The following is a 45584-nucleotide window of genomic DNA, read 5'->3' as shown; positions in this document are numbered from 1 at the left end:
CATCCGGGGGTGGGCGGGGTGGCCGTGACCGGCGTGGCCACCGGCGACCACACGACCCTCGCAGCCTATGTCGTGCCCCGCCCGCAATGGCCGGCCGGCGACCTTCCCGCCGACGTCCTGGAATTCCTGCGCGACCGCGTACCGGCCCATCTGGTGCCCGGCCGGATCACCGTCGTGCCGGAACTCGTCTACACGCCGAGTGGAAAGGCCGACCGCGCCGGTACGCACCGCCGATATGCCGCGGGAAACCAGAAGAACCCGACCCCCAAGGAGGCCGTTTCGTGAATGCCGACGCACTCGCCGACCTTTTCCGCCGCGTGCTGGAAAACCCCGACGTCAGCGCGGACAGCGACTTCTTCGTCAGCGGCGGTGATTCACTGCTGGCCACTCGCGTGCTGAGCGGCATCGCCCGCGACTGCGGCGTCGAGCTGGGTTTCGACGATTTCCTTTCCGCGCCCACCCCCGGCGCGCTGGCCGAGAAGATCGCGAGCCGGGCATGAGCGTCGTCGTCGTGGGAGCCGGTCTCGCCGGGCTCACCGCCGCCCGCGACCTACTGGCCCGGGACATCGAGGTGACCGTGCTGGAGGCCCGCGACCGGGTGGGCGGCCGGACGTACGGCCTCGAAGTCGCGCCGGGCGTGTGGGCCGACGCGGGCGCGGCGTACCTGGGCCATCGGCACACCGAACTGACCGCCCTGCTGGCCGAACTGGACCTCAAGACCACTCCCACCGCCATGGCCGGCGACAGCCGGTTCGAGCTGGGCGGCGACGTCGGGACCCGGGCGGGCCGGTTTCCTCCGCTGTCGGCGGTGGCGCTCGGCGAGCTGTTCGACGCGCTCACCGACCTGTGCGCGAAGGTCCGCGTGGACGCCCCCTGGCTGACCCCGGACGCCGCCGACCTGGACCGGCGGACCGCCGCCGGCTGGGCCGCCGAGCACCTGCGGCACCCGGACGCGCGCCGGTTCTTCCCGCTGTTCCTGGGCGAGATGATGGCCGCCGACCCGGCGGCGGTGTCCGTCCTGCACATGGCGTTCTACCTGCGGTCCGGCGGCGGGCTGCGGTACCTGAACGCGTTCGCGGGCGGCGCGCAGGAGGACCGGATCGACGGCGGCGCGCACCAGGTGTGCGAACGGCTGGCCGCCAGGCTCGATGTACGCCTCGGCGAGCCGGTGCGCGCGATCCACCAGGACGGCGACGGCGTGATCGTCGTGTCGGCGTCCGGGCAGGTCAGGGCCGGTACGGTGGTGGTCGCGGTGCCGCCCGCGCTGGCCGGCGCGATCGACTTCCGGCCCGGCCTGCCGACGCCCCGGGCGCGGACCGCGACCGCGCCGGGCTGCGCGGTCAAGGTCCACCTGATCTATCCACGGCCGCTGTGGCGGGAGTACGGGCTGTCCGGCTGGACGGTCAACGCGACCGGCCCGCTGCTGTCCACCGTGGACGACTCGCCGCCGGACGGCGGCGCGGGCGTGCTGACCGGCTTCGTGACCGGCTCGGAGGCGCACCGGTTCGCCGCGCTGCCCGCCGCCGAGCGGCGCGAACGGGTGCTGGCCCAGGCCGCCCGGCTGTTCCCCGAACTGCCCGCCCCGGCGCAGGTCCACGTCACGGACTGGATCGGCGAGGAGTACAGCCGCGGCTGCTACGCGGCGCTGTTCGGCCCCGGGGACTGGGGCCTGCTCGGCCCCGGCCTCATCGCCCCGCACGGCCGCGTCCACTGGGCCGGCACCGAGACCAGCACGGAGTTCTTCGGGCTCATGGAAGGCGCGATCCGCTCGGGACACCGGGCGGCCACGGCAATAGCCGAAACACAGGAGGAGCAATGACGGAGATCACGTCCATCGCCCCGCTCGGCGTACGGCAGGCGTTCATGACCGAACCCGGTCTGGGCGCGGGCAACTTCCTGGACCACGCCCTGGCGGCCAACCCCAACCGCGGCGTGCCGTTCATCTACAGCCACCACGAGGACCATCGCGGCGGCGTGGTGCTGCGCGGGCACAGCCTGACCGACCTGGCCGCGCTGCGCGACCGCTATGCCAAGTGGTACCGGGCCAACGGCGTACGCCCCGGCGAGCCGGTGGCCATCGTGGTCGCCGAAGGGCTGGAGCCGCTGATCCACTTCCTCGCGCTGACCGCGCTGGGCGCGATCCCCGCGCTGGTCAACGACGCGATGCGGACCGACGTCATGGTCCGCTACCTCGACCATGTGGGCGTGGTCGGCATCGTCGCCGACGACACCACCAAGCTGCTGCTGGCCTACCGGGACGACCCGTCCCGCCGTCCCCGGTTCATCGCCCTGTCCGCCGAGGTGCGGGCGCACGACGCGGCCTCCGGCGAGCTGCCGGAGACCTACCCGCACCGGCACGAGCCCGACGACCTCGTGGCGCTGATCCACTCCTCCGGCACGACCGGCACGCCGAAGTCCACGACGCTGGGCCACCGCAGCTTCTGGGACGGCAAGCAGCAGCGGATGGTGCGCTTCCCCGCCGAGCCGTACGACAAGCTGATGTCGCTGATGCCGCACACCCACGCGGGCGGGCTCAGCTACTTCCTGACCGCCGTGCTTCTCGGGCTGCCGACCGTGGTCATGTCCGACTGGCGGCGCGCGGTCGTGGAGCCGGTGATGGAAACGTTCCAGCCGACCATGGTCGCCTCGTTCCCGAGGACGTTCGTGGAACTGGCCACCGGCGAGCCGCCGGCCAGGGCCGCGGCGAAGGTCCACACCTGGTTCAACACCGGGGACAGCGCGCACTACGGGCACATCAGGAAGCTGGTGCGGCTCGGCGAGCGGCCCGCCGGGCTGATCAAGCCGTGGCTGCTGCCCGGCGGCGGCCCGGACGACGAGCCGCGGCCGGGGTCGCAGTTCATCGACGGGCTGGGCTCCTCGGAGATGGGGATGGCGCTGTTCGGCCAGGTCACCACGCCCGAGACCGAGCGCGCCGACCGCTGCGTGGGCAAGGCCCAGGAGGCGGTGATCAAGGCCGCGGTACTGGACGAGAACGGCACCGAGGTGCCCGACGGCACGGTCGGCCTGCTCGGCGTGATCACCCCGTCGCGCACCCCGGGCTACTGGCACGACAAGCGGATGACCAGGAGCTTCGAGCTGAACGGCTACTGGCTGACCGGGGACGTGGCCTGGCGGGACGGCGAGGGCCGGTTCTACCACCTGGACCGGACGGTGGACGTGATCGACACCGCCGCCGGGCGGGTCTACAGCCTGCCGGTGGAGGAGGTGCTGATCGCCGACTGCGCCGACCTCGTGCAGGACTGCGCGGTCGTCGGCGTCCCCTCCGGCGAGGGCCAGCGGCCGATCGCCGTGGTACGGCCCCAGGCCGAGGCGGCCGGTGTCACCGCCGAGGAGGTACGCGAGCACGCCAACAAGGCCCTCGCCGACGCGGGCCTGGCCCCGCTGGCCGCGGTGATCATCGCGGGCCGCGACGACGAGTACCCGCTCGGCCCCACCGGCAAGGTGCTCAAGCGGGAACTGCGCACCCGCCACGCCGGGCTGCTGACCGGATGAGCGCCGACCCGTACGTGTACGCGCGCCGGCCGCTCACCGAGCCGGACTGGCGGCGACTGCCCGGCTGGCGCGACGTCACCGTGGCGCAGTGGCGCGACGCCCAGTGGCAGCGGGCGCACTGCGTGAAGGACGCGCGGCAGCTCCGCGCGGTCGTGGGCGACCTGTTACACGAGTCGTTCTACGCCGACCTCGCGGCCGACGCCGAACGGTTCGCGACCATGCCGGTGCTGGTCACACCGCAGCTGCTCAACGTGATGGCAGGCGACGCCGACACCTTCACAGAGGATTTCCTGGCCGACCCGGTGCGCAGGTACCTGATGCCGGTGCGGTCCGACCGGCACCCGGAGTGGCCCAGCCACCCGTACGCCCAGCGCGACTCGCTGCACGAGGCCGAGATGTGGGCGGTGGAAGGGCTGACCCACCGGTATCCGACCAAGGTGCTGGCCGAGCTGCTGTCCACCTGCCCGCAGTACTGCGGGCACTGCACCCGGATGGACCTGGTGGGCACCTCGACCCCGCAGGTGACCAAGGCCAGACTCGCGCTGCGGCCGGTGGACCGGCAGGAGCTGATCCTGGACTACCTCAAGCGCACGCCCGGCGTACGGGACGTGGTGGTCTCCGGCGGTGACCTGGCCAATCTGCCGTGGCCCCGGCTGGAGACGTTCCTGACGCGGCTGCTGGAGCTGTCGTCGGTGCGGGACATCCGGCTGGCCACCAAGGCGCTGGTCGGGCTGCCGCAGCACTGGCTCCAGCCGGAGGTGCTGGAGGGCATGGCCCGGGTGGCGGGCCTCGCCCGGCAGCGCGGGGTGAACCTCGCGGTGCACACCCACGCCAACCACGCGCGTTCGGTGACGCCGCTGGTCGCCGAGGCGGCGCGGGCCCTGCTGGACGCGGGCGTACGGGACGTGCGCAACCAGGGCGTACTGCTACGCGGGTGCAACACCACCCCCGCCGACCTGCTGGACCTGTGCTTCGCGCTCCAGGACGAGGCGGGCATCCTGCCGTACTACTTCTACGTCTGCGACATGATCCCCAACGCCGAGCACTGGCGGACCCCGATCCACGAGGCGCAGCGGCTCCAGGAAGCGATCATGGGCTACCTGCCCGGCTACGCCACGCCCCGGATCGTGTGCGACGTGCCGTACGTCGGCAAGCGCTGGGTCCACCAGCTCGTGGAGTACGACCGGGAACGCGGCGTCTCCTACTGGACCAGGAAACACGGCCTGGGCCTGGGCGGCGACGCCGACCTCGACCGGAAGTACCCCTTCTACGACCCGATCGACACCCTGCCCGAGCCCGGCCGCCGCTGGTGGGCCGGCAAAGAGAGGCGACCATGAGCACGCTGCGCCGGATGTGCTGGATCTTCCCCGACCGGGAGTCCACCAGGGCCACCGCGATGTGGCACACGTTCTTCTGGGACATGTACGCCGAGGTCGCCGCCGAACTCGGCATCTCCTGGACCATGCACGCCCCCGACGCGGTGACCGTGGACGGCCTGCGCCCCGGCGAGCCGCGCGTCTACGTGGACGGCGAGCGGGTCACCCCGGACGACACGCTGTTCATCACCGCGCTGTACTCGCTGCCCTACCAGTCGATGGACGTGTTCAACCAGTACGCGCTGTACGCCGTGCTGGAGCAGGCCGGTTTCTACCTGCCGTTCCCGCCCTGGCTGTCGCCGATCGCCAACGACAAGCTCGCCACCGTACTGCACCTGGCCGACTCCCCCGTCCCGCCGATCCCGACCCTGCGCATCGGCACCGGGCGGGACGTCGGCAAGCACCTGTACGAGGTGGCGCTCGGCGGCCTCACGTACCCGGCGATCGTCAAGCCGGCCGGGTGGTGCGGCGGCGGCGGGGTGAACCTGGCCCGCGACGCCGAGGAGATCCGCGGCCTGGCCAGCCTGGCGCAGGGCGGGGACACGACGCTGGTCGTCCAGCCGTACCTGGGCGACGGGACGGTGGACTACCGGGTCTACGTCGTCAACGGCGAGCCGTACGCGGTCATGAAGCGCATCCCCGAGCCCGGCTCCCCGGTCGCCAACGCCAGCAGGGGCGGCGCGATGGAGTTCCCGCCGGTGCCGCCGGAGCTGGCCGCGGCCACCGCCTACTTCGCCGAGAAGCTGCCCATCCCCTTCTTCTGCGTGGACTTCCTTTTCGACGGGGAGCGGTACTGGTTTTCCGAGCTGGAGCCGGACGGGGTGATCGCCCCCGACTTCGGCGACCCCGCCCGCGCGCTCCAGCGCGACGTCACCCGCGCCCGCTGGACCGCCTACCGGGACGCCCACGCCCGCCACCACGACACCCGAGAGCTGGTGACCCTGTGAACGCGTTCTCCCTGACGCCCGCCGCCGCCGAGCCGCACCTGCACGTGGCCCGCCGGTCCCTGGACCGGCTGCGCGGCGTGCCCGCGCTCGCCGCCCGCTACGCCGGCCATGGCGAACCGCGCACGCTGGACGACGTGGCCGCGCTCCCCCCGCTGGTCAAGGACGACCTGAACGTGGCGCTTGCGCACCTGCGGCCGGCCGCCGAGCGCGGCGCGACCTGGCTGTTCCAGAGCGGCGGCAGCACCGGCGCGCCCAAGGTCGGCTACGCCCCCACCGGCTTCTACATGCGGGGCGTATACGAGCAGTGGCGTCCGCTGCACCGCGACGACGTGTTCGTCAACGGGTGGGGCGCGGGCCGGATGTGGGGCGCGCACTTCCTGGCGGGCGCGTTCGCCGACCTGTCCGGCTGCCAGGTGATCGCGCTGGGGTCGGTGGGCAGGGACGAGTACGGCGACTGGCTGTCGTTCTTCGGCGACCGCGAGGTGACCGCGTTCGGCGGCACGCCGAGCGTGCTGCGGCTGTGGTTCGCGCACGCCAGGGCCACCGGCGTGAAGCTGCCGGCGCTGCGCAAGGTGCTCTGGCTGGGCGAGGCGTGGCACCCGCAGCTCGACGAGGACATGGCGGCGGTGGCCCCGGACGCGCGCCGCTGGGGGATGTTCGGCAGCACCGAGACGTGGGTGGCGGGCACGAACACGCCGCAGTGCCCGGCGGACGTGTTCCACCTGCTGCCGTCGCAGCTCGTTGGGGTGGACGCGGACTCGGACGGACTGCTGGACTTCACCACGCTCGACCCCGACGTGCTCAACCCGGTGCTGCGGTACCGCACCGGCGACGCGGGACGGTTCGTGACGTGCTCGTGCGGGCGGGAGGATCGGGCGCTGCACATCCTCGGGCGGCGGGATTCGGTGGTGCAAGTACGCGGGCTGGGCCTGCACGTGGACGACATCGTGGCCCGGGCCGAGCGGGAGCCGGGGGTCACCCGGGCGCAGGTGCTGATCACCGAGCGGCAGGGGCGGGTGGCTTCCGTGGACGTCCTGCTGCTGGGGGTTTCGGACGGTGATCTGCCGGAACGGCTGCGCCGGGACCTGATGTCGGGCACGTTCACGATCAGTACGGCCTTCCAACATGACCCCGAGTCCTTCCGGGTGTCGGCGGTGGACGAACTGATCAGCAACGGGCGCACCGGCAAGACCTCCGGCTTCGTCGTGCGGGAGGAGCCGTGAGGCTGCCGCGCGGCCTGGGCCTGGGCCGGGAGTTCGGCCTGTTCTGGGCCGCGCAGTCGGTGAGCCTCGTGGGCGACCGGATCACGGTGTTCGTGGTCCCGACACTGATGATCGTCGCGCTGGACGCGTCGCCGTTCGAGGTGGGCGTGGTGGCCATGGCCCAGTACCTCGGGATTCCGCTGCTCGGGCCGGTCGCCGGGGTGCTGGTGGACCGGTGGGACAAGCGGGCGACCCTGCTGGTGTGCGACCTCGTGCGGATGGTGGCGGTGCTGGTCATCCCGGTGGCGTACTGGCTGGGGGTGCTGTCCACGCCGCTGCTGTTCGGGTGCGTGGCGCTGATCAGCGCCGCGACGATCTTCTTCAACATCGGCTACCTGGTCGCGGTGCCGACCACGGTGCCGGAGGACCGGTTGGTGCGGGCGTACTCGCGGCTGGAGGGCAGCCGGACCGTCGCCGAGGTCGGCGGCCCGTCGATCGCCGGCGCGCTGTACCACGCCTTCGGGGTGGCCACGCTGCTCGTGGACGCGGCCAGCTACCTGGTCTCGGCCGGGTGCGTGCGGGCCATGCGGCCATGGGGCGGTACGTCGGTGCCGGAGGGCGGGATGTGGGCGCGGCTGCTGCTCGGGTTCCGGCTGAACTGGGCCGATCCGGTACTGCGCCGGGTGATCGTCGCCGCCGTGACGCTGAACTCGGGCGGGCCGATCTTCGTGACCGTGCTGCCGGTGCTGGCGTACGAGGGGTTCGGGCTCTCGGCGGGCGCGCTCGGCGCGGCCATGTCGGTGGCCGCGTGCGGGGCGGTGGCAGGCGCTCTGGTCGCCCCTCGGATCGGCGCCCGGCTCGGACTCGGCCGCACGCTGGCCTGGGGGCTGCTGCTGCACTGCCTGGTCGGGCTCGGCATCCTCGCCGCGCCCGCGCTGCCCGCCGGGCCGGTGATCGCGGTGACGTTCGGCTGCTACGGCTTCTTCATGTCGTGCATCAACGTGTGCAGCGCGCCGATCCGGCAGTCCCGGATGAACGCCGACAACCAGGGCGTGATGCACGCGGCGTTCCGGACCGCGACCTGGGGGGTGATCCCGCTGGCCGCGCTGGTGGGCGGTACGGCGGTCACCCTGCTCACCGGCGGCATGGGCGTGCTCGGCGCGGCCCAGGCCGTCATGGTCGGCGGCACGCTGCTGGCCGCGTTCTCCTTCCTGCCCGCCCTGCGGGTCCAGCCGCTGTTGGACCGCGCCCGGCGGGACGCCGAACCCGCGGAGAGCCTGACATGACGACACTGCTGATCACCGGGACGTCCTCGGGCATCGGCCTGGCGACTGCTGTTATGGCCGCTCGCGCCGGTTACACGGTGGTGGCCACGATGCGCGACCCGGAGGCACGGGGTGCCGGGCTGCGGGCGGCGGCTGCGGAGGCCGGGGTCTCGCTGGACGTCCGCCGGCTCGACATCACCGACGCCGTGTCCATCGCGGACTGCCTGGAGGGGGTGCGCGGGACGTACGGCGGGCTGGACGCGCTGGTCAACAACGCCGGAATATCCAACTTCGACCCGACCATGGAGATGTCCACCATGGCGGCCCTGCGGGCCAACCTGGAGGTCAACTTCTTCGGGGTCATCGCGGTGAGCCGGGTGGCGATGCCGATGCTGCGGGCCGCCCGGGGGCGGCTGCTGACCATCGGCAGCGTCCATGGGGTGGTGGGCCAGCCGTTCAACGAGGCGTACGCGGCGGCCAAGGGCGCGGTGGAGGGCTTCATGGAGAGCCTGGCGCCGGTCGCGGCCGAGCACGGGGTACGGGTGAGCGTGGTCGTGCCCGGTTTCGTGCGTGACACCCGGTTCGGGTACTTCCCGGACGTCAGCCGCAAGACGATCCGGCGGGACTCGGGGCCGTACGCGCCCGCGTTCGACCGCTACTTCGAGTGGGCGGTGAACGCGGGGTGGGCCACGGCCGGGCAGTCCGCGCAGGAGGTCGCGGAGGTGGTGGTGAGCACGCTGGGCGCTGAGGAACCTGCCTTTCGCATTCCGACGAGCGCGTGGGTGGCGGAGTACCTGGCGGGCAAGCTCGCCGACGTGGACGGCTCCGCCGTACAGGCCATGGCCCGGAGCTGGCTCGGAGCCCCGGTGTGAGCGGGGTCGACGCGGCCTCCCGGACGCTCGGCATCACCGTCGAGTCTGTTGGTCCGGGCCGGGCGCGGCTGCGAATGCGGGTCACCGCGGACATGGTCAACGGGCACGGGCTCGCGCATGGCGGGTACGTGTTCCTGCTCGCCGACGCGGCCTTCGACCGGGCCTGCAATTGTGGCGGGCCTTTGACGCTGGCGCAGAGCGCCCAGGTGACCTTTGTCCGCCCGGTCATGCCCGGTGACGAGCTGGTCGCCGAGGCCACCGAACGGGTCAGGTACGGCAGGCACGGCGTTTACGACGTCACCGTGTCGCGGCCGTCCGGCCAGATCGTCGCGGAGTTCCGCGGCCAGAGCATCACCCTGCCCCGTACTTCATGTACTTCATGAAAGGAGGCGGCACATGCCCGCCCGACCGCTCCGCGAACTGATCGACTTCGCCCGCCGTAACTCCCCCTTCTACGGCGAGCTGTACCGCGACCTCCCCCAGGGCGTCGCCGAACTGACCGAACTGCCGATCATCGACCAGACCGCCTTCTGGGCCGCCAACACCTGGCCGGACAACCGGCTGCTGACCGGCCCGCTGACCGACGCCGCCATCTACACCTCGGGCGGTACGACCGGCGCGCCGAAGTTCTCCCCCTGGACCCGCACCGAACACGCCGACTCGGTGACCGCCTTCGGCGCGGGGATGGTCGCGGCCGGGCTGCGGCCGGGGCACCGGGTGGCGAACCTGTTCCTGGCCGGGGAGCTGTACGGCGGGTTCCTCTACATCGAGCACTCGCTGCACAACGCGCCGGTGGAGAACGTCCGGCTGCCGATCGCCGGGCACGCGGCCGACGACTTCATCGCCGGCCTGATCGGCACCCTCGGCATCAACGTACTGGCCGGGCTGCCCAACAAGCTGGCCCGGGTGGCCGAGGAGGTGACGTCACGGGGCGGGGCCGCCGACTCGGTGGAACTGCTGCTCTTCGCCGGCGACCTGCTCTTCGACGACCTGCGGCCGGTACTGGCCAAGGCGTTCCCCCGGGCGACCATCGCCTCCCTGGGCTACGCGTCGGTGGACGGCGGCCTGATCGGCGCCCCGGTCCCGGGCGGCGACGTACGGGTCCACGAGGCATTCCCCAACCGGACCGTGGTCGAACTCATCGACGAGGCCACCGCCGCCCCGATCACCGCCCCCGGCCGTCCGGGCAGAGTGGTGGTCACCAACCTCTTCCGTACCCTGATGCCCATCATCCGCTACCCGGTCGGCGACCTCGCCGAATGGACCGACGCGGAGTGCCGCGGGTTCCGCCTGGTCGGCCGTACCACCGAGGGCGCCAGGGTGGCGAACGTCCCGATGGGCGTCGCCGACATCCGCAAAGTCCTCACCGAGGCCGCCCCGGCCCTGTCCGGTTCCCAACTCCAACTGGTCCAACGCCGCTGGAACGGCCGGGACGGCCTCCTCCTCCGAATCTCCTGCGCCTCGGAGCCCCCCACCGACCTGACCGACCAGTTGATCAAAGCCATCTACGCCGCCAAGCCCATGTACCCGGAAAGCGTCGCCGCCGGCACAGTCCACCCACTGTCCATCGAATGGACCCACCCCTCCACCCTGGCCGTACACCCCCGCAGCGGCAAAGTCCTCCCCGTAGTGGACGAACGCCCCCACATCTAGAAACCCAGCGCGGCCCCCGCCGAAAGCAGGGGCCGCGCTCCCGCGCGCAATCGCCTTCGCTCCACTCAGTCCTGGTACGGCTGGCGCGCACCGCCGGAGAGGACAACCTGCTCGCCGGACTGGCCACGGAGACCGACCTGACCGACGAGGAACTCACCTACATCGCGATGGTGCCGCTCGCCGCCGGCCACGAAACGACCGCGAACATGCTCGGACTGGGCACGTTCGCACTTCTCACGCATCCCTCGCAACCGGCCGGGCTCCTCGCCGACCCGGACATGATCGAAATTGCGGTCGAGGAACTGCTGAGATATCTCCGGCCCTGACCCCGGTTGCTGAGACCGCGCCGCCACCTACCTGTTGACCATGGTCAACCGACTTCGCACAGCGTCAAGGTCGTACCCCGGCCCGAGAAGACCACTTCCTGTTCGCCGTCCTGGCCGCACCCTGCTCGGCTCAACGGAGGTGATCGCATCCTGTTCTCCGTTGTGGCCGTCGATCGTCGATCTCGCCGAACCGGCGCAGGCCCGGGATCGGGAGGACGGCGACGATCGAGATGACCAGCGCGATGCCGGCGAAACCGGCCAGTGTGGCGGTGCCGAGGTCGGCGAGCAGCCAGCCCGCGACCACATAGCCGACCGGGCTCAACCCGGCCGTGGCCAGCCCGTCCACCGAGAACACCCGGCCCAGGTAGCTCGCGGGCACTCCGGTCTGCAACGCGGTCGTCCACAGCACCGCGAACACCGCCAGCCCCGCACCCGTCAGCGCCGAGGCCGCCAGGATGATCGACGGGGGCGCCGCCAGCATCAGGGCCACCGTCTGGTGCGCCTGCGCCAGAAGGGCGAGCATGGCGATCCAGCCCCGGGAGCGGGACCGGATGGTGGCCGCCAGACTCGCCCCCAGGAACGCGCCGGCGGCCTCCGCGGCCACGATCCACCCGTACCACGCGCCCTCACGCCCGGTGAGCACCGGCAGGATCAGCGCGACCGGCGCGGCGACCAGCGCCATCTGGACGGTCCCCTGAATCATCACCGCGGCCATCCACGTACGCGAGGAGACGTAACGCAGGCCGTCGGCGATCTCGGCGGCCAGTCGCGGCCGGCCTTCCGGCGCCTCGCCTACCGCCTCCGATACCCCGACAAGCGTGAGGATGCTGACGGTGAAGGTCACGACGTTGACACCCAGCGCCCACTGCGGCGACGTCGCCACCGACAGGGCCCCTCCGGCGGCGGCCCCCAGAAGGGTCGTCAGCCGGTTGGTGATCGAGCGCAGCGCGTTGGCGCCGGGCAGCCGATCCGGCGGTACCAGGCTCGGCAATATCGCCATGTACGCCGGGCGGTACAGACCTGTCCCGACGCCCAGCAGCCCGGACAACGCGCCCAGCAGCCACAGCGGCGCGAACGGCCCCGCGAGGAGGACGCCGGCCACGGCAGCGGCGCGCAGCAGGTCGGAGACGATGATGATCCGGGCTCTGCGGTGCCGGTCGGCCAGCGCGCCTCCCACGAGAATGGAGACGATCCCGCCGAGTGCGGACATACCGAGCACCGTGCCCAGCGCACGGGGCGCGTCCTCGCGGGGTAGCAGCAACAGCGCCACCGATACCCCGTACGCGGCGTCTCCGGTCAGGTTCATCACCTGTCCTGCCCACACCCGCCGGAAAGCGGGGATGGACAGCGGGGCGAACATGGCCCTCATCGACCGTTCTCCTCCGCCTCGGCGAAAACGCCGAACTATCTCCTCGGGGCCACCTGAGGCCGGTCGTTTCGTTCGCGTACGCCCCGCCCAGTGGCGCTGTCCCAGCACACGAACATGGACTGCCGCGTGACCCTCACCCGAAGAAGCGCGCGTCAAACGCCCTTCAGAACACGATCAAGCGCCGCGCGACCTATAGGCCCCCAGTTCGGCTTCCCGCCCGGCAGGCCTCGATCTCCGTTCTGCCCCATGAGCATCAGAAAGAGGCTCTTCGTCGCGGCCAGCCCGCGGGCGCGCCGGATCGCCGCCTCGTCCGCATGCGCGTACATGTCGAAGAACCGTGAGACCGAGCCCGCGGGCAGCAGCAACCATGCGGCGGCGAGGTCCCACGCCGGATCGCCGGCGAACATGTCGCCGAAATCGACGATGCCCGACAGCGTTCCGTCCGAGACGACGACGTTCGCGGGATGGAGGTCGCCGTGCACCCACACCGGCGGGCCCTCCCACGCGCGGGCCGCGACGGCGTCGTCCCAGACGGTCCGGACCTCGGCGGCGGCGATGTCGTCGGGGGCAACGGCCTGGAAGAAGTACTCGAAGCCGTCCGTGCAGTCCCTGGGATGGGCACCGCGGTCCGTGGCGATCGGCGCCTCGGCGGGCGCCTCCACATGGAGCGCCCGGAGGAAACCCGCCAGCGTCTCGGCCGCATGGGCGCCGCGGCTGATCGAGCCGTGGTCCAGCGGCTCGCCGGGAACCCACGTCATCACGGTCCAGTGCTTGGGGAAACGCTCGGACGGCTCGCCGAACCGCACGGGAGTCGGCACCGGCAGCGGCAGGCGCGGAGCCAGTACGGGGAGCCACCGCCGCTCCTTGAGCTGGAGCTCCGGGGTGGGGTCCATGCGCTGCATGCGCACGGCCAACTCGTCCCCGAGGCGCCACATCTGGTTGCCCCAGCCGCCCACCACCTCACGGATGGCCAGCCCCGCAAGGTCCGGATGTTGCTCCCGCAGCAGGTCGCGGACCAGATCTGCGGTGATCTCGATCTCGGTGTCGGTCATGCGAAGTCACTGTACCGAGGCGGCAGGGTGAACGCCTGGCTGGGCGAAACCGAAGGCCTGCGGGCCAGCTTGGAAGCAGCAAAGGGAACACCTCTCAGCCTCGATCGGACTCGCGACCACCGGCGCAGCAACGGGCCAGTGAACCTAGGGATGCCCATCATCATCACGGACCCGTATTCCGGAAAGTGCAGCCGTATTCGTCGGAATCACAGGCCCAGCGCATACGCGCCACGGTCACCCCCCTCCTCCATGTGCTGCACCCGGGTGGCGTCATGATCCAGGTCTCAGGCGGAATCGAACCAGGGCTTGTGGGCGGCCCAGTGCTTGACCCACCCGGCGGATCCGGGTTCTCCCGTGGTGAAGCCGAACTCGGCGCCGCGGCCCTTCGTCGATCCTTTGGACCAAGGCTAGGATGTCAGCGTCCGTGGCGGCGAGTTCTTCGTGAAGTCCGCGCAGCAGTGCGTCCTTCAAGGATGCATCACCGCTCTCGACGCCACCGTCGGGCAGGACCCGATACGGGTCCCGCCCCGGCTTGATCCTCTTGATGGCGAGCAGGTGGCCGTCATCGGTGATCGCGACGGCGCGGACGCGGTGCTTCACGACGCCCAGTGTGCTGTGTACCCGCGCGGCTCACCGACCTAGGACGGCTGGGGGACGGGGGTGCCATCGTGCATGTCGGGTGCTCCTTCGGTCCCGGGCAGGAAGAGGGGGCCGGGCGTCCCCTGCACCACCCCGGAGGCCTGGTGGTGGGTGGTTGGTGACGGGCGGGTGACCACGGCACTGGGCCGATACCGCCCTTGGCTGTAGGGCTGTCGTACTGCCTTTGGGGTGGTGGTGATCAAGTCGGTGGCGCAAGCGTCGGGCGCAGCCCGACACAGGAAACACGACTGAGCGAAGCGAAGACGATTGCGCGCGATAGCGCGGTACTTCAGGGGCAGGGAGCGCGGTACCGCAGGAGGTGGGGCTGGCGCGCTCAGCGGGCTGGGGCTAGCCCGCTGAGCGCGACGCCCCCCGTCGCCTCGGCGTTCAGCCGAGATACGCCTCGCGGATGCGAGGGTCGGCGAGCAGGTGCTCGCCGGGGCCTTGGAGGGTGGTGCGGCCGAGGTCCACGACGTGGCCGTGGTCGGCGAGGGTGAGGGCGGCCAGGGCGTTCTGTTCGACCATGAGGATGGTGGTGCCCTGGTCGCGGAGCAGGGCGAGGGTGTCCATGATCCGCTGGATCATGATCGGGGACAGGCCCATGGTGGGCTCGTCGAACATGACCAGCTTCGGGCGGGCCATCATCGCCCGGCCGATGGCCACCATCTGCTGCTCGCCGCCGGAGAACAGCCCGGCCCGCTCCGTCCGCCGCTCGCCGAGTACCGGGAAGAGGTCGTAGACGCGGGACAGGTCCGGCTCGATCTGGCGGTCTCGGCGCAGGTGCGCGCCGAGCAGCAGGTTCTCCTCTACGGTGAGGCCGGTGAACAGCCTGCGGCCCTCGGGGCAGTGCGCGATGCCCGCGGCCAGTACGGCGTGCGCGGGCAGCCGGTGGATCGGCCGCCCCTGGAAGACGATCTCCCCACGAACCGGACGGAGCAGCCCGGAGATCGTGCGCAGGGTGGTGGTCTTGCCCGCGCCGTTCGCGCCGACCAGGCAGACGATCTGCCCTTCCGCGACGGTGAAACTGACGTCCTTGACCGCCTCGATGGCGCCGTGGGCGACCGACAGTCCGTGTACCTCTAGCATTCGGCCGTCCCCAGGTACGCCTCGATGACCCGTGGGTCGTCCCGCACGGACGTGGGCGGGCCCTCCACCAGCATCCGCCCGCGCACAAGGACATGGACGTGGTCACAGAGGGAGAAGATGAACTTGGTGTCGTGCTCGATCACCACCACGGCGATCCCCCGGTCGCGGATGCCGCGGATCAGGGTGCCGATGGCGGCGGTCTCGGCGCCGTTCATGCCCGCGGTGGGCTCGTCCAGCATGAGCACCGCCGGGTCGCCGGCCAGTGCCCTGGCGATCTCCACCCGGCGCTGGTCGCCGTAGGACAGGCTGCCGGCCGGGCGGCGGACGTCGGGGTCGAGTCCGACGAAGGCGAGTTCGGCGCGGGCCCGTTCGGCGGCCTCGGTCTCGCTGCGGCGGAAGCCGGGGCTGCGTACCAGCGCGCCGAGCAGCGACTGCCTGATCCGGCTGTGCCGGCCGACCAGGACGTTGTCCAGTACCGACATCTCACCGAAAAGGCGGATGTTCTGGAAGGTCCGCGCCACCCCGCCGCGCATGGCCTCGGCGGGGTCGGCGGGCAGCGGCCGCCCGCCGAGCGTGATCCGCCCGGAGGTGGGGGCGGACAGGCCGGTCAGGCAGTTGAACAGGGTGGTCTTGCCGGCGCCGTTCGGGCCGATCAGGCCGACGATGCCGGTGCCGGGTACGGCGAGCGAGACGTCTTCCAGCGCCACCAGCCCGCCGAACCGCATCGAGACGCGTTCCGCGATCAAGGTCATGACGACGACACCAACCCCCGTGGCCGGAACCGCATGATCAGGATGAGTGCGAGCCCGAACAGCATCAGCCGGTAGTCGCTGAACTCGCGCAGCTTCTCCGGCAGCACGAACAGCAGCGACGCGCCCACGACCGCGCCGGGCACGGTGCCCATCCCGCCCAGGATGACCGCGGCCAGCAGCGTGACGGACTCGCTGAAGTCGAAGCTCTCGTAGCCGACCGTGCCCAGCTTGTGCGCGAAGACCGCGCCCGCCAGGCCCGCCATCGTGGCGCCCACCAGGAAGGCGAGGATCTTGGCCCGCCCGGTGCGCACGCCCATGGCCCTGGCCACGTCCTCGTCCTCCCTGATCGCCTCCCAGGCCCGCCCGGTACGGCTGTGCTTGAGGTTGACCAGGACGACCATGGCCGCCGCCACCAGCAGCACCGCGAGCCCGTAGTAGAGGAACCCGCCGGGCAGCGCGCCGACCGGCTGGTTGAACGCCTGCCCGAACAGCGTGATCGGCGGGATGCCGGGGATCGCGTTGACGCCGCCGGTGAGCCCGCCGATGTCGTTCTGCGCCGCCCGGAAGAAGATCTCGCCGAAGGCGAGGGTCACGATGGCCAGGTAGTCGCCGCGTACGCGCAGCGTGGGCGCGCCGACCACGACGCCGAAGAAGCCCGCGACGGCCGCGCCGGCGAGCGCCGCGACCGGGAAGGGGACGCTGTGCGCGAGGTTCGCCGCGGTGAACGCGCCGATGCCGAGGAAGGCCACGTAGCCGAGGTCGAGCAGGCCGGCCAGGCCGACGACGATGTTGAGCCCGATCGCGGTGGCCGCGTACACGCCGATGGTGGAGGCCACGGTCATCCAGTAGCCGGTGCCCGCGCCGGTCACCGGGAGCAGCAGCGCGCAGGCCAGCATGACGGTGAAGGCGAAGATCCGGTGCCGCTGGGTCAGGGCGGCGAGCCAGGTCAGGACCCCGTACGCGGACAGCACTCCGACCAGGGCGAAGGCGAAGCCGCAAAAGGCGAGGAACTCCGCGCCGCCGTGCGGATTGGTGGCCCGGCTCTGGCCGCCCGCGGTCAGGGTGGCCGACACCAGCCAGAGCAGTCCGGCGAAGGCGGCCAGCAGCGCGGGCCAGGCGAGCACGCGGCCTGGGAGCGGCAACGACAGAGCCGGTACGGCCGGCCGCCGCCACACCAGCAGCACCCCGCCCACCAGCGCGACCGGCCCGCCCGCGGACGGCGCGCCGAGGCCGATCAGGAACGCCAGGTGGACCACCGCGATGACGACCACCCCGATGCCCGCCGGCCTGCGCGCCCGGCCCGCCAGACCGGCCAGGCCCAGCAGCACCAGGTGCAGCCGGAAGCCGCTGACCAGGTGCGGGGCGTCGAAGAACTGCAACGTGGCCCGGTCGGGGTAGGCCCCGCCGGGTAGTACGAAAGCGGCCCACGGCAGCAGCGCGCCGACCAGGACCAGCGCCGCGCCCGCCCACGCGAGCAGGTCCGGGCGATGCCGCGCCGGGTTGGCGTGCCTTCCCCCCGGGGCGTCCACAAGCACCTTGGCGTCGTCGAGCGTCACGCGCGCACCCTTTCCGGCCGGCCCAGGAATCCCTGCGGGCGGAACATCAGCACCAGGATCAGCAGCGCGAACACCCACACGTAGTCGTACTGGGCGCCACCCCACGCGTACTGCCCGGCCAGGGACTTCACCAGGCCGAGGCACAGCGCGCCCAGCATCGCCCCGCGGATGCTGCCGATGCCGCCGAGCACCGCGGCGGTGAAGGCGAAGATGCCGTTCTGGAAGCCGATCGCGGTGTCGATCTGGGTGTAGTGGATGCCGTAGAGCACCGCCCCCACCCCGGCCAGCACCCCGCCGATCACGAAGGTCGCCAGCGTCACCCGGTCGGTGTCGATGCCCATCAGGCGGGCGGCGTCGGCGTCCTGGGCGGTGGCACGCATGGCGCGGCCGAGCCGGGAGCGCTCGACGTACAGGTGTACGGCCGCGCCCAGCAGCGGGGCGACCGTCAGGGCGAGCACGCCCGTCCACAGCACGGTCACCGGGCCGACGGCGAGGCTGCCGTCCGGGAAGGCCCGGGGGAACGGCAGCGGCGCGGTCGCGCCCGGGTAGAACACCCGGACGACCTCCTGGAGCAGGATCGACACGCCCAGCGCGGTGATCAACGGGGCCAGCGTGTGCGCGCCGCGCAGCGGCCGGTACGCCAGCCGTTCCATGGCCATCGCGACGACGACCGAGACCGCCACCGCGGCCAGGAACATCACCGGCAGGGCCGCGTACCAGGGCACGCCCTCGGGCAGCACGTACAGCGAGATGAAGTGGGCGCCGAACGCGCCCACCATGAACACCTCACCGTGCGCGAAGTTGATCAACTGGACGATGCCGTAGACCATGGTGTACCCGAGTGCGATCAACCCGATCAGCGCACCCAGCACCAGGCCGTTGACGATCTGCTGGGCAAGGGTCGCCACAGGTCACTTCGCCTCGAACTCGCCGCTGGTCATGTCCTTCCAGGCGCCGGAGTCGACCTGGTAGACGGTGAACAACTTGTTGACGCTGTCGCCGTACTGGTCGAAGCCGACCGTACCGTTGGCGCCCTGGTCGGTCCGGTAGCCCTGGACCTCCTTGATCAGTTCGGTGCGCTGCGCGGGCGCGCCGGTCCAGTCGGCCTTCGCGGTCACCTTGCCGATCGAGGTGATCAACACGTTGGCCGAGTCGTACGCGAACGCCCCGAACCCGCCGTAGCCGTCGGAGAAGCCTTTCTTCTTGTACGCCTCGACGAACGCCTTGCCGCTGTCCAGCTTCTCGATCGGGGCCCCGACCGAGGTCGCGATGTCGCCGTCCTTGCCGCCCAGCGCGATGAACTGCGGATCGAACAGGCCGTCGTTGCCGGAGATCGGCACGTTCAGGCCGAGGTCCTTGGCCTGCTTGCTGAGCGGTCCGGCGACGTGGTACTCCGAGCCGACGTAGATCGCCTCCGGCTGCTCGGCCTTGACCTTGGTCAGCACGCTGGCGAAGTCGCTGTCGTTCTCGTTGACCTTCTCCCGGATCACGATCTCCGCGCCGAGGCGCTTGGCCTCGGCGGCGAACTGCGTCGCCATGTTCTCGCCGACCGCCTTGCCATCGGTGACGATGGCGAGGCGCTTCTTGCCCTCCTTCTCCACCATGTAGCGGGCGTTGAAGGGGCCCTGGAGGTCGTCGGTGCCCACGACGCGGAAGTAGTTGTCGTACTGCCGCTTGGGCGCGGTCGCGAAGTCGGCGCCCCGGGTGAGCGCGGGGTCGGTGTTGCCCGGCGAGATCTGCACCAGCTTGGAGCCGGCGATCTTCGGCTGGATCGCCCGGGCCACCCCGGAGTTGTACGAGCCCACGATCCCCACGACGTTGGGGTCGTCGGCGAAGCGTTGCGCGGCGGCGGCGCCCTTGTCCGGGTTGGCCTCGTCGTCCTGCGCGTCCACGGTGAGCTGGTAGCCCTTGACCGCGCACTTCTGGTTGGCCTGCTCGACCGCGAGTTGCGCCGAGTTGCGGATGCCCAGGCCGATCGCCGAGAGCTTGCCCGACATCGGGGCGATGACCCCGATCACCAGCCTCCCCTTGCTGGTGTCGCAGCCCGAGCCGCCGCTCGCGGTCTCGGTCTTGTTCCCGGCGCAGGCGCCGGCACCCAGTATGGTGCCGAGCGCCAGCAAGCCGGTAAGTACGGCCGTGCCCTTGGTCCTCAACGGAAATCTCTCCTGCCGCGAAGTGGTCGGTTCATTACAGCCAGACCGCGGCAAGCTAGGTGCGCCGGCTGTTCACTTCACAGGTCAATCCCTGGCCAACATCTGACCATTCGACGAGTGGTAGGTCTGCGGCGGCGAGTGGACAGTAAGTGGACGGTTTTTGGTCTCTGGAATGAGCAGAAACACCGGCTTTCGTGAAATGCAGGAGGTGCGGGGACGACATCAGTCGCGTGCTTTCTGGTCCTGCGCGGTGCCGTACAGCTCCAGGTGCCACAGTTCGGCGCAGACGCGCTCGATGCCGGCCACCAGGTGCCTGCGATAGGTGGTGAACGGCAGGCCCAGCCGTTCCGCGGCCACCTCCTGGGTGGGTGCGCCGTTCAGGAAGGTCGCCGACAGGGCCCGGTGAAACTTCACCGAGCGCGGGTCCTCGCCCAGTTCGTCGATCACCTGGCGGAGCAGGTCGCGCAGGGTGGTCGCCGGGTCGCCGCCACCGCGCTCGGTGATCAGCCGGGTGCGGGTCAGCGGGGAGGACGCCAGGGCGTCCAGCCGCGACATCTGGCGCAGCGCCTGCCTGATCGCCTCGGCGAACTCCGCCCGCGACAACACCGCCAGCTTCGCGGAGGGGAATTGACCGACCGACACCGGCACGCGGCTCAGTCGCTCCAGCCACGCCTGTGCGGGCACCGCCCGCCAGTCGTGGGTGAACAGCGTGAAACGGGCGCCGTCCATCACCGGCCGTTCGGTGTGCTCGTCCAGCCCGTAGCGTCGCAGGCATTCCACGATGCCCTGGTTGGGACGCCGCATGGCGATGTAGGACCAGGCCATCCGCTCCGAGCGCAGGCTGTTGCCGACCGCGCGCCATGCCATCAGGTCCATCGCCGGGGTCTTGCGCAGGCGGGCGGGGATGCCCCAGATTCGGCCGACGGCCAGGTGCTCGCCGGCCCGCAGCGGCGCGGTGGCGCGGGCGTGCGCCCACACGCTCGCCACGACCGGATCGGCCGCGATCTCCTCATCGGCCAGGTCCGACAGGGTCAGCCAGGCGAAGAAGGCCACCGGTTCGCCGGTCTCGATCAGCCGGTACGCCCGGAACGCCTCCGGCTGCCGCTGCGCCCAGAAGACGGCCGCCGCCGCCGACTCCTCACCGTCGGATTCCGCGGCCACCTGACAGAGCTTGTCAAGGTCGCCGGTACGCAGAAAGCCCTCTTCGACCGGCGCTTCGGCGCGGGCGCTGTGGAAGGCGGAGCTGGCCTCCTCGTCACGATGCAGGTAGAGCAGCGCCCCCACCGCGCCCAGTACGTCCGCGTCCGACACAGTGTGCACCTTCTCGGCCAGGTGCTCGTGAATGCGCTCGTGCATCTCGGCGTGCCCCTGGGGGTCTCGCCAGCGGAAATCGATCTCCAGTCCTTCTCTGACCACGTCGTGCGGGAACAGCCCGAGACTGCTCGACTCGACGAACGGCAGCCGCCGCAGCCACCGGAACAACATCCCGGCCTGTTCCGGCATGAACGCGCGCAGCAGGTCCTCGGTCGTCACGAACGCGTGCGCGCAGATCTCCAGCGCCTTCTGGTGCGCCGCCGAGGGCACCTCGCCCACCATCTGGTCCAGCAGCGTGGACACGGCGTCGTGGCACAGCACGGAACCGCCCTCGCGTGTGCCGTTCCGGGCCGCCGCCGCGAGCAGCAGCGCCAGCGGGTGCCCGCCCGCGAAGCCCAGCACCGATTCGCGCAGTTCGTCGGCGACGCCGCAGGAGTCCAGCAGCGCGTGGGTCTCCTCGGGCGGCAGGTCGCGCAGCGTCATCACCTTCAGCGCCCCGACCCATCCGGGATCGGCCTGCCACTGCATCTCCGGGGGGAGCCGGCCCGCGATCACCACCAGCGCGCCCATCGGCACCCTGGGCAGGAACCTCTCCCAGAGCCATCCCTCCAGGCTCTGGATCTCCTCGAAGGCGTCGAACAGCAGGACGGCCCGGTCGTCGCGCAGCACCTCGCCGGCCTCGGCCTCGAAGGCCGCGACCGACGTGGGCAGCAGCCGCCCGTCCAGCTTCACCACCGGCCGCCCCGCCGCCTCGGCCTCCTGGGCGAATCGGCGCAGCAGTGCCGACTTGCCGATGCCGCCGGGACCATGGACGTACAGCACGCTGCACCCGTTGCCGTACAACGCCGCGTTGAAGACCGCCAGCTCCTCCTGCCTGCCCACGAAGGCCAGCTCGCGCGCGGCCTGCAGTCGCCATCCCAGCAATCCGGTCTTGTAGTCGGTCGCGGTTGACATACCTGTAATCCTCCTTGAGCGCCTGCCGGGGTCGGATCCCTGGCGAGCCCCCCATGAGCTCGTCGGTACGACTACTGAATGGAACCACCGTTGGGCTCCGCCGTTCCGTGACGAAACTACGAAACGATGACAGGTCGCGACGATACCCCTCACTACCGGCCGAAGGTACAGCTAGCTGTAGAGCGCATAAAGCGCGAAATGTGGTTAGCCTGAATCAGCAGGCAGAATGCAGTCCGGCGGATATGCCGCGCGGATCATTTAGTGCGCATTAACCATCGGCGCATCGCAAGGGTCGCTACTCTTGGTGCACCCGGGCCCGGGTCGGGCGGGAGCGGAACCTGCTCTCCGCCTCGGCCGGCCGCCGCGTCAGCGGCTCGTCCGGCTGCTCCCCGTCCGTGACCGGCTCGATCAGGTCCTCGATCGCGCAGTCGAGGATGTCCAGAAGGGCCATCAGCACCCGCAGGTTCAGCCGTTCCGGCCGCTCGGTGACCAGGCGGTAGACCTGGCTCTGCGACAGGTTGAAACCCCGTTCGGCGAGCAGCGGGCGCAGGTCGGTGGTGGCGTACATCCCCCGGCCGGCCATCACCGCGCGCAGGTGCCATCGGTAATCCAGCTTCGCCGTCACAGCGCCCCCATCATAGAAAGCGGCGCCGACACGGAACGTAGTCGCCGCGAGCGGTGCCCGACCTGCTCGCGCACGAACGCCGGGTCCGTGCCGTCCTCGAGCAGGTGGGCCATGTAGGCGGTGCGCACGCAGTACAGCGTCAGCGCGCGGTCCAGGCCGAGGGCGTCCCGGTAGCCGGCGAAGCGGTCCTCGATCTCCCTGGTGCGCAGCCGACCGCCGCGCTCGGTCGGCCACATGGCCGGCAGGTGGCCGCCGCGGTACCGGGGCCGGACGTTGGCCAGGTAGTCCTGGACCGCCTCCACCGCCCACGGCATCAGGCTGACGACCGTCCGCCGCTGTGGGACGTTCTTGGTCCGGCGGCCGGTGCGCACCCGCAGTGAACCGAAGCGACCCAGCTGCGGGACGTCCGGATGGGGCTGGAAGTCGGCGACGTCCAGCGCGGACGCCTCCGAGCAACGCAGCCCCCACGCGTAGATGACCTTGAAGACCGTGGCGTCCCGGTAGCTGGCCAGCGCCCCCTTGTGTCCCTGACGCAGGGACTGCTCGACCTGCTCGTCGGCGTGGTCGAGGAGGAGTTGGACCTCCCTGCGGGTCATCGGCCGGCGCCCGGGGTCGCCCTGATAGCCGACGAGATGCGCGTCGGTGTTCCAGTCCTGGCAGACCTGCACGGGAGTCGCGCCGAAGTGGGCCTCGCACTCCGCCACCCAGCCGTGCTGCGGCGAGGTGACATAGTCGCAGAAGAGCCGGAGCGCGGCCTGGTAGCCGCGCACGGTCGACTGCGCCCTGCGCCGCTCCGTGGTCAGGTGGGTGATCCACCTGTCCACGTGCCCAGGCGACCACTGCCAGGGATAGGCGGCGATGAACCGGGCGAACCGGCGCACCACCTGTTCCCGGAAGCCGATCGTCGACGCCTGGAAACGCCCGGTGCCGCCTTGCTGCCGCGCCCACCCCTCCAGCATCGCATCGAAGACGGCCGCCTCGATCTGATCACCGGACACGCTCTCTCCATCATGGTAGGGCCGGTCAGGTACCGGCCAGTTCGCGCGCCGTGACGCTCAACCCGAAGGCATTGCTGGCCTTGACGAGCACCACGTCGCCCGGTTCGAGAAGTTCTTTGGCCAATCTGACTGATCCGGGGACGTCTTCGGCCAAGTGGACGGACACGCCCGCGTTCGCGAACTCCGTCTCGCCCGCCATCGCGACCGGATCCCCGGGTCCGACCGCGATGAGTACGTCGATGCCCAGGTCGGCCACCAGCTTGCCGAGCTGGACATGCCGCTCCCGGCTGGCCTCCGGGTGCATGCCGCCCATCGCGCCGAGCACGGCGACCGTACGGCGGGACCCGGCCAGCGCCTTCAGCGCGTGCAGCGCCGCCCGCATGGACTCCGGGCCGGCGTTGTAGGCGTCGTTGATGATGGTGACGCCGTCCGGCCGTTCGACGATCTCCAGCCGGCCGCCGGAGCGGCGTCGCGCCGCGTTCAGCCCGGCGGCGATCTCCTCGATCGGGACCCCCAGCGCGGTCGCGGCGGCGGCGGCCGCCAGCGCGTTGCTCACCTGGTGCTCGCCGATGACGTCCAGCGTGACCCTGGCCCGGCCGGTGGGGGCGACCAGCTCGAACGTGGGCCGCGCCCCCGCGCCCAGGCGTACGTCCTCGGCCCGCACCTGCGCCGTCTCCGACCTGCCGAACGTCATGACGTGGGCCTTGGTCCGGCCGGCCATCCTGGCGACGTACGGGTCGTCGGCGTTGATCAGCGCGTGGCCGTCCGGCGGCAGCGCCTGGACCAGCTCGCTCTTGGCCTCGGCGACGTGCTCCAGGGTGCCGCCCATGGTGGTCATGTGGAAGTTGGCGACGTTGAGCACCACGCCCACGGACGGCGGCGCGATATTGGTCAGATACCGCAGATCGCCCTTCGCGCCCGCGCCCATCTCCAGCACCAGGTACCGGGTGGTGGCGTCGGCCCGCAGCACGGTGAGCGGCAGGCCCAGCTCGTTGTTGAACGACCGGTCGGTGGCGATCGTGGGGGCGTGCCGTTCGAGTATCTGGGCCAGCAGGTCCTTGGTGGTGGTCTTGCCCATCGAACCGGTGATGCCGACCACGGTCGGTTCCATCCGCTCCAGCGTGTGCCTGGCCAGTACGCCGAGCGCCGCCTCGACGTTCCCGACCACCAGGGCGGGCACGCCGACCGGCCGGGAGGCCAGCACCGCGACGGCCCCGTCGCGGATGGCGGCGGCGGCGTAGTCGTGCCCGTCCACGCGGGCGCCGACCGTGGCGGCGAACAGCCCGCCGGGCACGACCTCGCGGGAGTCCACCGCGGAGGGCGCGGTCACCAGCGCCTCGGGGTCGGACACGTCGTGCAGGCCGGCGTCCAGCAGCCAGGCGATCTCGTTCAGCGGCATCGGTATCATGAACGGCTCCTCGCGAGCGCCAGGTCGATCAGCCGGTGCAGCACCTCGGGGTAGGGCACCCCGCTCGCCGCCCACAACTTGGCGTAGATCGAACGCGGGGTGAACCCGGGCATGGTGTTGATCTCCAGCACGTTGATCCGCCCGCGGTCCTCCTCGTAGAGGAAGTCGATCCGCGACAGCCCGTAGCCGCCGACCGCGCGAAAGGCGCGCAGCGCCAGTTCCCGCACCTCCTCGGCGACCCGCTCGGGCAGATCGGCCGGGACGATCACGGGGTCGATGGTGGCGTGGTACTTGGCCTCGTAGTCGTTCCAGCCTTCGGCGAGCGGGCGCAGCTCGCTCACCACCGACAACTCGGCCTCGTCGTAGCCGCCGAGCACGCCGCAGTTCAGCTCGCGGGCGGTAACGCCCTGCTCGACGATGACGACCCTGTCATAGGTGAGGGCCAGTTCGACGGCCGCGGTCAGATCGTCGGAGGAGGTGACCCGGGTGATCCCGATGGAGGAGCCCATGTTGGCCGGTTTGACGAACAGCGGGTACTCAAGCGGCTTGACCAGCCCGGCGGCGTCGGTCGTGGTACGCCAGTCGCGCTCGGTGAACCACACGCCGTGGGTCACCGGGATGCCCTCCGCGGTGAAGGCGCGGCGCATCGCGACCTTGTCCATGGCCACGGCCGAGGCCAGCACGCCGCAGCCCACGTACGGCAGGCCCACCGTCTCCAGATGTCCCTGTACCGAGCCGTCCTCGCCGTAGGGCCCGTGCAGCACCGGGAAGACCACGTCCGCCATGCCGCGACGTAGCTCCACCGGCCACCTGCCCTGCCGGTCGATCACGATGGGGAAAGGGTCGTACAGCTCTTGGGGCAGAGCGTCGAGCACGGCCTGCGCCGACTGCAGCGACACCTCGTGCTCGGCTGACGGCCCTCCCGCCAGCACGGCCACGCGCAGGCGTTCAGTCACGGTCGATCGACCTTCCTTGCAGGGGGACAGGGGACATATGGGGGACATCGGTACGCGCAACACCTGAGTGTCGGGCCTTCTCCTGATCAAATCCCAGGCCATTCCCTGCCCAGTTCTTGACCGGTGCGTACGTGTCAGGGGTGCGACGGGGCGTCATGAGGTCACGCCAAACGAATCCTGAACTGTCACGAAAGGACACCGTACGCACTCCATGGCCTCGGGCGTAATCCGTGCTGGTCACGAACCTGACCACGGCCCTGGCGGTCACCATGAGGGGGACCTACCACTCAGCAGTCCACTTTTTGTCCATTTACCGCGCTGTGCCGATGATTCCGGCGTTCCGGACGAACCGATCGGGGGGACGGGGTCCCGCTAGGCTCGTCCCATGACGACATCCTTCCGCCTGATCGTCACCGGGGGCGGGTCCGGCGGCCACACCTACCCGGCCCTCACCGCCGTGCGCACGCTCCGGGCCAGGCTCGCCGCGCAGAGCAGAGCGCTGGAGGTCGTGTGGATCGGCACGAGCAACGGCATCGAGTCGCGGGTCGCGCCGGCCGACAACATCCCCTACGCGACGGTCGCCACCGGCAAGATCCGCCGCTCCGCCAACTTCCTGAAGATGCTGTCCCCGGCCAACCTGCGGGACATGGCCCGGGTGCCGCTCGGGGTGGCGCAGGCCCGGCGGATCGTGTCCGGGTTCCGGCCGGACGTCGTCCTGGCCACCGGCGGCTACGTCGCCGTCCCCGCGGGGCTGGCCGCCCGCATGTGCGGCCGGCCGCTCGTGCTGCACGAGCAGACCGTGCGGCTGGGGCTGGCCAACCGCAAACTGGCCGGTTCGGCCACCCGCATCGCGGTCTCCTCCGAGTCCACGATACCGCTGCTGCCCGAGGCGGCCCGGGGCAACGCCGTCGTCACCGGCAACCCCATCCGGCCCGAGCTCCTCAGCGGCATCCCGGACCGGGCGATCCACGCCCTGCGGCTGCCCGGCTTCGACCGTCGGCTGCCCACGGTCTACGTCACCGGCGGCTCGCTCGGGGCCAGGCAGGTCAACCACGTCGTGCGCGACCTGCTGCCGTGGCTGCTGGTCCGGGCCAACGTCATCCACCAGTGCGGCCGGGACATGTACGACGAGCTGCGCCAGCAGCTCCCGCCCATGCACCCCGAGCTGGTCGGCCGCTACCACCTGACCGGGTTCATCGGCCCGGAGCTGCCCGACGTGCTCGCCCTGGCCGACGTCGTGATCTCCCGTTCGGGGGCGGGCACGCTCGCCGAGCTGACCGCGCTCGGCAAGCCCGCCGTCTTCATCCCGCTGGCCACCTCCGCGGGCAACGAGCAGGCCCACAACGCCCGCCATCTCCATGAGGCGGGGGCGGCGATGGCCCTGCTCGGCGAGGTCACCCCGGAGACCCTGCGCCACGCGGTCGAGCCGCTGCTGACCGACCCGGCCCGGCGGGCCGCGGTGGCCGCCCAGGCCCGCGCGCACGGCAAGCCCGACGCGGCCGACCGGCTGGTGGACGTCATCCTGTCGGTCGCCCCGGCTCCGGTGCCCGGCTGACCTCATACGGCTTCCAGCCGCGGCCGGTACCCGAGCCGCCCCCTGGTGGCGACGAGCAGGACGACCGCCAGGGTGGTGGTGGCCAGCAGTTGCACGGGCATGGAGCCCGCGTGCGAGCCGATGGTCGGGAACATCGACTCGAAGGCCAGCGAGAAGAAGGTGTTGATGCCGATGTGCAGGATGATGGCCAGCGGCAGGCTCTCGCCGGTCCGGTTGAACACCCAGGTCATCACGATGCTGAGGGTCACGCAGGAGGCGACGAACTGCACCACCGTCAGCGGCTGCACGTCCGGCCAGCCGCCCCACTCGCTGAGGAACAGCGGCAGGTGCCAGACGCCCCACAGCGGCCCGAGGATCAGCGTGGCCACGACCGGCCCGTACTTCGCCTGGAGGCGGGGCAGCGCGAAGTCCCGCCAGCCCGGCTCCTCGGCGATACCGGTCGTGATGAACTGCAACAGCATCAGCGGCAGGTAGAGCACCAGCACCTGGGCCGGCGGGGCCTGGATCTGCCCCCCGCTGATCGCCAGGGACGTGACGGTCAGTGCGCCCGGGACGCCGACCAGCACCCCGAGGTACCAGCGCCAGCTCACCCGCCACTTCCACAGGCGCGCGGTCCAGCGGCGCACGCCGGGCCGCCCGTCCGCGATCCTGGTCACCAGGTACGCCGAGACGATCGGCCCGAGGTAGGCCCCGGGGAGCATGCCGAGGATCTGCGTCGTCCCGAGCACCGCGGGGAAGCTCCACTCCCAGACCCCGAGGCCGGTCCCCGAGAGGATGTACGGAATCCAGGCGAGCCAGCTCAGCGTGTTGGCGAGGATGAAGAAGGACAGCAGCGGGCGGCGGCGGATGAACCCCGTCAGCCCGCCGGCGGACTGCCGATCGACATCCGCCAGACGGTCGGTGACCATCGTTGTTTCCTCTCGGAGGCGCTTGATTCGTGCCGGATCAGCACATCACCGGCGGCCTCCGAAGTCGCTGTCACCAGCACCCCGACCGGGGGTACAGCCAGGGGTACCACGCGACTACAGCCAGTCGTCGGGCGCGCGCGGCACCGACGCGACCAGGGCGCGCGTGTAGGGGTGCCGGGGCCGGTGATCGCCACGATGAGCGGGGCGAGCAGCGGTTCCGGCAGGGTGGACAGCACGTCGAAGGCGCGGGCCAGGGCCTCGTCCAGCCACTTCGGCGACAGCCCGGCGGCCAGGCCGAGCAGCACGCCGCCGGAGACGGCGAGGACGGTGACCGCGACGCCGATGCTGACGGAGTGCCGGGCCCCGTGGACCACCCGGGCCGGCACGTCCCGGCCCAGGTGGTCGGTGCCGAGCAGGCCGCCGCCACCGGGCGGGGCGAGCGCGCCCGCCGGGTCGGCGGCCTCGCGGAACGCCTCGCGCACCCGCTGGTCGTCGGGCACCTGGTTGAAGTGCGGTATCGGCCCCTCCGGGAGCAGAACCTGGGTCTCCTCATCGCCCGGCCGGTCCTCCGGATGCACGGGGCAGGCCGGTCACCTCGCTCCAGAATTGCGCTAATTCGTAGGCGTTCGAGCAGTCGATCGCGACATTCTGTACCACAGAGACCATGTCTCGATCTTGCCCGGCCGCCCCCGTTCCGGGCCACTCACAACTATCGTCGGCATCGCACGGCCCCCCGTCACCGCGAACAGGAGCGAGATGAGCACCCGTCAGCCCACCGGATGGATGAAGAACGTCGCCATCGCCCTGTTCGCCGCCGTCGCCGCGATGCTCATCGCCTGGATCTGGCTGGGCGACTGGCGCTGGGGCGCCACGGCGGGTGTGGTCTTCGTCGTCGCCTTCGTGTTCCTCAGCCTCTCGATCCAGGACCGGACCCCGGGCGACCAGCGGAAGGACTGAACCCGACCATGGCGATCACCAACCGGCAGGCGGCGGGGCGCACGTTCCTGCGCGAACTGTACGCGGACGTGTACTTCCCTGATCACGTCCTCGACAAGGGCCGGGCGATCCTGGTACGGCTGTGCGAACGGATCGAGTCCGAGCGGCCATCGGACCTGGCGTCCCTGTACCGGCTGACCCAGGCCGCCACGGAGGAGTTCGACCGGCTGGAGGCGGAGTTCGAGGCGGCGGGGAGCGAGATCGAGACCGTCGCCCGGGAGGAGATCGCCGAGGACTTCTGGTTCATCGCAAGAAGCGGCTCAGGGGGCTTGGTGTTCAACCGGCGAGCCGCCAGCATGGGCGATGCCGGCTGATGCCAGCGGGGCGATCAGGCCGAAAGCCGAGCAAGCCCGGTAAGCGCCGGGCCAACATCAGATGTTCGCCGGCAGCCCATTTGCCTCGGGGTTTTCGCCTGCTCTTTTCCCATCAAGAAGGGAACTGCATCTGTGATCGTCATGAAAAGGTGCGGGTCGTTCTGGCCACCGCCGTACTGGTGACGGGGGGCCGCGCGGCCGTCCAGGCCGGCGCCGGCACCACCGAAACGACGAAACAATCCGGCACCGCCGCCGCGTCGTACCGCATCACCCACAATCAGAGCGGACGCCGCCTCGTCGGCAGCATCTCCAGGGCGTGCGCCTGAATGTCTGCAACAACAACGGCTACCAGATCTGGCGATGAACTGACCGCCACCACGCGGCGGGCCGGGGCGCGGGCCTTCCACGTCCGTGGCCCGGCCCGCGACCAGTACGCCCTGACGGCAGACACGGGAGTTAACGCAGGGGCTCAGTCGCCGCTGGCCGTGCAAGTCGGGCACGGAAGCGCGGCCAGAACGCCGCCCCGGAGGGCGGGGCGCCGGGCTGTGGCCGGTAGGGCGCGATGTGGGGGCTCAGTCGCCGGTGGCTGTGCAGGCAGGGCATGGAAGTGTGGCCAGGACGCCGCCCCGGACGTTGGCGACGGATCTCTGGTCGAGGCAGATCCGGCAGGAGATGCCGGCGAGGCGGGGGTCGGCCCAGCAGCGGTCTTCCCAGACCGGTGGGGGCTCGGTGGGCGTGGTGGTCACGTTCCCCGGCGGCTGGTCGGTGCCACGGCCGGAGCAGCGGCCGCACCGGAGGACGTACCCCGGCAGGGTCCGGTCCTCGCCGCTTCCGCCGCAGTCGGGGCAACTGCCGCCGCTCATCGGCCGTTCGTCCCGGCACAGGCCAGGGGGCCGCCTCCATCGTCCACGCGCTCACCGTACGCGTGCCCCGCCTCCCGTGTCACCCCCGCTGCGAGCCGGACGACCGGTGGCCGGCAGGCAGCAATCGGAAATTCACGACACGGGCGACCGTCACCTGGTGACGAAAGGCGGCCCCCGGCGGATGCTGAATGCGGGCGCGCGGCCGATGCTCCTCCGTTCCGGCCGCGCGCCCGGATTCCGCCGGAGAACACGTTCCGGGCCATCGAAGAAGAGGAAAGGGCCGCGATGACCACAGCTCCGACAGCCGGTTCGACCCCCGCAACGACCCCCCGGCCACGGACGCGCAGGCGACCGTGGGTGAGCACCTTGGTGGGCATGTTCGGCGCACTCGCGCTCGTGTTGGGCCTGGCGTATCCCGCCCAGGCCGACGTCATCCCGAAAATGCCGCAGAACGCAGACGGCCTGGAGCAGACGTTCTCCCCCGCATACGACTACGACAAGGACGGCTGTTACGCCACGGCGGCCATCACCTCGTCGCGGTACGCCAACCCGGGCAGGGGCCTCGGCGGCGCGGTGAACGGCAACTGCCGCGACCTCGCGCAATTACAGGAGTCCAACACCTACGCGCGGGCGAAGTGCAACAACGGCTGGTGCGCGATCATGTACGCCAGCTATTTCGAAAAGGACCAGACGGTGGACGGCTGTAGCGTCGAACCGGGCTGCGGCCACCGGCACGACTTCGAGCACGTCGTCGTGTGGGTGCAGAACAACCAGGTGCAGTACGTTTCCTACTCCGAGCACGACTACTGGGAGACCCACCACCGTTCGAGCGTGCGCTTCGATTCCAGCGGCACCCACCCGAAGGTCGTCTATCACAAGGACGGCGGTTCGACGCACTGCTTCCGCCTGGCCAACAGCGGCGACGAGGCGATCGAGAACCACACCGGCGGGTGGTTCTATCCGCGCCTGGTGGGCTGGAACGGCTATCCCAGCGTGGACTTCCGCAACCAGTTCATTTATCACACCAGTTACGGCCGGGCCACCATCAAGCTCGGTACCGAGACCATGAAGAGCCACCTCGCGGCCTCCAAGCCGGGCGGCATCTCCTTCGACCCCTGGGCCTGACCCCAGCGCACCACCCCATCACCGCCCCGGCCCGCCCCAGGGCCGGGGCTCACTTCCGCCGCAATCGGATGAAATGGACAATTCCCAGGTCCGCCGTACCGCGAGTCAGCCGAAAACCTGTCCGTCACGGCCTCGCCGGTATATAGCTATGCGTTAGGGGGAGTCACTCCGCGCATTGCTCCTGGGAGGCAGCCTCATGGTCAAAGCGCGCCAGAAGAGGCGGGCCAGGTTCACTCGGGCGAATGCGGCGGTCCGCGTCCGGGCCCAAAAGACCGACCCGGCGCACGAAACCGACCAAAGCGGGGCGGGGCGGTGGAAGGCCATGCGGACATGGCTGGCCGGAATCCTCGGTGCCGTGATCGTCGCGGCGATCGGCATCGTGTTCACCGACTGGTTCAACACAAGCGGCCCCGACACCGTCGAAAGGATCAGCGGACAGCCCCCGCTCACCATCGGCCACGTGGCCGTGGACTACACCACGCGGCACACCACGCTGCGCCGGCCGGTGACCGACCCCGGGGAGCGGGCGCTCCTGCTGGGCGCCGGTTCCGGCTCCAGCCGGGACGCGATCATGGCGAGCCACGACTGGGCCCCGCTCGGAACGACGGACGTCACAGCCGTTCTGGCCGGCAACCGCAGCAGCCTGCGCATCATCGACATCATCCCACGCGTCCTCGCCCGCAAGCCGGTCTCGGACGGCGCGCTGTTCGTCTACGCCCCCGAGGGAGTGGCCAAGACCATCGAACTGTCCGCCGACCTGGACCAGCCGGCCCCCCGCTTCACCACCACCAGAGACACCACCGAAGACACCGCCAGAGACCCGGGCACCTCCTACTTCCGGAAAAAGCAGATCGACCTGAAACGCGACGAGCCGGTCACGCTGGTCATGTCCATAACGGGCTCGGCGGCGTACTACGAGTTCGATCTCCAGGTCACCGTGCTCGCGGAGGGCGACCGGACCGAACAGATAACGATCAAAGGCCCCGACGGCCGCCCGTTCCGGGTGAGCGGCATCGCCGACCGCTACCGCGCCTACTACGGCCGCTCCGCACTGGGCGGCTGGCAGCCCCTCTCCCGCGCCGCCGCATGCGCGAAGGTCGAGAAGAACCAGAAGCCCGGGGAGTGCTGACCGTGCTCGGCCCCCGTTCGGTGGCGGTCCTGGCCGCGATGGTCATGGCGGCCTACCCGGCCGCGGTCGCCGATGCCCCGCGGTTCCGGCCGGTGCCCGCCGAATGGCGGGTGGCCTGGTCGATGCGCACGGACCTGCCCGCCAACCCACCGTCCTTCGAGACCCCGCGGCACGCCGTGTCCGGCGACGCGCTCGCCGTGGCGACACGCGAGGGTGGCCTGCGGATCCATGATCTGCGTACCGGTGAGCTGAGGCGGACCGTCCCCGCACGCACCGAGCCCATCACGGGGGTGTGGATCGCGGCGGACGTCCTGGTCGTGTCGAGAGGGACACCGGAGAGCGGGACACCGGACCAGGCCGAGAAGACCCTGGAGGCTCATGACCTGGCCACGGGTGCCGTGCGGTGGCGGCGCACGATCGCCTTTCACCAGGTGCCGATGAGTGTGAACCTGGAGTACCTGGACTCACCGATCATGGTGACCGAGCGCGGCATCATCGTGTTCGAGCGGTCGGCCGAGCCCGTCGTCGCGCACGCCCTCGATCTGCGGACCGGCGCGACCACGGCTCGGACGACGTACGCGCAGGGGTGCGACATGCGCAGCGCCGCGACCCCGCGAGCGGTGGTCCTGCTCAGCCACTGCGCGCGCACCGGGCCACAGCTCGCCTCGCTGACCCCGCGCACCCTGCGGCCCGCCTGGACGCGCCCGCTGACCTCGCCCTTCGCGGCGCTGGAGGACCCCTATCTCTCCGTCACGACCAACGCGGATGGGCACCTCCGGGTCAGGGTCGGGTCGGACGACTCCTTCTACGACGCTGACGGCCGCCCGCTGCCCGGCGCCAGGGAGGCCACCGGCATACCGAGCCCGCGCCGCTGGAGCCCGCCCCTGTTCGCCGACTCCTACTCCGAGGCGGCCCACCGGCGCGAGGCCACCCCGGAGAACCGGTGGCCGTTGCCCGCGTTTCTGGTGTCGCTGGACCCCGGCACCGGGCGGCTCGGCGGGCTGCCGCTGGACGTGCCGCACGAGCACGCCACCCTGATCGGCTCGATCCAGGACATGGCCTTCGTGCACGGCACCGTCCCCGGTGACGACCGGATCACCGCGTACAAGCTGGGCTACGGTCCTGCGCGCGGGCCCGCCCGGTTCGGTGGTGTCCCGGCGAGTGCCTGGCCGCCCGCCTGCTCCCTGCTGGCCGGCCGTGACCTTTCGGTTTTCGCCGAGGGTTACCGCGTGCTGCCGGGCTCGGACCATCTCGCCGGTACGACGCCGGCGAAATGCGACTGGATTCCGCGCACGGACGACGGCGCCGTCGTCTCGGTCTCCGTGGAGGCGGTGTCGCCGTCGAGCGCGGGGGCGCGAAAGCTGTTCGCCGCCGAGGTAGCGGCCGTCAAGGCGGCCAACGCCCATGATCCGACCACGGAAGGCCCCGGTTTCCTGTCCTACACGCGGGCCCGGCCGACCGGGTATCTCGGTGCGACGATCATCAATGTGGGCCCCGTCATCGTCCGGATCAGCTCCTCGTCACGGCCGGCGGTGCGGCTGATCTCCCCGTTGCTGCGGGACAACCTGCTCGCACGTTACCAGCCGGGCGTCCGCGCCCCCGCCGGCCCGCGCCCGCGCGGCTGGAACCTCCCGGCCGACGGGGCCTTCTACGCCGATCCGGTGGTGGCCCGTGGTGTCGTCCACGCCACGAGCGACGACGGCACGGTGCACTCACTGGACGCCGCCACCGGCGCGGAGCGGTGGCGCTACCGAATGGGCGATGTGGGCGCCCACGTTCAGGTGGCGGCCGACGGCACCGTGTTCGCGGCGGCCGACGAGCGGCTGGTGGCGCTGGACGCGGCCACCGGCCGGAAAAGGTGGAGCCGCGAAATGGAGGTCAGCACGACGCCAGTGGTCTCTCAAGGCCGCCTCTACGCCTGGACCACCTTCACCGACGCGCCGAACGCCGAGCTCGTCGCCCTGGACGCGACCACCGGCCGGAGGCTGTGGACCTTCCGGCCGCCGGGCGATTTCGCCGCCCCCACCCCCTTGATCGCCGGAGCGGCCGTCCATGTCGGCGACGTCAACGGCATGCTGTACGCGCTGGACCCCCGCACCGGAGCCCGCAGGTGGCGCTCGCCGGTCGGCGGACGAAACGACACCGTCCATCTGGCACGGACCGGCGACGTGGTCTACGCCGCGAGCGAGAGCGGCGACGTCCGCGCGCTGGACGCCGTCTCCGGGAAGGTCCGCTGGAGTTCGCAGGTCCACGGGACCGTCGGCTTCCGCCCCGTGGTGGCCGGCGGAATCGTGTACTTCGCCAACAAGTTCGGCACGACGTACGCGCTGGACACCCGCTCCGGCAGGCGCCTGTGGCGCTTCCCCGCAGTGGGCGGCGAGGACGGAAGGGGCTGGGAGCCCGTGGTGGCCCAGGGCGTCGTCTACGCGGGCGGCCCCGACAGCGGACTGCACGCCCTCGACGCGGCGACCGGCGTGGAGCGCTGGAGCGCCGCGCTGAACACCGGCTACTCCTTCCGCCCGGCGGTGGCGGATGGAGCCGTGTACCTGGGAGACGCCCAGGGAGTCCTGCACGCCTTCGACACCGCCACCGGCCGGGAACGATGGCGTTTCCAGACCGGAGGCGACGTACAGACGCGCCCCGTCGTCACGAAGGACTTCGTCTACCTCGGCGTCTCGAACGGCAACCTCTACGCGCTGCCCACCGCCACCGGCGGTTAGCCCGCCCGGAGGGCGCGGGAGAGGGCGTTCGTGCCGTCCTGCGTGACCGGGGTGCTGAGCATGATGGGCCCCTGGGACATGAAGCGGGGCCGGGTGCCGCGGTGTTCGTCGGCCGCGTGGACGGTCAGCGGGTGGACGAGGTAGATGTCGCCAGGAGCGCCGGTCGCGTACGCCAGTGGCCGCCCTTCCGAGGCCGCGTCCAGCAGCGGACCGGCCTCGAAGGGGTCGAGCACCTGGTCACCGAGCGCCTTGGCGGCGTCATGGTGCGAGCCCACCCGGATGCGGGTGGGCGCGTCGTCCGGCCCCACGTCCGACAGCAGTACCAGCAGCAACATCGCCTCCGGCCGCCCGGACACGGCCCACGAGCCGTCGGGCCGGGCGACGGAGGCGTCGATGTGCCAGCCCCGGTCGTCGACGGGCGACCGGCCGGGGAAGCGGATCGGCATGTTGCCGAGGGCGGCACGCGGCGCCCAGCCGCCGGGCCCGGCGATCTCGTCGAGTGCCCGGTACAGCTTCGGGCTGGTCATGATCTGCCCGAAGGGGCCCTCCCCGGTGAGGTCGGCCGTCCACACCACCGGCTCCCGCCAGCCGGACGGGTCGTCGGGCGACAGGCCGATCCGCTGCCATAGCAGCGCCCTGGCCGCGTCGCCGACTTCACGCGGCACGGCCGCCGTCAGCTTGACGAACCCGTCGGTGACGAAACGGTCGATGTCCACGCTGGTCATGCGAGCACCCTAGCGAGCGCCGGGCCGGACCGAAATCGAATTTCAGGGCAGGCGGTACTCCAGATCGGGGGCGACGACGGTGATGTCCATCTGGGCCTTCTGCAGGTGACCGGAGAAGTCCCAGTTCAGCGACTGCCAGCGGGTGAACTGGTCGAGCACCCACATGCCGGACTGGCGGCTGCCGTTGCCGGACTTGCCGTTGCCGCCGAACGGCAGGTGCGCCTCGGCCCCCGACGTGGTGTTGTTGACGCTGACCATGCCCGCGCCGATCCCCCGGCGGAACCGGAAGGCGGAAGCCGGGTCGGTGGTGTAGATCGCCGAGGACAGGCCGTAGCCGGGGGCGTTGGCCAGTTCGATGGCCTCGTCGAGGGTCCGGTAGGAGGTCACGCCGACGATCGGGCCGAAGGTCTCGGTGTCGAACAGCGCGTCGCCGGGCCGGACCCCGGAAACGATCACCGGGTGGTAGTACAGGCCGCCGGAATCGCCGGTGAAGCCGGCCCGGGGGCGCTCGTCGCCGATCCGGCCGATCGCGGTCGAGCCGTGCACCTCGTGGTGCGAGGCGATCTGGCCGAGCGTCTTCTCGTAGGAGTGGGCGAACTTCTCGTCCAGCAGCGGGCCGTACAGGACGTCGCCGGTCGGGTCGCCGATCACCGCCGCGCGGGTGGCCTCGTCGAAGCGGCGCAGGAACTCCGGCAGCACCGACTCGTGCACGATCGCGGTGCCCAGGGAGGTGCAGCGCTGCCCCGCCGTACCGAACCCGGAGAACAGCGCGCCCTCGACCGCCTGGTCGAGGTCGGCGTCGGCGGTGACCACCATCGGGTTCTTGCCGCCCAGCTCCAGGCACGGCGACTGGAGGTGGCGCCCGCACAGCTCGCCGATGCGCGCGCCGACCTCCGAGGAGCCGGTGAAGCCGACCTTGTTCACCGTGCCGGCGCCCAGCGCCTCGGTGAGCCCGGCGAAGGTGTCCGCGCCGTCGGCGAAGACCAGGTTGAGCACGCCCTCGGGCAGGCCCGCGTGGGCGAACAGCTCGTACAGCGCCTCGGCGGACGCCGCGGAGTACTCGGCCGGCTTCCACACGACGGCGTTGCCGCACAGCAGCGCCGGCACCAGGTACCACGACGGCACCGCGACCGGGAAGTTGCCCGCCGTGATGACGGCGGCCACGCCCACCGGCTGGCGGAAGGTGAACAGTTCCTTGTCCGGCATCTCCGAGGGCACCGTCTGGCCGTACAGCCTGCGGCCCTCGCCCAGGAAGAACGTGCAGGTGTCGATGACCTCCTGCACCTCGCCCCTGGCCTCCTTGAGCGGCTTGCCGATCTCGCGGGTCACCAGCCTGGCCAGCTTCTCGGCGTTGGCGCGGACGAGCTGCCCGGCGTGGGCGATCACCTCGCCGCGCGCGGGCGCGGGCAGGTCGGCCCAGGCCCGCTGGGCCTGCTTGGCGGTGCGGGCGGCGGCGGCGAAGCCGGTGGCGTCGCTGAGCTGGACCTCGGCGACGAGTTCGCCGGTGGCGGGGTTCGTCGAGCGGAAGGCCCGCCCGGCGGCGGCCTCACGCTCCCCGGCGATGACGGAACGTACGGTGTGCGACACGCGATCGATCTCCTTCTACGGACCGGCCGTCACGAGCCGGTGCGGATGCTGTGGGAGCACCCGTTCAGGTGGTCTTGCGCGACGGCATGGGCGCGTTCGCCGTCGCGGTCGAGGATGGCCTGGATGACCTCACGCTGGTCGAGTACGTGCGGGGCCAGGTCCGGCAGCCGGTCAAGGCGGTGGAACCAGATCCGGATGCTGAGGTTGAGGTACATGGTGAGGGTGCCGGCCAGGAAGGGGTTCTGGGCGGCGTTGAACACGCACCGGTGGATCTTTGCGTCGAACAGCACCAGGCGCTTCAGGTCGGCCCCCGACTCGATCTCTTTGGTGATCTCGTCGGACAGCCGGGCGAGTTTCTCCCGCTGCTGGGCGGTGGCCCGGCGGGCGGCGAGCTGGGCGGCGATGCCCTCCATCGGCACGCGGACCTCGGTCAGCCAGAGGTCGTCGTCGATGTGGATGTCGGCGGCGAATGTGCCGCGTCGTGGAAAGACCGTGACCAGGCGCTCCTGCGCCAGGCGTTTGAGCGCCTCGCGTACCGGGGTGCGGCCCACGCCGAGCTCCGCCATCAGGCGTTCCTCGTCGACGGGCGAGCCCGGCCGGATCCTGGTCGTGACGATCTCATCGCGTATGTAGGCGTATGCCCGTTCGGCCATCAATAAGCCGTCGGTCACCTGCGCCATCCCTGCTCTCCTGGTGTTGACGTACTTTCCCGGCAAAGCCTACAGTCCGACGGCGCACTGATATATCAGTTGTGTGTGAGATGTATGTAACTTTGTCTCGCCGGATGCGTCAAGGCCCCCTCTACCGGCTCACGGTCAGACCGGCTCACGGGAGACGCAGGCCGGAAAGGAGCGCGGACAGCCCGGCCTCGAAGAGGTGGTCGAGGTCGAAGTCGTACCCCTCCGCGCCGAGTCCCGTGATCATCTTGGTGAACAGCGGGTACCGGCCGGAGGCCATGAACGCCTTCATCTGCGTTCCGTGGACGTCCAGCCACTGCTCGCTGGACAGCCCGGTGGCCGACAGCATCTGCGCCTCCCGTTCGATGTGCACGGCCAGGCCCTGCACGTAGGCGTAGACCAGGATCTCTATGGTGAGCGCGGTGTGGGAGTCGAGGCCGTCGAGCGCGCGCAGCATGTGCTCGCTGTGCCCGAGCAGCCCGGGCAGCGTCAGCGGGCGGCCGAGCGGGGTGAGGATCGACAGCCACGGGTGCCGCCGGTAGATGCGCCACAGCGTACGGGCGACCGCCGCCAGCCGCTCCCGCCCGTCCAGGCCCTCGGCCGGATGCCGCTCCTCGCCGTAGGCGAGGTCGGCCATGAGCCGGACCAGCTCGTCCCTGCCGCGCACCTGCCGGTGGACCGCCGCCGCCGCGACGCCGAGCCGGGCCGCCACGGCCCGGACGGTCACCGCGCCCAGCCCTTCGGCGTCGGCGATGGCGATCCCCTCCCGCACGATCGCCTCCCGGGTCAGCTCCACCGGCCTGGCGCGCCGCCGGGGACGGCTCGGCGCGACCGCCACCACCGTCCCCGACCGGGGGCGGGCCGTGAGCAGACCCTCGTCCTTCAGCACGGCGAGCGCCCGTGCCGCGGTGGCCGTGGCCACCGTGAACTCCCGGGCCAGGGCACGGGTCGAGGGCGCCTTGCCGCCGGGGGCCAGCTCGCCCTCCCGGATGCGCCGGCGCAGCTCGGCCGCGATCCGCAGGTACGGTGAGTCCATCCATCTGTCCTAGCACAGTTGAGGTCGGGAGCGGGCGGAACTGGGCTAGCACAGTTGGACGGCCGGCGGCGGCCGGGAATACCAAGGATCCATGACTTCCGTACTGATCTCAGGGGCGAGCGTCGGCGGGCCGGCGCTCGCGTTCTTCCTCCGCCGCCACGGCTTCACCGTCACCGTCGTCGAACGCGCCCCCGCGCCCCGCCCCGGCGGCCAGGCGATCGACGTGCGCGGCGCCGCGCTCACCGTCGCCGAACGCCTGGGCGTCCTGGCCGAACTGCGGGGCCTGCGCACCCACATGAAAGGCACCTCGATGCTGGACGGCGACGGCAACGAGCTGTGGCGGTCCACGGAGGTCGCGCTGTCCAGCGGCCGGCTCGGCGGCGACGACATAGAGGTGCTCCGTGAGGACCTCACCGGCCTGTTGCACGAACGGGCGCGACAGGACGTCGAGTACGTCTTCGGCGACTCGATCACGTCACTGACCCAGGACGAGCATGGCGTGCGCGTCACCTTCGAGCGCTCCGCTCCCCGCGCCTTCGACCTGGTGGTGGGCGCGGACGGGCTGCACTCCAACGTACGCGGGCTCGCCTTCGGCCCGGAGCGGGAGTACGTCCGGCACTTCGGGACCTACCTGTCGATCTTCTCCACGGACAACTACCTCGGCCTCGCGGACTGGCAGACGTGGTTCAACGACGGGCCGGCGGGCGGCGCGGTCTACCCGGTGCGCGGCAACACCGAACTGCGCGTCAATCTCGGCTTCCAGAGCGAGGAGCCGATCGAGTACGACCACCGCGACGTCCAGGCGCAGAAGCGGCTCATCGCCGACCACTGCGCACATGTGCGCTGGGAGGTCCCCCGCCTGCTCAAGGCCATGTGGGCGGCCCCGGACTTCTACTTCGACTCGATGGCGCAGGTCCACATGGACCACTGGTCGGCGGGCCGGGTGACCCTGCTCGGCGACGCGGGCTACTGTCCCTCTCCGTTGTCCGGCCAGGGCACCAGCCTGGCGCTGGTCGGCGCGTATGTCCTGGCGGCCGAACTGTCCACGGCACCGAACCACGAGGCCGCCTTCGCCGCGTACGAGGCCAGAATGCGCCCCTTCGTCACCCTCAACCAGGCGTTGATCGAACAGAACCGCGAGGCCATGGAACACGAACCCACCGAGGAGTCCGGAGTCGACCACGCCAAGAACGCGATCCGGCTCCCCGACCTCTGACGCCCATGGTCAACTCCGAAACCGTGTGCCGGGGTCGTGCCGCCACCACCAGGCGATGGACGGGATGGGGGGCGGATCGGTGGAGTCGTCGCGCGGGGTGAGGCGCCGCCGCCGGGCTCGAAGGCCGGGGACCCGCCCTGACCGTCGAGGTAGAGGTAGCGGTCGCTGGTGAGCGCCCAGTCGAGCGATCCGCCGATGTAGTGCTCCAGCCCCGACAGGTAGTGGGTCAGATCGGGGCGGCGCAGCCGGAGCCGGTCGCGCATCCGGATGAACAGGGTGGTCACCCGGTCCATGAGGATCATCATGCGTTCGACGCCCTCGGTGTCCCGGTGCAGCGCGTCGAGGACGTGGCAGATGACGCTGGACTCGCTGAGCGTCCAGCTCCGCTCGTAGGTGCCGTCGTCGCGGCCCTGGCCCAGCAGGTATTCGACCGCCGCGCCGAGCACATCGGCGTGCCGGTCCCACCCCCCGCTCAGTGCCACGACGGCACCGGCGGTCATGTCGGGCTCGGACGGATGCCCGGCCAGGTAGGTGGGGAACCCGCCGTCGGGCCCCGCCGTGCCGGTGAGGTAGCGCTCGGCCGCCATGATCACCGCCTGGTGGCGGCCGGGATCGACCGCGCGCAGGAACTCCACGCACCGGGAGGTGTCGTCCACGTCGGTCTGGACGGTCTCGGTGCAGTAGCCCCATGCGCCGTCGGGCAGTTGCGCGCTCGCGATCCAGTCGGCCATCCGGGCCACCACTTCGGGCCGCTCGCCGCAGGCCGCCAGCGCGATCCCGGCCATCGCGGTGAGATAGACGTCCTGGGAGCCGACGAACGGGACGCCGCCATCGGGCCGCCGGGTGCCGGACACGGCCGCGAGCCCGGCGCCCAGCAGCGCCCCCTTGGGCTCGAAGGTGCGCAGCGCGTGCAGGGCGATCAGGTGGGCGAGCACGTTGCCCTGCCAGGGCCGCCCCAGCAACGTGCCGGTGGCCAGGCGGCCCGCGAGGAACGCCTGGTCCTCGGGGTCGGACCGGCCACGGGCGTGGGCGCCGAGGATGTTGCTCGCGCACAGGACGAGCTCGGTCCACAGGGCCTGCCCGCCGTAGGGGACGACCGGCAGGTCGGCCATGGGCGCCAGGCCGAACAGCGCGAAGACGGTGGCGAGGAGGACCTGTTTGCGCTCGCCCGTGCTGTGCGTGAAGGTGGCGCGGAACCGGTCCGCGCGGGCCGGGTCGGGGTGCCCCAGCGCGGCGGCCCAGATGATCGCGCTGCCCTCGTCCACGGGCTCCGCCATGGTCAGGTACTCGGTCAGCGCCCGCTGCTCGCCGGGGCCGGTGTCCTCGGCCTGCAACAGGCGGAGGAACAGCGCGGATTCCAGGATGCGGCTCTCACACGCGTCGAGCAGCCGCCCGTCTGGAGCCACCCGACCGGCCAGAAAGCCGATCAGCCGCCCCCGCACATCAGCGGAGCCCGGCTCGCCGGGCTCCACCTCGCCGGACACCGGAGAGTCGCGGACGGCTCACCGGACTTGGATCTGCGATCTACCTGAACGTGTCTTTTTACCTGGATCGGTCCAGATCCACCCAGCCATGATCCGGCGAGAGGTTCGTCGGAGCGGGGGATGGATGGACGTGCTGCTCGGCAACAGGCCGGTTCTCGCCAGCAGCGACCTTGACGAGGTACGGGACGAGGTGGGCCGGATCTTCTGCCCGCACAAGCTGGACCTCGCCGGGGCGGCGTCGTTGCTGTCGGCGCGGTTCAACTCGGTGGGGCTCGGCTCGGTACGGATCAGTTACCTGGACTACGGGGCCGACGTCCGGATCGAGCCGGGTGACCTGGGCACGTTCTTCCTGGTCATGATCCCGCTGGCCGGGCGGAGCCTGATCCGCGGGGGCGACCAGGAGATCGTCTCGACGCCCGAGACCGCCGCCCTGCCCTCCCCCACCAGGCACCTGGACATGCGGTGGGCGGCGGGCACCCCGCAGTTGATCGTCAAGTTCGAGCGCACGGCGATCGAGTGCGCGCTGGAGCAGTTGCTCGGCGAACCGCTCGACCGGCCGATCGTCTTCGACCTGGGCGTGGACCTCACCGCGGGCTGGGCGCGCGCCTGGCGCGGGATGGCCGACCTGATCGTCAGGGAGGCCGAGCACGACGACGGGCTGACCGCGCAGCCCCTGGCCATCGCGCACCTGGAGAACGCGCTGGTCACTTCGCTGCTCACGATGCAGCCCTCCAACTACCGGGAGCGGCTGACGGCCCCCCGGCCCCCGGCGCTGCCCAAGGTGGTGCGGCGGGCACTTGAGTTCATCGAGCAGCATGCGCACCTGCCGATCACCACCGAGGACGTCGCGCGGGCCGTGGCGGTCAGTGGCCGCTCGCTCCAGGAGGGCTTCCGTGCCCACCTGGGCCGTACGCCGATGGCCCGGCTCCGCGAGGTACGGCTGGCCAGGGCGCACGAGGAGCTGTCCGCCGGGGACCCGTCCCGCACTACCGTCACGACCGTGGCCGCCCGCTGGGGTTTCCTGCACCAGGGGCGGTTCGCCGCGCAGTACCGGCAGAGGTACGGCAGGCACCCGTCGGAGACCCTGCGCCGCGGCTGAACGCGACCCCGCGCCGGATGGATGAGATCCGCGCTCAGTGGATGGATCACCCGGCCCCCGTCTTCGTACCGTTTCAGTGTCACCCCAGATCACCACAGAAGGGACGCCCTCCATGCGTGAAATCCTCGTCGTCGGCGCCGGCCAGGCCGGGTTGCACCTGGCCATCGGCCTGCTCCAGAACGGCTACGACGTCACCGTGGTCTCCAACCGCACCCCCGAGTCGATCCGCGACGGCCGGGTGATGTCCGGCCAGTGCATGTTCGGCACCGCGCGGGCGCATGAGCGGGCGCTCGGCCTGGACCGCTGGGCGGACGTCTGCCCGCCCATCGAGGGCATCGAGCTGTCGGTCCCGGCCCCCGGCGGCGGCAAGGCGCTCGGCTGGTCGGCCCGGCTGCACGCGCCGGCCGCCGCGGTGGACCAGCGGGTCAAGATGCCGGCCTGGCTGGCGGAGTTCGAGCGGCTGGGCGGCAAGCTGGTCATCCATGACGCCACCCCCGGCGACCTTGAGGAGTACGCGGCCCGGTACGACCTGGTGCTGGTCGCGGCCGGGAAGGGGGAGATCGCCTCGCTGTTCGAGCGGGACGCGGCGCGCTCGGCGCACGACGCCCCGCAGAGGGCGCTGGCGGTCACCTACGTCAACGGCCTCACCCCGCGGCCGGAGCACTCGGCGGTGTGCTTCAACCTGCTGCCGGGCGTCGGCGAGTACTTCGTGTTCCCCGCCCTGACGCACACCGGCCCGTGCGAGATCATGGTGTTCGAGGGGTTGCCGGGCGGGCCGATGGACTGCTGGGGCGACGTACGCGGCCCCGCCGAGCACCTGGCGCGCAGCCGCGAGATCCTGGCGACCTACTTCCCCTGGGAGGCGGAGCGCTGCGCGGACATCGAGCTGACCGACGCCAACGCGGTGCTGACCGGGCGGTTCGCCCCGACCGTGCGCCACCCGGTCGCCGTGCTGCCGTCCGGCGCGCCGGTGCTCGGCGTCGCCGACGTCGTCGTACTCAACGACCCGATCACCGGGCAGGGCAGCAACAACGCCGCCAAGTGCGCCGCGGTCTACCTCCAGGCCATTCTGCAACGCGGCGACCAGCCGTTCGACGCGGGATGGATGGGCCGGACCTTCGAGCGCTTCTGGTCGCAGGCCCGGCACGTCACCCGCTGGACCAACGCGCTGCTCGCCCCCGCCGAACCGCACCACCTGGAACTGCTCGGCGCGGCCGGGCAGGTGCCGCAGATCGCCTCCCGCTTCGTCAACGGCTTCGACGACCCCACCGACTACACCGAGTGGTTCCTGGACGCCGACAAGGCGCGGGCCTACCTCGGGCAGGTCGCGGCATGAGATCGCTGCGCGCGGCGCTCGGGCAGTTCGCCACCGGGGTGGCGGTGGTCACCACCGTGACCCCGGACGGCGAGCGCGCGGGCGTGACGGTGAACTCCTTCTCCTCGGTCTCCCTGGACCCGCCGCTCGTACTGTGGTGCCTGTCGGACCGCGCGCCGAGCGCGCCGGTCTTCCTGCGGGCCGGGCGGTTCGCGGTCAACGTCCTGGCCGCCGGCCAGGACGAGCTGTCCACCCGGTTCGCGACCCCCGCCCCGGACAAGTTCGCCGGGGTGGACCTGCTCACCACCCCCACGGGCCTGCCCGTGCTCGCGGGGACGCTGGCCACGTTCACCTGCCGTACCTCGCACGTGTACGCGGGAGGCGACCACCACATCTTCCTCGGCGCGGTGGAACACCACGAGCGCTCGGCGGGCGAACCACTGATCTTCCACTCCGGCCGCTACCGCACGGTCGCCACGAGCCGGCCCGTGGCGGCATGAGCGTCAGGAACGACTGACGGCGACCCCGACTCCGAGGGCCACCAGGGCGGTACCGGTCACCGCGTCCATGCTCCGCCGTACCGCCCGGCGGGTGAACAACCGCCGCAACGCCCCCACGACATTCGCCACCAGGACGAACCACACCAGACACACCCCCGCCGCTATCGCGCTCAGCAGCAACGTCGCCCCGAAGGCCGGGGCGTCCCCGAGGAACTGCGGCATCAGCGCCACGTAGAAGACGATGACCTTGGGGTTGAGCAGGTTGGTCAGCAGCCCCCGCCGAAAGCCCACCCAGGCCGACGCGGCCGATCCGTCGATC

General features: G+C 71.2%; 43 protein-coding genes and 1 pseudogene. 23 read left to right on the top strand and 21 right to left on the bottom strand.

Annotation, left to right across the window (positions count from 1 at the left end):
• The 12 genes from C1I98_RS03760 to C1I98_RS41155 form a co-directional block, all read left to right on the top strand.
• Positions 1-285 (top strand): AMP-binding enzyme (locus C1I98_RS03760; RefSeq protein WP_146607266.1); only part of this gene is annotated, 285 nt, incomplete at its 5' end.
• Complete coding sequence (locus C1I98_RS42580) at positions 282-500, top strand: phosphopantetheine-binding protein (protein WP_111165651.1); 219 nt, start codon at positions 282-284, stop codon at positions 498-500. The genes C1I98_RS03760 and C1I98_RS42580, both read left to right, overlap by 4 nt.
• A complete protein-coding gene (locus C1I98_RS03750; RefSeq protein ID WP_111165650.1) occupies positions 497-1819 on the top strand; it encodes a flavin monoamine oxidase family protein in 1323 nt (440 codons plus the stop codon). The genes C1I98_RS42580 and C1I98_RS03750 overlap by 4 nt, the downstream gene beginning before the upstream one ends.
• On the top strand, positions 1816-3513 hold the full coding sequence (locus C1I98_RS03745) for a class I adenylate-forming enzyme family protein (RefSeq protein ID WP_111165649.1): 1698 nt from the start codon (positions 1816-1818) through the stop codon (positions 3511-3513). The genes C1I98_RS03750 and C1I98_RS03745 overlap by 4 nt, the downstream gene beginning before the upstream one ends.
• Entirely contained in the window at positions 3510-4850 is a 1341-nt protein-coding gene (locus C1I98_RS03740) for a KamA family radical SAM protein (protein ID WP_111165648.1), read from the top strand. The genes C1I98_RS03745 and C1I98_RS03740 overlap by 4 nt, the downstream gene beginning before the upstream one ends.
• Positions 4847-5836 carry an ATP-grasp domain-containing protein gene (locus tag C1I98_RS03735; protein ID WP_111165647.1) on the top strand — a complete coding sequence of 330 codons (990 nt, stop codon included), beginning with the start codon at positions 4847-4849 and terminating at the stop codon, positions 5834-5836. The genes C1I98_RS03740 and C1I98_RS03735 overlap by 4 nt, the downstream gene beginning before the upstream one ends.
• Positions 5833-7059: an AMP-binding protein gene (locus tag C1I98_RS03730; protein WP_111165646.1), complete on the top strand. Its 1227-nt coding sequence runs from the start codon at positions 5833-5835 to the stop codon at positions 7057-7059. The genes C1I98_RS03735 and C1I98_RS03730 overlap by 4 nt, the downstream gene beginning before the upstream one ends.
• Entirely contained in the window at positions 7056-8324 is a 1269-nt protein-coding gene (locus C1I98_RS03725; RefSeq protein ID WP_111165645.1) for an MFS transporter, read from the top strand. The genes C1I98_RS03730 and C1I98_RS03725 overlap by 4 nt, the downstream gene beginning before the upstream one ends.
• The gene (locus C1I98_RS03720) at positions 8321-9175 is read left to right on the top strand and encodes an SDR family NAD(P)-dependent oxidoreductase (RefSeq protein ID WP_111165644.1); all 855 of its coding nucleotides are present in this window, start codon (positions 8321-8323) and stop codon (positions 9173-9175) included. The genes C1I98_RS03725 and C1I98_RS03720 overlap by 4 nt, the downstream gene beginning before the upstream one ends.
• A complete protein-coding gene (paaI, locus tag C1I98_RS03715; protein WP_199536705.1) occupies positions 9172-9558 on the top strand; it encodes a hydroxyphenylacetyl-CoA thioesterase PaaI in 387 nt (128 codons plus the stop codon). The genes C1I98_RS03720 and paaI overlap by 4 nt, the downstream gene beginning before the upstream one ends.
• 13 nt (positions 9559-9571) lie before the next feature.
• Positions 9572-10828, top strand: coding sequence for a phenylacetate--CoA ligase family protein (locus C1I98_RS03710; RefSeq protein ID WP_111165642.1), 1257 nt, complete (start codon positions 9572-9574; stop codon positions 10826-10828).
• 167 nt (positions 10829-10995) lie between these two features.
• Positions 10996-11154 (top strand): cytochrome P450 family protein, encoded by a 159-nt coding sequence (locus tag C1I98_RS41155; RefSeq protein ID WP_158557902.1) that lies wholly within the window; start codon positions 10996-10998, stop codon positions 11152-11154.
• A 130-nt stretch (positions 11155-11284) separates the two neighbouring features.
• On the opposite strand, the gene C1I98_RS03705 is transcribed toward C1I98_RS41155, so the two are convergent.
• From C1I98_RS03705 to C1I98_RS03645, 13 genes are all read right to left on the bottom strand, one after another.
• Positions 11285-12523 (bottom strand): MFS transporter, encoded by a 1239-nt coding sequence (locus C1I98_RS03705; protein WP_199536704.1) that lies wholly within the window; start codon positions 12521-12523, stop codon positions 11285-11287.
• A gap of 152 nt (positions 12524-12675) precedes the next feature.
• Positions 12676-13575, bottom strand: a complete 900-nt coding sequence (locus C1I98_RS03700) for an aminoglycoside phosphotransferase family protein (RefSeq protein ID WP_111165640.1) — start codon at positions 13573-13575, stop codon at positions 12676-12678.
• A gap of 270 nt (positions 13576-13845) precedes the next feature.
• Positions 13846-14175 carry an NUDIX domain-containing protein gene (locus C1I98_RS45510; protein WP_158557901.1) on the bottom strand — a complete coding sequence of 110 codons (330 nt, stop codon included), beginning with the start codon at positions 14173-14175 and terminating at the stop codon, positions 13846-13848.
• Positions 14176-14601: 426 nt separating this feature from the next.
• Positions 14602-15300, bottom strand: a complete 699-nt coding sequence (locus tag C1I98_RS03690) for an ABC transporter ATP-binding protein (protein ID WP_111165639.1) — start codon at positions 15298-15300, stop codon at positions 14602-14604.
• Entirely contained in the window at positions 15294-16052 is a 759-nt protein-coding gene (locus C1I98_RS03685; protein ID WP_199536703.1) for an ABC transporter ATP-binding protein, read from the bottom strand. The genes C1I98_RS03690 and C1I98_RS03685 overlap by 7 nt, the downstream gene beginning before the upstream one ends.
• Entirely contained in the window at positions 16049-17608 is a 1560-nt protein-coding gene (locus C1I98_RS03680) for a branched-chain amino acid ABC transporter permease (protein ID WP_111165638.1), read from the bottom strand. The genes C1I98_RS03685 and C1I98_RS03680 overlap by 4 nt, the downstream gene beginning before the upstream one ends.
• Positions 17605-18516 (bottom strand): branched-chain amino acid ABC transporter permease, encoded by a 912-nt coding sequence (locus tag C1I98_RS03675; protein ID WP_111165637.1) that lies wholly within the window; start codon positions 18514-18516, stop codon positions 17605-17607. The genes C1I98_RS03680 and C1I98_RS03675 overlap by 4 nt, the downstream gene beginning before the upstream one ends.
• A gap of 3 nt (positions 18517-18519) precedes the next feature.
• A complete protein-coding gene (locus C1I98_RS03670; RefSeq protein ID WP_111165636.1) occupies positions 18520-19761 on the bottom strand; it encodes a branched-chain amino acid ABC transporter substrate-binding protein in 1242 nt (413 codons plus the stop codon).
• A 222-nt stretch (positions 19762-19983) separates the two neighbouring features.
• Positions 19984-22029 carry an ATP-binding protein gene (locus C1I98_RS03665; protein WP_111165635.1) on the bottom strand — a complete coding sequence of 682 codons (2046 nt, stop codon included), beginning with the start codon at positions 22027-22029 and terminating at the stop codon, positions 19984-19986.
• A 295-nt stretch (positions 22030-22324) separates the two neighbouring features.
• The gene (locus C1I98_RS03660; protein ID WP_111165634.1) at positions 22325-22654 is read right to left on the bottom strand and encodes a helix-turn-helix domain-containing protein; all 330 of its coding nucleotides are present in this window, start codon (positions 22652-22654) and stop codon (positions 22325-22327) included.
• Entirely contained in the window at positions 22651-23652 is a 1002-nt protein-coding gene (locus C1I98_RS03655; protein ID WP_199536702.1) for a tyrosine-type recombinase/integrase, read from the bottom strand. Before C1I98_RS03655 ends, C1I98_RS03660 begins: the two co-directional genes overlap by 4 nt.
• 25 nt (positions 23653-23677) lie before the next feature.
• Positions 23678-25060: a UDP-N-acetylmuramoyl-tripeptide--D-alanyl-D-alanine ligase gene (locus C1I98_RS03650; RefSeq protein ID WP_111165633.1), complete on the bottom strand. Its 1383-nt coding sequence runs from the start codon at positions 25058-25060 to the stop codon at positions 23678-23680.
• Positions 25057-26016 (bottom strand): D-alanine--D-alanine ligase family protein, encoded by a 960-nt coding sequence (locus C1I98_RS03645; RefSeq protein WP_199536701.1) that lies wholly within the window; start codon positions 26014-26016, stop codon positions 25057-25059. The genes C1I98_RS03650 and C1I98_RS03645 overlap by 4 nt, the downstream gene beginning before the upstream one ends.
• Positions 26017-26401: 385 nt before the next feature.
• Between C1I98_RS03645 and C1I98_RS03640 the strand changes: the two genes are divergently transcribed.
• Positions 26402-27571, top strand: a complete 1170-nt coding sequence (locus C1I98_RS03640) for a UDP-N-acetylglucosamine--N-acetylmuramyl-(pentapeptide) pyrophosphoryl-undecaprenol N-acetylglucosamine transferase (RefSeq protein ID WP_111165631.1) — start codon at positions 26402-26404, stop codon at positions 27569-27571.
• Positions 27572-27573: 2 nt separating this feature from the next.
• Here the strand turns inward: C1I98_RS03640 and C1I98_RS03635 are convergent, their stop codons facing one another.
• Together C1I98_RS03635 and C1I98_RS46305 are read right to left on the bottom strand one after the other, a co-directional pair.
• Positions 27574-28479, bottom strand: a complete 906-nt coding sequence (locus C1I98_RS03635; protein ID WP_111165630.1) for a CPBP family intramembrane glutamic endopeptidase — start codon at positions 28477-28479, stop codon at positions 27574-27576.
• A 482-nt stretch (positions 28480-28961) separates the two neighbouring features.
• Positions 28962-29145 (bottom strand): annotated as a pseudogene (locus C1I98_RS46305) (VOC family protein); the annotation flags it as partial.
• A 90-nt stretch (positions 29146-29235) separates the two neighbouring features.
• Here C1I98_RS46305 and C1I98_RS40295 point away from each other — a divergent pair.
• The 3 genes from C1I98_RS40295 (at position 29236) to C1I98_RS41145 (ending at position 30115) form a co-directional block, all read left to right on the top strand.
• Entirely contained in the window at positions 29236-29436 is a 201-nt protein-coding gene (locus C1I98_RS40295; RefSeq protein WP_146607264.1) for a hypothetical protein, read from the top strand.
• An 8-nt stretch (positions 29437-29444) separates the two neighbouring features.
• Positions 29445-29789 (top strand): DUF5713 family protein, encoded by a 345-nt coding sequence (locus C1I98_RS03620; protein ID WP_111165629.1) that lies wholly within the window; start codon positions 29445-29447, stop codon positions 29787-29789.
• 149 nt (positions 29790-29938) lie between these two features.
• Positions 29939-30115, top strand: a complete 177-nt coding sequence (locus tag C1I98_RS41145) for a hypothetical protein (protein WP_158557900.1) — start codon at positions 29939-29941, stop codon at positions 30113-30115.
• A gap of 246 nt (positions 30116-30361) precedes the next feature.
• Here the strand turns inward: C1I98_RS41145 and C1I98_RS03615 are convergent, their stop codons facing one another.
• Positions 30362-30652 carry a hypothetical protein gene (locus C1I98_RS03615; protein ID WP_111165628.1) on the bottom strand — a complete coding sequence of 97 codons (291 nt, stop codon included), beginning with the start codon at positions 30650-30652 and terminating at the stop codon, positions 30362-30364.
• A 357-nt stretch (positions 30653-31009) separates the two neighbouring features.
• Between C1I98_RS03615 and C1I98_RS03610 the strand changes: the two genes are divergently transcribed.
• The 3 genes from C1I98_RS03610 to C1I98_RS03600 all read left to right on the top strand — a co-directional run bounded on the left by C1I98_RS03610 (position 31010) and on the right by C1I98_RS03600 (position 35626).
• Positions 31010-31777 carry an NPP1 family protein gene (locus C1I98_RS03610; protein WP_233507141.1) on the top strand — a complete coding sequence of 256 codons (768 nt, stop codon included), beginning with the start codon at positions 31010-31012 and terminating at the stop codon, positions 31775-31777.
• 322 nt (positions 31778-32099) lie between these two features.
• Entirely contained in the window at positions 32100-32906 is an 807-nt protein-coding gene (locus C1I98_RS03605; RefSeq protein WP_111165627.1) for a hypothetical protein, read from the top strand.
• Positions 32864-35626: an outer membrane protein assembly factor BamB family protein gene (locus tag C1I98_RS03600; protein WP_111165626.1), complete on the top strand. Its 2763-nt coding sequence runs from the start codon at positions 32864-32866 to the stop codon at positions 35624-35626. Before C1I98_RS03605 ends, C1I98_RS03600 begins: the two co-directional genes overlap by 43 nt.
• Here the strand turns inward: C1I98_RS03600 and C1I98_RS03595 are convergent.
• From C1I98_RS03595 to C1I98_RS03580, 4 genes are all read right to left on the bottom strand, one after another.
• Positions 35623-36351, bottom strand: a complete 729-nt coding sequence (locus tag C1I98_RS03595; RefSeq protein ID WP_111165625.1) for a phytanoyl-CoA dioxygenase family protein — start codon at positions 36349-36351, stop codon at positions 35623-35625. The two genes, C1I98_RS03600 and C1I98_RS03595, sit on opposite strands and share 4 nt — an antisense overlap.
• Positions 36352-36393: 42 nt before the next feature.
• Positions 36394-37938, bottom strand: coding sequence for an aldehyde dehydrogenase family protein (locus C1I98_RS03590; RefSeq protein WP_111165624.1), 1545 nt, complete (start codon positions 37936-37938; stop codon positions 36394-36396).
• A gap of 29 nt (positions 37939-37967) precedes the next feature.
• Positions 37968-38618: a GntR family transcriptional regulator gene (locus tag C1I98_RS03585; protein WP_233507138.1), complete on the bottom strand. Its 651-nt coding sequence runs from the start codon at positions 38616-38618 to the stop codon at positions 37968-37970.
• Between the two features lie 145 nt (positions 38619-38763).
• On the bottom strand, positions 38764-39651 hold the full coding sequence (locus C1I98_RS03580) for a GntR family transcriptional regulator (RefSeq protein ID WP_111165623.1): 888 nt from the start codon (positions 39649-39651) through the stop codon (positions 38764-38766).
• 91 nt (positions 39652-39742) lie between these two features.
• Here C1I98_RS03580 and C1I98_RS03575 point away from each other — a divergent pair, with 91 nt between their 5' ends.
• The 4 genes from C1I98_RS03575 (at position 39743) to C1I98_RS03560 (ending at position 45265) form a co-directional block, all read left to right on the top strand.
• The gene (locus tag C1I98_RS03575; RefSeq protein WP_111165622.1) at positions 39743-40867 is read left to right on the top strand and encodes an FAD-dependent monooxygenase; all 1125 of its coding nucleotides are present in this window, start codon (positions 39743-39745) and stop codon (positions 40865-40867) included.
• Positions 40868-42475: 1608 nt separating this feature from the next.
• Positions 42476-43450, top strand: coding sequence for an AraC family transcriptional regulator (locus tag C1I98_RS03570; protein WP_111165621.1), 975 nt, complete (start codon positions 42476-42478; stop codon positions 43448-43450).
• A 112-nt stretch (positions 43451-43562) separates the two neighbouring features.
• Complete coding sequence (locus tag C1I98_RS03565; protein ID WP_111165620.1) at positions 43563-44786, top strand: styrene monooxygenase/indole monooxygenase family protein; 1224 nt, start codon at positions 43563-43565, stop codon at positions 44784-44786.
• Positions 44783-45265, top strand: a complete 483-nt coding sequence (locus tag C1I98_RS03560) for a flavin reductase family protein (RefSeq protein ID WP_111165619.1) — start codon at positions 44783-44785, stop codon at positions 45263-45265. Before C1I98_RS03565 ends, C1I98_RS03560 begins: the two co-directional genes overlap by 4 nt.
• A gap of 3 nt (positions 45266-45268) precedes the next feature.
• On the opposite strand, the gene C1I98_RS03555 is transcribed toward C1I98_RS03560, so the two are convergent.
• Positions 45269-45584: LysE family translocator (locus C1I98_RS03555; RefSeq protein ID WP_158557899.1), on the bottom strand; the 316-nt coding region annotated here is incomplete at its 5' end.

The organism is Spongiactinospora gelatinilytica, from assembly GCF_003236385.1.
Taxonomy (GTDB): Bacteria; Actinomycetota; Actinomycetes; order Streptosporangiales; family Streptosporangiaceae; genus Spongiactinospora; species Spongiactinospora gelatinilytica.
Note: the sequence above shows the minus strand (reverse complement) of the source record. Positions and strands in the feature narration are given on the sequence as shown.

What these genes read in the sequence shown, in the direction of transcription:
- C1I98_RS03650 (WP_111165633.1), bottom strand. Translation starts at nt 25,060, where the DNA reads ATGATACCGATGCCGCTGAACGAGATCGCCTGGCTGCTGGACGCCGGC.
- C1I98_RS03705 (WP_199536704.1), bottom strand. Translation starts at nt 12,523, where the DNA reads ATGAGGGCCATGTTCGCCCCGCTGTCCATCCCCGCTTTCCGGCGGGTG.
- C1I98_RS03740 (WP_111165648.1), top strand. Translation starts at nt 3,510, where the DNA reads ATGAGCGCCGACCCGTACGTGTACGCGCGCCGGCCGCTCACCGAGCCG.
- C1I98_RS03720 (WP_111165644.1), top strand. Translation starts at nt 8,321, where the DNA reads ATGACGACACTGCTGATCACCGGGACGTCCTCGGGCATCGGCCTGGCG.
- C1I98_RS03595 (WP_111165625.1), bottom strand. Translation starts at nt 36,351, where the DNA reads ATGACCAGCGTGGACATCGACCGTTTCGTCACCGACGGGTTCGTCAAG.
- C1I98_RS03665 (WP_111165635.1), bottom strand. Translation starts at nt 22,029, where the DNA reads ATGTCAACCGCGACCGACTACAAGACCGGATTGCTGGGATGGCGACTG.
- C1I98_RS03745 (WP_111165649.1), top strand. Translation starts at nt 1,816, where the DNA reads ATGACGGAGATCACGTCCATCGCCCCGCTCGGCGTACGGCAGGCGTTC.
- C1I98_RS03620 (WP_111165629.1), top strand. Translation starts at nt 29,445, where the DNA reads ATGGCGATCACCAACCGGCAGGCGGCGGGGCGCACGTTCCTGCGCGAA.
- C1I98_RS03565 (WP_111165620.1), top strand. Translation starts at nt 43,563, where the DNA reads ATGCGTGAAATCCTCGTCGTCGGCGCCGGCCAGGCCGGGTTGCACCTG.
- C1I98_RS03710 (WP_111165642.1), top strand. Translation starts at nt 9,572, where the DNA reads ATGCCCGCCCGACCGCTCCGCGAACTGATCGACTTCGCCCGCCGTAAC.
- C1I98_RS03615 (WP_111165628.1), bottom strand. Translation starts at nt 30,652, where the DNA reads ATGAGCGGCGGCAGTTGCCCCGACTGCGGCGGAAGCGGCGAGGACCGG.
- C1I98_RS03635 (WP_111165630.1), bottom strand. Translation starts at nt 28,479, where the DNA reads ATGGTCACCGACCGTCTGGCGGATGTCGATCGGCAGTCCGCCGGCGGG.
- C1I98_RS03685 (WP_199536703.1), bottom strand. Translation starts at nt 16,052, where the DNA reads ATGACCTTGATCGCGGAACGCGTCTCGATGCGGTTCGGCGGGCTGGTG.
- C1I98_RS03575 (WP_111165622.1), top strand. Translation starts at nt 39,743, where the DNA reads ATGACTTCCGTACTGATCTCAGGGGCGAGCGTCGGCGGGCCGGCGCTC.
- C1I98_RS40295 (WP_146607264.1), top strand. Translation starts at nt 29,236, where the DNA reads ATGAGCACCCGTCAGCCCACCGGATGGATGAAGAACGTCGCCATCGCC.
- C1I98_RS03605 (WP_111165627.1), top strand. Translation starts at nt 32,100, where the DNA reads ATGCGGACATGGCTGGCCGGAATCCTCGGTGCCGTGATCGTCGCGGCG.
- C1I98_RS41155 (WP_158557902.1), top strand. Translation starts at nt 10,996, where the DNA reads ATGGTGCCGCTCGCCGCCGGCCACGAAACGACCGCGAACATGCTCGGA.
- C1I98_RS03585 (WP_233507138.1), bottom strand. Translation starts at nt 38,618, where the DNA reads ATGGCGCAGGTGACCGACGGCTTATTGATGGCCGAACGGGCATACGCC.
- C1I98_RS03735 (WP_111165647.1), top strand. Translation starts at nt 4,847, where the DNA reads ATGAGCACGCTGCGCCGGATGTGCTGGATCTTCCCCGACCGGGAGTCC.
- C1I98_RS03640 (WP_111165631.1), top strand. Translation starts at nt 26,402, where the DNA reads ATGACGACATCCTTCCGCCTGATCGTCACCGGGGGCGGGTCCGGCGGC.
- C1I98_RS03700 (WP_111165640.1), bottom strand. Translation starts at nt 13,575, where the DNA reads ATGACCGACACCGAGATCGAGATCACCGCAGATCTGGTCCGCGACCTG.
- C1I98_RS03690 (WP_111165639.1), bottom strand. Translation starts at nt 15,300, where the DNA reads ATGCTAGAGGTACACGGACTGTCGGTCGCCCACGGCGCCATCGAGGCG.
- C1I98_RS03580 (WP_111165623.1), bottom strand. Translation starts at nt 39,651, where the DNA reads ATGGACTCACCGTACCTGCGGATCGCGGCCGAGCTGCGCCGGCGCATC.
- C1I98_RS03600 (WP_111165626.1), top strand. Translation starts at nt 32,864, where the DNA reads ATGCGCGAAGGTCGAGAAGAACCAGAAGCCCGGGGAGTGCTGACCGTG.
- C1I98_RS03750 (WP_111165650.1), top strand. Translation starts at nt 497, where the DNA reads ATGAGCGTCGTCGTCGTGGGAGCCGGTCTCGCCGGGCTCACCGCCGCC.
- C1I98_RS03560 (WP_111165619.1), top strand. Translation starts at nt 44,783, where the DNA reads ATGAGATCGCTGCGCGCGGCGCTCGGGCAGTTCGCCACCGGGGTGGCG.
- C1I98_RS03570 (WP_111165621.1), top strand. Translation starts at nt 42,476, where the DNA reads ATGGACGTGCTGCTCGGCAACAGGCCGGTTCTCGCCAGCAGCGACCTT.